The 55,131-nt window shown below is 41.7% G+C and carries 58 protein-coding genes, 2 tRNA genes and 1 pseudogene; 60 read left to right on the forward strand and 1 reads right to left on the reverse strand.

Features of this window, described 5'->3' with window-relative positions:
* Positions 1–171: 171 nt before the first annotated feature.
* The 13 genes from AMR95_RS09800 (at position 172) to rsmI (ending at position 9,311) form a co-directional block, all read left to right on the forward strand.
* On the forward strand, positions 172–363 hold the full coding sequence (locus AMR95_RS09800; protein ID WP_024425620.1) for a sigma factor G inhibitor Gin: 192 nt from the start codon (positions 172–174) through the stop codon (positions 361–363).
* Between the two features lie 128 nt (positions 364–491).
* Positions 492–1,106, forward strand: coding sequence for a 5-bromo-4-chloroindolyl phosphate hydrolysis family protein (locus AMR95_RS09805; RefSeq protein WP_039175866.1), 615 nt, complete (start codon positions 492–494; stop codon positions 1,104–1,106).
* Between the two features lie 18 nt (positions 1,107–1,124).
* On the forward strand, positions 1,125–2,189 hold the full coding sequence (locus AMR95_RS09810; RefSeq protein WP_058838213.1) for a toxic anion resistance protein: 1,065 nt from the start codon (positions 1,125–1,127) through the stop codon (positions 2,187–2,189).
* Positions 2,190–2,264: 75 nt separating this feature from the next.
* Positions 2,265–3,674, forward strand: coding sequence for an aminotransferase class I/II-fold pyridoxal phosphate-dependent enzyme (locus tag AMR95_RS09815; protein WP_058838214.1), 1,410 nt, complete (start codon positions 2,265–2,267; stop codon positions 3,672–3,674).
* Positions 3,671–4,309 carry a dTMP kinase gene (tmk, locus tag AMR95_RS09820; protein ID WP_058838215.1) on the forward strand — a complete coding sequence of 213 codons (639 nt, stop codon included), beginning with the start codon at positions 3,671–3,673 and terminating at the stop codon, positions 4,307–4,309. Before AMR95_RS09815 ends, tmk begins: the two co-directional genes overlap by 4 nt.
* Before the next feature lie 79 nt (positions 4,310–4,388).
* A complete protein-coding gene (locus AMR95_RS09825) occupies positions 4,389–4,718 on the forward strand; it encodes a cyclic-di-AMP receptor (RefSeq protein WP_024425625.1) in 330 nt (109 codons plus the stop codon).
* Positions 4,719–4,730: 12 nt separating this feature from the next.
* Entirely contained in the window at positions 4,731–5,171 is a 441-nt protein-coding gene (locus AMR95_RS09830) for a YaaR family protein (RefSeq protein ID WP_039175878.1), read from the forward strand.
* Positions 5,172–5,182: 11 nt separating this feature from the next.
* Positions 5,183–6,172 (forward strand): DNA polymerase III subunit delta', encoded by a 990-nt coding sequence (gene holB, locus AMR95_RS09835; RefSeq protein WP_039175879.1) that lies wholly within the window; start codon positions 5,183–5,185, stop codon positions 6,170–6,172.
* A gap of 2 nt (positions 6,173–6,174) precedes the next feature.
* Complete coding sequence (locus AMR95_RS09840; protein WP_024425628.1) at positions 6,175–7,002, forward strand: PSP1 domain-containing protein; 828 nt, start codon at positions 6,175–6,177, stop codon at positions 7,000–7,002.
* 14 nt (positions 7,003–7,016) lie between these two features.
* Positions 7,017–7,370, forward strand: coding sequence for a DNA replication initiation control protein YabA (gene yabA, locus AMR95_RS09845; RefSeq protein WP_039175883.1), 354 nt, complete (start codon positions 7,017–7,019; stop codon positions 7,368–7,370).
* Positions 7,371–7,425: 55 nt separating this feature from the next.
* Positions 7,426–8,169 (forward strand): tRNA1(Val) (adenine(37)-N6)-methyltransferase, encoded by a 744-nt coding sequence (locus AMR95_RS09850; protein ID WP_024427205.1) that lies wholly within the window; start codon positions 7,426–7,428, stop codon positions 8,167–8,169.
* Positions 8,156–8,455, forward strand: a complete 300-nt coding sequence (locus AMR95_RS09855) for a GIY-YIG nuclease family protein (RefSeq protein ID WP_039175889.1) — start codon at positions 8,156–8,158, stop codon at positions 8,453–8,455. The genes AMR95_RS09850 and AMR95_RS09855 overlap by 14 nt, the downstream gene beginning before the upstream one ends.
* Complete coding sequence (gene rsmI / locus AMR95_RS09860; RefSeq protein ID WP_058838216.1) at positions 8,430–9,311, forward strand: 16S rRNA (cytidine(1402)-2'-O)-methyltransferase; 882 nt, start codon at positions 8,430–8,432, stop codon at positions 9,309–9,311. The genes AMR95_RS09855 and rsmI overlap by 26 nt, the downstream gene beginning before the upstream one ends.
* Positions 9,312–9,356: 45 nt before the next feature.
* Here rsmI and AMR95_RS09865 read toward each other — a convergent pair whose 3' ends face one another.
* Complete coding sequence (locus AMR95_RS09865) at positions 9,357–9,647, reverse strand: AbrB/MazE/SpoVT family DNA-binding domain-containing protein (RefSeq protein ID WP_087975202.1); 291 nt, start codon at positions 9,645–9,647, stop codon at positions 9,357–9,359.
* Positions 9,648–10,167: 520 nt separating this feature from the next.
* On the opposite strand from AMR95_RS09865, the gene metG reads away from it, so the two are divergent.
* The 47 genes and pseudogenes from metG to lysS all read left to right on the forward strand — a co-directional run bounded on the left by metG (position 10,168) and on the right by lysS (position 54,892).
* On the forward strand, positions 10,168–12,168 hold the full coding sequence (metG, locus tag AMR95_RS09870; protein WP_058838217.1) for a methionine--tRNA ligase: 2,001 nt from the start codon (positions 10,168–10,170) through the stop codon (positions 12,166–12,168).
* Between the two features lie 81 nt (positions 12,169–12,249).
* On the forward strand, positions 12,250–13,017 hold the full coding sequence (locus AMR95_RS09875) for a TatD family hydrolase (RefSeq protein WP_058838218.1): 768 nt from the start codon (positions 12,250–12,252) through the stop codon (positions 13,015–13,017).
* A 244-nt stretch (positions 13,018–13,261) separates the two neighbouring features.
* The gene (locus AMR95_RS09880; RefSeq protein ID WP_058838219.1) at positions 13,262–14,464 is read left to right on the forward strand and encodes a G5 and 3D domain-containing protein; all 1,203 of its coding nucleotides are present in this window, start codon (positions 13,262–13,264) and stop codon (positions 14,462–14,464) included.
* A 161-nt stretch (positions 14,465–14,625) separates the two neighbouring features.
* Positions 14,626–15,186: a ribonuclease M5 gene (gene rnmV, locus AMR95_RS09885; protein WP_017359323.1), complete on the forward strand. Its 561-nt coding sequence runs from the start codon at positions 14,626–14,628 to the stop codon at positions 15,184–15,186.
* Complete coding sequence (gene rsmA, locus AMR95_RS09890) at positions 15,179–16,057, forward strand: 16S rRNA (adenine(1518)-N(6)/adenine(1519)-N(6))-dimethyltransferase RsmA (protein WP_039175905.1); 879 nt, start codon at positions 15,179–15,181, stop codon at positions 16,055–16,057. Before rnmV ends, rsmA begins: the two co-directional genes overlap by 8 nt.
* A 134-nt stretch (positions 16,058–16,191) precedes the next feature.
* Positions 16,192–17,076, forward strand: a complete 885-nt coding sequence (gene yabG / locus AMR95_RS09895; RefSeq protein WP_024427198.1) for a sporulation peptidase YabG — start codon at positions 16,192–16,194, stop codon at positions 17,074–17,076.
* A 213-nt stretch (positions 17,077–17,289) separates the two neighbouring features.
* Complete coding sequence (gene veg, locus AMR95_RS09900; RefSeq protein ID WP_024425637.1) at positions 17,290–17,547, forward strand: biofilm formation stimulator Veg; 258 nt, start codon at positions 17,290–17,292, stop codon at positions 17,545–17,547.
* Positions 17,548–17,710: 163 nt separating this feature from the next.
* Positions 17,711–17,896, forward strand: a complete 186-nt coding sequence (locus AMR95_RS09905) for a small, acid-soluble spore protein, alpha/beta type (RefSeq protein ID WP_012008653.1) — start codon at positions 17,711–17,713, stop codon at positions 17,894–17,896.
* A 146-nt stretch (positions 17,897–18,042) separates the two neighbouring features.
* Positions 18,043–18,912 carry a 4-(cytidine 5'-diphospho)-2-C-methyl-D-erythritol kinase gene (gene ispE, locus AMR95_RS09910; RefSeq protein WP_019743558.1) on the forward strand — a complete coding sequence of 290 codons (870 nt, stop codon included), beginning with the start codon at positions 18,043–18,045 and terminating at the stop codon, positions 18,910–18,912.
* Positions 18,913–18,967: 55 nt separating this feature from the next.
* A complete protein-coding gene (purR, locus tag AMR95_RS09915; protein WP_024425638.1) occupies positions 18,968–19,801 on the forward strand; it encodes a pur operon repressor in 834 nt (277 codons plus the stop codon).
* A gap of 38 nt (positions 19,802–19,839) precedes the next feature.
* The gene (ridA, locus tag AMR95_RS09920) at positions 19,840–20,217 is read left to right on the forward strand and encodes a 2-iminobutanoate/2-iminopropanoate deaminase (RefSeq protein WP_024425639.1); all 378 of its coding nucleotides are present in this window, start codon (positions 19,840–19,842) and stop codon (positions 20,215–20,217) included.
* Positions 20,218–20,441: 224 nt separating this feature from the next.
* On the forward strand, positions 20,442–20,738 hold the full coding sequence (gene spoVG, locus AMR95_RS09925; RefSeq protein WP_008357439.1) for a septation regulator SpoVG: 297 nt from the start codon (positions 20,442–20,444) through the stop codon (positions 20,736–20,738).
* 198 nt (positions 20,739–20,936) lie between these two features.
* Positions 20,937–22,307, forward strand: coding sequence for a bifunctional UDP-N-acetylglucosamine diphosphorylase/glucosamine-1-phosphate N-acetyltransferase GlmU (gene glmU / locus AMR95_RS09930; RefSeq protein ID WP_024425640.1), 1,371 nt, complete (start codon positions 20,937–20,939; stop codon positions 22,305–22,307).
* A 22-nt stretch (positions 22,308–22,329) separates the two neighbouring features.
* Complete coding sequence (locus AMR95_RS09935) at positions 22,330–23,283, forward strand: ribose-phosphate diphosphokinase (protein ID WP_024425641.1); 954 nt, start codon at positions 22,330–22,332, stop codon at positions 23,281–23,283.
* A 138-nt stretch (positions 23,284–23,421) separates the two neighbouring features.
* Complete coding sequence (locus tag AMR95_RS09940) at positions 23,422–24,048, forward strand: 50S ribosomal protein L25/general stress protein Ctc (RefSeq protein WP_039175914.1); 627 nt, start codon at positions 23,422–23,424, stop codon at positions 24,046–24,048.
* 139 nt (positions 24,049–24,187) lie between these two features.
* Entirely contained in the window at positions 24,188–24,754 is a 567-nt protein-coding gene (gene pth / locus AMR95_RS09945; RefSeq protein ID WP_058838220.1) for an aminoacyl-tRNA hydrolase, read from the forward strand.
* Positions 24,755–24,809: 55 nt separating this feature from the next.
* The gene (locus AMR95_RS09950; RefSeq protein WP_003217967.1) at positions 24,810–25,040 is read left to right on the forward strand and encodes an anti-sigma-F factor Fin family protein; all 231 of its coding nucleotides are present in this window, start codon (positions 24,810–24,812) and stop codon (positions 25,038–25,040) included.
* 68 nt (positions 25,041–25,108) lie between these two features.
* A complete protein-coding gene (mfd, locus tag AMR95_RS09955; protein ID WP_058838221.1) occupies positions 25,109–28,642 on the forward strand; it encodes a transcription-repair coupling factor in 3,534 nt (1,177 codons plus the stop codon).
* A gap of 139 nt (positions 28,643–28,781) precedes the next feature.
* Entirely contained in the window at positions 28,782–29,318 is a 537-nt protein-coding gene (spoVT, locus tag AMR95_RS09960) for a stage V sporulation protein T (RefSeq protein WP_003217990.1), read from the forward strand.
* Between the two features lie 190 nt (positions 29,319–29,508).
* On the forward strand, positions 29,509–31,113 hold the full coding sequence (locus AMR95_RS09965; RefSeq protein WP_058838222.1) for a putative polysaccharide biosynthesis protein: 1,605 nt from the start codon (positions 29,509–29,511) through the stop codon (positions 31,111–31,113).
* Positions 31,103–32,587, forward strand: coding sequence for a nucleoside triphosphate pyrophosphohydrolase (gene mazG, locus AMR95_RS09970; protein ID WP_058838223.1), 1,485 nt, complete (start codon positions 31,103–31,105; stop codon positions 32,585–32,587). The genes AMR95_RS09965 and mazG overlap by 11 nt, the downstream gene beginning before the upstream one ends.
* Complete coding sequence (locus AMR95_RS09975) at positions 32,584–32,844, forward strand: RNA-binding S4 domain-containing protein (RefSeq protein ID WP_008341839.1); 261 nt, start codon at positions 32,584–32,586, stop codon at positions 32,842–32,844. Before mazG ends, AMR95_RS09975 begins: the two co-directional genes overlap by 4 nt.
* A 73-nt stretch (positions 32,845–32,917) precedes the next feature.
* Positions 32,918–33,226, forward strand: a complete 309-nt coding sequence (gene yabP / locus AMR95_RS09980) for a sporulation protein YabP (RefSeq protein WP_024425646.1) — start codon at positions 32,918–32,920, stop codon at positions 33,224–33,226.
* The gene (gene yabQ, locus AMR95_RS09985) at positions 33,223–33,861 is read left to right on the forward strand and encodes a spore cortex biosynthesis protein YabQ (protein WP_058838224.1); all 639 of its coding nucleotides are present in this window, start codon (positions 33,223–33,225) and stop codon (positions 33,859–33,861) included. Before yabP ends, yabQ begins: the two co-directional genes overlap by 4 nt.
* A gap of 18 nt (positions 33,862–33,879) precedes the next feature.
* Positions 33,880–34,254, forward strand: coding sequence for an FtsB family cell division protein (locus AMR95_RS09990; protein WP_003217952.1), 375 nt, complete (start codon positions 33,880–33,882; stop codon positions 34,252–34,254).
* Between the two features lie 82 nt (positions 34,255–34,336).
* Positions 34,337–34,732, forward strand: a complete 396-nt coding sequence (locus AMR95_RS09995) for a S1 domain-containing RNA-binding protein (protein ID WP_008357409.1) — start codon at positions 34,337–34,339, stop codon at positions 34,730–34,732.
* Between the two features lie 175 nt (positions 34,733–34,907).
* Positions 34,908–34,981 (forward strand) — tRNA-Met (locus AMR95_RS10000).
* Between the two features lie 25 nt (positions 34,982–35,006).
* Positions 35,007–35,078: transfer RNA gene (locus tag AMR95_RS10005), tRNA-Glu, on the forward strand.
* A 203-nt stretch (positions 35,079–35,281) separates the two neighbouring features.
* On the forward strand, positions 35,282–37,765 hold the full coding sequence (spoIIE, locus tag AMR95_RS10010) for a stage II sporulation protein E (RefSeq protein ID WP_058838225.1): 2,484 nt from the start codon (positions 35,282–35,284) through the stop codon (positions 37,763–37,765).
* Between the two features lie 76 nt (positions 37,766–37,841).
* Positions 37,842–38,579 carry a vWA domain-containing protein gene (locus tag AMR95_RS10015; protein WP_058838226.1) on the forward strand — a complete coding sequence of 246 codons (738 nt, stop codon included), beginning with the start codon at positions 37,842–37,844 and terminating at the stop codon, positions 38,577–38,579.
* Positions 38,563–39,570, forward strand: a complete 1,008-nt coding sequence (locus AMR95_RS10020) for a protein kinase domain-containing protein (RefSeq protein WP_058838232.1) — start codon at positions 38,563–38,565, stop codon at positions 39,568–39,570. Before AMR95_RS10015 ends, AMR95_RS10020 begins: the two co-directional genes overlap by 17 nt.
* Positions 39,571–39,666: 96 nt before the next feature.
* Positions 39,667–41,089, forward strand: a pseudogene (gene tilS, locus AMR95_RS10025) (tRNA lysidine(34) synthetase TilS).
* Positions 41,086–41,625, forward strand: coding sequence for a hypoxanthine phosphoribosyltransferase (gene hpt / locus AMR95_RS10030; RefSeq protein ID WP_008357399.1), 540 nt, complete (start codon positions 41,086–41,088; stop codon positions 41,623–41,625). Before tilS ends, hpt begins: the two are co-directional and overlap by 4 nt.
* A 95-nt stretch (positions 41,626–41,720) precedes the next feature.
* A complete protein-coding gene (gene ftsH / locus AMR95_RS10035; RefSeq protein ID WP_034284252.1) occupies positions 41,721–43,622 on the forward strand; it encodes an ATP-dependent zinc metalloprotease FtsH in 1,902 nt (633 codons plus the stop codon).
* Between the two features lie 161 nt (positions 43,623–43,783).
* Positions 43,784–44,560, forward strand: a complete 777-nt coding sequence (locus AMR95_RS10040; RefSeq protein ID WP_039175940.1) for a type III pantothenate kinase — start codon at positions 43,784–43,786, stop codon at positions 44,558–44,560.
* A 14-nt stretch (positions 44,561–44,574) separates the two neighbouring features.
* Positions 44,575–45,450: an Hsp33 family molecular chaperone HslO gene (gene hslO, locus AMR95_RS10045; protein ID WP_058838228.1), complete on the forward strand. Its 876-nt coding sequence runs from the start codon at positions 44,575–44,577 to the stop codon at positions 45,448–45,450.
* A gap of 46 nt (positions 45,451–45,496) precedes the next feature.
* Positions 45,497–46,405, forward strand: coding sequence for a peptidyl-prolyl cis-trans isomerase (locus tag AMR95_RS10050; RefSeq protein WP_039175942.1), 909 nt, complete (start codon positions 45,497–45,499; stop codon positions 46,403–46,405).
* Positions 46,406–46,482: 77 nt separating this feature from the next.
* Positions 46,483–47,406: a cysteine synthase A gene (gene cysK, locus AMR95_RS10055; protein WP_024425655.1), complete on the forward strand. Its 924-nt coding sequence runs from the start codon at positions 46,483–46,485 to the stop codon at positions 47,404–47,406.
* A 124-nt stretch (positions 47,407–47,530) separates the two neighbouring features.
* Positions 47,531–48,949 (forward strand): anthranilate synthase component I family protein, encoded by a 1,419-nt coding sequence (locus tag AMR95_RS10060; RefSeq protein WP_047202026.1) that lies wholly within the window; start codon positions 47,531–47,533, stop codon positions 48,947–48,949.
* A 13-nt stretch (positions 48,950–48,962) separates the two neighbouring features.
* Complete coding sequence (pabA, locus tag AMR95_RS10065) at positions 48,963–49,556, forward strand: aminodeoxychorismate/anthranilate synthase component II (RefSeq protein WP_058838229.1); 594 nt, start codon at positions 48,963–48,965, stop codon at positions 49,554–49,556.
* Positions 49,553–50,401: an aminodeoxychorismate lyase gene (gene pabC / locus AMR95_RS10070; RefSeq protein ID WP_058838230.1), complete on the forward strand. Its 849-nt coding sequence runs from the start codon at positions 49,553–49,555 to the stop codon at positions 50,399–50,401. The genes pabA and pabC overlap by 4 nt, the downstream gene beginning before the upstream one ends.
* Before the next feature lie 9 nt (positions 50,402–50,410).
* Positions 50,411–51,268: a dihydropteroate synthase gene (folP, locus tag AMR95_RS10075; protein WP_058838231.1), complete on the forward strand. Its 858-nt coding sequence runs from the start codon at positions 50,411–50,413 to the stop codon at positions 51,266–51,268.
* A complete protein-coding gene (gene folB, locus AMR95_RS10080) occupies positions 51,261–51,623 on the forward strand; it encodes a dihydroneopterin aldolase (RefSeq protein WP_024425659.1) in 363 nt (120 codons plus the stop codon). The genes folP and folB overlap by 8 nt, the downstream gene beginning before the upstream one ends.
* Complete coding sequence (gene folK, locus AMR95_RS10085) at positions 51,620–52,123, forward strand: 2-amino-4-hydroxy-6-hydroxymethyldihydropteridine diphosphokinase (protein WP_039175953.1); 504 nt, start codon at positions 51,620–51,622, stop codon at positions 52,121–52,123. Before folB ends, folK begins: the two co-directional genes overlap by 4 nt.
* Positions 52,075–52,308: a helix-turn-helix domain-containing protein gene (locus tag AMR95_RS10090; protein WP_024425661.1), complete on the forward strand. Its 234-nt coding sequence runs from the start codon at positions 52,075–52,077 to the stop codon at positions 52,306–52,308. The genes folK and AMR95_RS10090 overlap by 49 nt, the downstream gene beginning before the upstream one ends.
* Positions 52,301–53,302: a tRNA dihydrouridine synthase DusB gene (gene dusB / locus AMR95_RS10095; protein WP_039175955.1), complete on the forward strand. Its 1,002-nt coding sequence runs from the start codon at positions 52,301–52,303 to the stop codon at positions 53,300–53,302. The genes AMR95_RS10090 and dusB overlap by 8 nt, the downstream gene beginning before the upstream one ends.
* Before the next feature lie 90 nt (positions 53,303–53,392).
* Positions 53,393–54,892: a lysine--tRNA ligase gene (gene lysS, locus AMR95_RS10100; protein WP_034284259.1), complete on the forward strand. Its 1,500-nt coding sequence runs from the start codon at positions 53,393–53,395 to the stop codon at positions 54,890–54,892.
* Positions 54,893–55,131 lie beyond the last annotated feature (239 nt).

Consider the following 55,131-nt stretch of genomic DNA (forward strand, 5'->3'; position numbering starts at 1 on the left):
TTCTATCAGGATCAGTTCCAGTCGGAACTGGTCTTTTTTGTTTTTTAAGAAAAGGAACAAACACTCGATCTGACATGGATACATATACTAAACTACCATCTAAAACATTCTTAATTTTGTATACAATTGAAAGCGCTAGGGCATACTGAAGCTATAAGTGGAGGTGTCACAATGAGCAAAAAAGAGCGAGAAGCGATTTGTTTGATTTGTGAAGAGAAAAAAACAAAGGGAATTTATTTATATCATCAGTTTTTGTGCCGAGAATGTGAGCGAAAGTTAATTTCTACATCGACCTCGGATCCCAGCTATGCCGATTATGTTAGAAAGCTTAAAAATCTTCATACGCCGCCTTTGTATTCATAGACCATTAGATGGTCTTTTTTTATGAGCCATGAAGGATTGGGCCTGTTTTTTGGAACTTAGTTTGGACATCATCCGTAATTAATAATAAGATAAACAGAGAGCCTGATTATTCATAGGAGTCGATGAACATGAAATCAATTTTTTATACATTTATATGGGCCATCCTCTCTACTTTTTTTTCGCTTGTGATTTTAACCGTCAGTATTGGGGTTTTCCATCATCATGTTGGATTATCGATACTGTATGCGATGATAGGGTGGGGCGTGATGTTTGCAGGGAGCAGGTGGGTTGCTTTCCAGTTGTTTTTAAAGAAACACGGACTGTCTCGTAGTGATTATGTATATATCAAACAGCATTTAAAAGAAGCAGGACAAAAGCTTGTACGTTTAAAGAAAGCTTTATTTGCTGTGAAAAACGTACAAACGATCAAACATAATTATGAAATTCTCAGACTTGCACGACGAATCTATACGATTACAAAAAAAGAGCCGAACCGGTTTTATGATGCACAGCGTTTTTATTTCGAAAGCTTGGATTCTGTTGTTGAACTAACTGAAAAATATGCACTATTGTATAATCAGCCTGATCGCAGTCATGAGCTGGAAATGACACTTAGCCAAACTCGAGTGACGCTGACAGAGCTGCAAAAGCAATTGACGAATGATTTGCAGCAAGTATTAGGAAGAGACATAGAAGCTCTTCATATTGAGCTTGAAGTGGCAGATAAAATGATAAAGAAATAATGAAAGGAGTCAAACGCAATGAAACCAGAAGATCACATCCGATCATCAACTGCTTCCACTACAGATCTTCAGTTTCGGGTGTTTGATACCTTATCTGATGAGGAGAAACAAGAAGCCGTACAGCGTGCCGAGCAGGTCCCTGACAATCTGCAAAAGCTGCTTTTCTATGGTACACGTGTTCAGGAACGATTATTGGAACAATCACAACAAATGATGAAATATGTTGAGAAAAAAGATATCGATCAAATAGGAGATGTGCTTGAGGCCTTTTTGCACCAGCTGCATATAGTAGAACCTGAGGATTTACTGCCAAAGAAGCAGGGCTTTTTTTTGAAGTTGTTTCAGCGGGAGAAGCGTTCTACTCAGGAAATCATATCGCGTTTTCAACATGCAAAATCACAGATCGAGAGATTATCAGCAAGACTTCGTTATGCAAAAGGCGGATTAATCTCGGATCATATGTTATTAGAGCGTTTATTTGAAGAAAATCAAACTTATTTCCAAGAGATGACGATGCAGGTTGCAGCAGTTGAAGCGAAAATGACAACTTTAGAAAAGCAGATCATATCAGAAACGCAGCATATTGGTAATCGGACTATAGAGGAGAAATTGATGAGTCAGGAATTCAATGCAGAAGAGTATATGGAGAGGTTGAAGGAACGGAAATATGATTTGCTGTTAAGCCGGCAAATTGCGTTGCAATGTAATGCCCAAATTCGAATGATCCAGCATACGAATCATACATTGGCCAATCACATTCAATCAACTGTTTCTGCATCCATTCCTCTATGGATCAACCAAATGTCGATTGCGTTAACGCATATTCAGCAGCGTGCCAATTCAGCTCTTCAGAATCGTATCCAAAAAACATACGAAAAGGTATCAAAGCAACAGGGAGAACTTCTTGAAGAAGCAGCTTTTGCACCTATAGATACGTTGAAAAAGGTTCAACGCCAATTAGCAGAAACCTTACAGGAAACGTTACAGGTGAAAGAGCATGGAAGCCAAGAGCGTGCTCAATTGAAAAACAGCATGTATGAGGCAGAACAGAAGCTGACAAATCACCAGCCAATAAAGGAATGAGAATCCATCTTTCGGTTCCCTTGTATGAACGTTATAATAGACATAAGATATCGAAAGTGAAAAGGATCGATTTGTTTGAAAACACCTTTATATACAGCATTAGTACAACATGCGGAAAAGAAACCTTATTCTTTCCACGTTCCAGGACATCACAATGGAGATGTCTTTTTTGATGAGGCACGGACTTATTATGACTCAATTCTTCAGCTGGATGTAACAGAGCTTGAAGGATTAGATGATCTTCATCATCCAACTGGTGTGATTCAAGAGGCTGAACATTTATTGGCAAAGCTATATGGATCAGATCAAAGCTTTTTCCTTGTGAATGGGACAACTGTCGGAAATTTAGCGATGGTGATGACAGCCTGTCGTGCGGGAGATGAGATTTTCGTCCAGCGAAATTGTCATAAGTCTGTTTACCATGCGATTGAGCTTGCAGGAGCAAGACCTATTATGGTAGAAGCTGAGATAGATCAACACCTGCATGTTCCAACACATGTGACGGATGAAACAGTCAAAAAAGCCATAGCCAAACATCCTAATTGCCGGGCGATCGTTTTGACTTATCCGAACTACTATGGTCATGCAGCTGATTTATCAAAACTGATTCACATGTGCCACGAAGCAGGCATGATCGTTTTGGTTGATGAGGCACATGGTGCACATTTTGTATTAGGCGGCGCTGTTCCTCCATCTGCTCTTTCCTATGGAGCTGACGTGGTGGTACAATCAGCACATAAAACCCTTCCAGCCATGACGATGGGTTCCTACCTTCATCTGCAGGGGGGACGAATGGATGCAAAACGTTTGAAAACATTCCTCACGATGCTTCAAAGCAGTTCTCCATCCTATCCAATTATGGCCTCATTAGATGTGGCAAGGGCCTATGTCGAGGAGATCAAGAAAAAAGGAATCCTGGATGGAATGATGAAAGGGCTGACAGAGCTGAAAAATGAGTTCAACCGTATACCTCAGCTTGAAGTAGTCGAGTCTGAATTGCTTTCTAACGATCCATTAAAATGTGTGATTCGATCAACAAAAGGGCTGACGGGTTATGAACTAAAACGAGTGCTTGAATCAGTGGAGGTTCACCCAGAACTTGCGGACGAACATCAGGTTTTACTTGTCTTTGGTTTAGGACAGAAGAAGGATATTCCTTTTAACCGAATAGAGCAGGCCCTTAATCAAAGCGATTCATTTCTCAAAGGAAAAGATCATATCCAAAGAGAGGCAATGGCTATTGAGAACAATGAGCATAGACAGGATATAGAAGCCGTCCCATTTGAACATGCAGCAGGTCGGATTAGTGCAGAATCGGTTATACCATATCCACCGGGTATTCCTTTGATCGTTAAGGGAGAACGTATTGAAATCGATCAAATCGCGGCTTTAAGCCGTTTGCTTGGACATCAGGTTCATGTTCAAGCGAGTCAGGTGATTCATCAGAGAAAATTATATGTTTATATAGAAGAGGAGACACTATGAGCGGTATGTTTATTACGTTTGAAGGGCCAGAGGGTGCCGGAAAAACGACAGTGATTCGAAAAGTGTATGAAGAAATGGAACGCCAAGGATATGAAGTGATGGCGACACGTGAGCCTGGCGGCATTGACATTGCAGAACAGATTCGTGAAGTCATTTTAAATGAAAAAAACACAAAAATGGACGCGAAAACAGAAGCTTTGCTATATGCAGCGGCGAGAAGGCAGCATTTGGCTGAGAAGGTAGAACCGGCATTACAGCGCGGGCAGACAGTTTTATGTGATCGTTTTGTTGATAGCTCCCTTGCTTATCAAGGCTATGCGAGAGGGCTTGGGATTGAAGCAGTAAAATCAATTAATGATTTTGCTATCAATGGCACGATGCCGCAAATGACCATTTATTTTTCTATTACACCTGAGGAAGGGCTAAAGCGAATTGATGCCAACCAGGGAAGAGAAAAGAATCGATTAGACATGGAGACGCTGAATTTCCACCAGCTGGTCAGAGAAGGCTATGAACTGCTTATTGCACAATCACCAGAACGATTCCGTGTAGTGGATGCATCTCAGCCGATGCAGGCTGTCTATGAAGAAGTCCTTCAATTGATTCAGGACACATTAAAGCAAAATCAAATATGACCTAATTCCCAATCGTTGTTATAATATAGAGGAAGACATCGGCATGTCATCTGTGCCTAAAATAAAGGAGGCCAATCAAATGAAATTAATTGTTGCCGTTGTACAGGACCAAGATAGCAGCAAGTTGTTGAAAATATTGACTGAACATCATTTCGGCGTGACAAAATTAGCTTCAACTGGTGGGTTTTTAAAGTCTGGGAATACGACTTTTATTATTGGTTGTGATGATGTCCGGGTGGATAAAGCATTACAGCTTATAAAAGAAAATTGCCGTAAACGTGATCAAATGATTGCGCCTGTATCCCCAATGGGTGGAAATGCAGATTCATACGTACCATACCCTGTTGAGGTTGAAGTTGGCGGAGCTACTGTATTTATTCTGCCAGTTGAACAATTTCATCAATTTTAAGGATGGGTTGCTGTGAAAATTAATCAAGATATGCGGCTGCGTCTAGAAAAGCGTGAACTTCAAGCATTGAAAGGAAACCAGACATCTGCTTCCTTTAAAGCTTCGATGGAGACGCAAAGCGGCAAACTGCGCTTAGAACAGCTGACGGTCATGCTCAGTGATATCGAAGTGTTCGGTAAAAAGCTAGCGAAGTCACGAAACCTAAAGGATTTGGCTAGGTTTAAAGGACTGGTGAAGCGCTTTGTGAAAGAGACAGTCGATAATGGATTAAATATAGAAACATCAAGGAGCTTTGACATTTATGGCAACACACGTACACTTGCTTTAGTCAAAGCCTTAGATGAGAAGCTGATTGAATTAACCGAGGAAATGATGGACCAAGAGAAACCATCTATTGATTTGCTTGAACGTATTGGAGAAATAAAAGGTTTATTGATTAACCTTTACACATAGAGAGTGATAACATGGCAATTAGCTGGGATGACATGAATGATTTGCAGCCGCGCGTCATGCGGCTGATTTTTAATAGTATTGAAAAAGACCGACTTGCGCATGCCTACTTATTTGAAGGGAAAAAAGGAACCGGTAAGCTGGATGCAGCGATGCTGATGGCTAAGAGCTTTTTTTGTTTGGAATCAGGAGTGAAACCATGTGAATCCTGTCAAAACTGCAAAAGGATTGCATCAGGAAACCATCCCGATTTACATCTTGTGCAGCCTGACGGACAATCAATTAAGAAGGCACAAGTGCAGGCACTGCAGGAGGAATTTACAAAAGCGGGTGTAGAATCTCACCGGAAAATGTATATTATTCTTCATGCGGACAAAATGACGGTCAATGCCGCGAACAGTTTATTGAAGTTCCTAGAGGAGCCCAATCGGGAAACGATGGCGGTTTTAATCACTGAGCAATCGCATAAAATGCTGGATACGATTATTTCAAGATGTCAGATGCTCAGCTTTCAGCCGCTGCAGCCACAATCCTTGGAGCAGCAGCTTTTACAAGAAGGCGTATCTCAGCATCTCGCAAGGCTTTTGTCGAATTTAACCAATAATTTAGCAGAAGCACTCGAATTAAGTCGAAATGATCAGTTTGCAGAGTCTAGAGCGAAAGTGATAAAATTGTATGAAGTCTTACACCAGCGAAAAGAACATGCATTTTTTTATATACAGGATCAATGGATGCCTTTTTTCAAAGAGAAAGACCTTCAAGAAACAGGTCTGGATATGCTTTTATTTATATATCGTGATGTATTGTCGATTCAAATAGGAAATGAAGATAAAGTCATTTATCAAGACTTATTCCAGACAATGAAGCAGCATGCGCTGCATTCCACACAGCAGATGGTGACCAGCCAGATCCTTGCTGTATTAGAAGCGAAAAAGAGACTTCAATCCAACGTGAATGCCCAAGGGCTGATGGAGCAATTGGTGTTGATGTTGCAGGAGGGATAAGCTTGTACAACGTAATTGGTGTTCGCTTTAAAAAAGCGGGCAAAATCTATTATTTCGATCCTAATGGATTTCATATAGAAAATGATAGTTGTGTCATTGTAGAAACAGTCAGAGGGGTTGAGTACGGACAAGTGGTCATCGCCAACAAAAAAGTAGATGAACACGATGTGGTTCTCCCTCTGCGTAAAGTCATTCGTGTAGCAGACGAACGAGACCGGCTCATCGTTGAGGAAAACAAAGAAGCAGCGATGACAGCCTTTGATACATGTCTTCAGAAGGTAAGTGAACATGGGCTGGAAATGAAACTGGTCGATGTTGAGTTTACATTTGACCGCAACAAGGTCATCTTCTACTTCACAGCAGATGGCAGAGTTGATTTCCGTGAGCTAGTGAAGGATCTTGCATCAATCTTCAAAACGAGAATTGAACTTCGCCAGATTGGTGTAAGAGACGAGGCAAAAATGCTTGGAGGCATTGGTCCTTGCGGGCGAATGCTCTGCTGTTCGACATTCTTAGGAGATTTTGAACCAGTGTCGATTAAGATGGCAAAGGATCAAAATCTATCGTTAAATCCTACAAAAATTTCAGGACTATGCGGCCGTTTGATGTGCTGCTTGAAATATGAGAATGATGAGTATGAAACAGCGAAGGAACAATTACCGGATATCGGCGAAACGATTCAGACGTCTAATGGCTCTGCAAAGGTAGTAGGGCTCAATATTTTAGAACGAATTTTGCAAGTTGAATTAACCGGGCAAGAAAAAGTGATAGAATATACATGGGAAGAATTATTACAAGAAGGCGTTGTATCTGCACAAACAACTGAGTAACGAGGTGTGCCACCTTGGATAAAAAGGAACTATTTGATACGGTAATTAATTTAGAAGAACAAATCGGTTCTCTTTATCGCCAGTTAGGTGATTTGAAAAATCATATCGGTGAAGTGATTGAAGAAAATCATCAGCTGCAGATGGAGAATCAGCACTTGCGTGAACGTCTGGATCAGTCCGATCGAGACAAATCGTCTGAGGCAGAGAATGATTCTGCCCAGAAGGCAAGTCATTCTGATATAGGAGAAGGTCATGATAACCTGGCCCGATTATATCAGGAGGGCTTCCATATTTGTAATGTACATTATGGGAGCATTCGTAAAGAGGGAGACTGTTTGTTCTGTCTGTCATTTTTAAATAAAAAATGAGAAAAGGCTTCCGCTGAATCGGAAGCCTTTTTCACAGGAAAAGAAAGGATACATCATGGTTTCGTTAAGAGAAGATGAACGTTTAGATTACCTGCTCGCCGAAGATATGAAGATTATTCAAAGTAAAACTGTGTTTGCCTTTTCATTGGACGCAGTGTTATTAGCTAAATTTGCTTATGTGCCAATCCAAAAAGGGGAAATCATTGACCTTTGTACCGGAAATGGCATTGTGCCATTGCTGCTTTCGACTCGATCTAAGGCCTCGATTACGGGTGTTGAAATTCAAGAACGGTTGTTTGATATGGCAAAAAGAAGTGTGGAGTATAATCAACTTGCGCACCAGATCGAATTGATTCATGGTGACTTGAATGATATGCCGGAACGCTACGGCAACCATAAAGTTGATGTGATTACATGTAACCCGCCATATTTTAAAACACCTTCTAAGGATGAAATCAATGAAAATGAATACTTGGCGATTGCCCGGCATGAAATTCATTGTACATTAGAAGATGTTATTCGTGTTTCTTCCACGCTGCTAAAGCAAGGGGGGAAACTGGCGATGGTTCATCGACCAGGACGGCTGCTTGAGATTGTGGAATTAATGAAGAAATACCGAATTGAGCCAAAACGTATTCAATTTGTTTATCCCAAACAAGGGAAAGAAGCCAATACCATCTTGGTAGAGGGCATAAAAGATGGAAAACCAGATCTGAAAATTCTCCCGCCTCTTTTTGTTTATGGAGAAGACCAGGAGTATACAGATGAAATCAGGACGATACTGTATGGAGAAGCATAATCATTACTTCTATGTATTAAAATGTGCAGATGGCAGCCTGTATGCGGGTTATACAAATGATTTACAAAAAAGATTGATGACCCACAATAGTGGAAAAGGAGCAAAGTATACAAGAGCGAGACGGCCGGTTGAGCTTTTTTATCATGAATGTTTTGCAACCAAAAGAGAAGCCATGCAGCAAGAATATCGTTTCAAAACGTGGACACGGAAAAAGAAAGACATGTATATAGAAGAAATGCGAATGGAAAAGGAGGCGGCACATGAAAAAGACACAGAAAAGCTTTGATGGTCAATCTGACATGGGCATTCTTTATCTCGTCCCAACCCCGATTGGAAATCTAGAAGATATGACGTTCCGAGCGATACAAACGTTAAAAGATGTAGACTATATTGCCGCAGAAGATACAAGGCAAACGAAAAAGCTTTGTCATGTATACGAAATTGATACACCCTTAACGAGTTATCATGAGCATAACAAAGACAGCAGCGGCCACAAGTTAATCGAATGGCTAAAAGAAGGGAAAAGTATCGCGCTCGTGAGTGATGCTGGTTTACCGACGATTTCAGATCCAGGGGCTGAAGTGGTACGAGATTTTACTAGCATCGGAGGCTATGTCATTCCGTTACCTGGCGCAAATGCTGCACTAACGGCACTCATTGCATCAGGAATCGCGCCTCAGCCATTTTTCTTTTATGGTTTTCTCGACCGTCAAAAAAAAGAAAAGAAAAAGCAGCTTGAAGCCTTGAAGAAACGCCAAGAAACGATCATTTTCTATGAAGCACCTCATCGGTTAAAAGAAACGCTGACTTTGATGAAGGAAGTGTGGGGAAATCGGAACATCGCCATTACGAGAGAACTAACGAAAAAATTCGAAGAGTTTATTCGTGGGGATTTAGAATCCGTGCTGACATGGGCAGCGGAGAATCAAATTCGGGGTGAGTTCTGTCTTGTAGTGCAAGGAAATGATCAAGCTGAAGAAGAGCTGAATGAAGAAGCGTGGTGGACGTCCTTATCTGAAAAAGAACATGTGATTCATTACATAGAGGAAGGATTAACGTCGAAGGAAGCCATTAAACGTACAGCTGTCGAACGTGGTGTGCCAAAGCGCACGATATACGATGCCTATCATATTGAACAATAAAGAAAGGTTCTTGCAAACGGTGCAAGAACCTTTTTTATATGAAACTTATTTTTGTGATTGAAGTTGGTTTTGGATTTCGTTAATGATTTGCTCTGCACCTTCACGGCTAAGAACTAATTTACCATTAGCAAGTTTAAGGTTATCGTCTGATACTTCACCTGTTACTTGGCAAGTCATGTTTGGTTTATATTTTTTTAGGATAATTTTTTCATCATCAACATAAATTTCCAAAGCGTCTTTTTCAGCGATTCCTAGCGTACGGCGAAGTTCGATTGGAATCACCACGCGTCCTAATTCGTCAACTTTACGTACAATACCTGTAGATTTCATCTTCATTCTCCTCCCAAAAAGTTCTTATTACTAAAATAATATTATCTTCGTCATTATTCGACAAATTCCTTACATTCCTAGCATAACAAGGTTTCCATAAATCGTCAATCATTTTGTTTACTATTGTTTGTAAAATATGACTCTTAAAGTCAAAAGACCTTGAAACTACTGCTGTATAAGGATTTTGTAGGCTTTTTCTATGAAAATATAAGAAATGACGAGATCAGATTAACAAGACTTTTGCCCTAATTTAGCCAATTGTAAATCTGGAAATAGATTTCATACGACAATATTCGACAAAATGTCGACGGGTTTGTCGTTTTTTTCGAAAAACTCATCTTTTTCGATCATTTCATCTCGTTCTATGTATATATGCTTGATCTTAAAGGCTAAGATGGTATCATAGAGAAAGCACAAGTGCAAAATTAAATGAATTGATCTGACACATTTTCATGTAATGATGATAACCGCTCTCGTCCATTGGGCGGGAGTTTTTGACATTTACACACACGCAGGAGGTTCCGACATGCCAGAAAAGAAAAAAACGTTTTATCTGACAACACCTATTTACTATCCGAGCGGAAAATTACATATTGGACATGCTTATACGACAGTAGCAGGAGATGCTATGGCTCGTTATAAACGTCTTCAAGGCTATGATGTGATGTATTTAACGGGTACAGATGAACACGGACAAAAAATTCAGCAAAAAGCTGAAGAACAAAATATCACACCAATCGAGTATTTAGATCCAGTCGTTGAAGACATTAAATCATTATGGAAGAAACTCGACATTTCGAATGACGACTTCATCCGTACAACAGAAAAAAGACATACGAAAATCATCGAGCAGGTATTCCAAAAACTTCTTGATCAAGGCGATATTTATTTAGATCAATATGAGGGCTGGTACAGTATTCCTGATGAGACATTCTATACGGAAACACAGCTTGTTGATGTTGAGCGTAATGAGAAAGGGGAAGTCATTGGCGGGAAAAGCCCTGACAGCGGACACCCTGTTGAATTAATTAAAGAGGAATCATATTTCTTCCGTATGAGTAAGTATGCGGATCGTTTGCTCGATTATTACGAAAAGAATCCATCGTTTATTCAGCCTGAATCAAGAAAGAATGAAATGATTAATAACTTCATTAAACCAGGTTTAGAGGATTTAGCCGTATCAAGAACAACGTTTGATTGGGGAATTAAAGTTCCTAACAATCCAAAACACGTCATTTATGTATGGATTGATGCGTTATTCAACTATTTAACTGCGATTGGCTATGGAACAGATCAAGATGAGAAATATAAAAAATATTGGCCTGCCAACGTACATCTCGTAGGAAAAGAAATTGTACGCTTCCATACGATTTATTGGCCGATTATGTTGATGGCATTAGATCTGCCTCTACCGAAGCAAATTTTCGCACACGGCTGGCTGCTCATGAAAGATGGCAAAATGTCTAAATCAAAAGGGAATGTGGTAGATCCGGTCACATTAATTGATCGCTATGGCCTCGATGCCCTCCGTTATTATCTGCTTCGCGAAGTACCATTTGGTGCGGATGGTGTGTTTACACCAGAAGGATTCGTGGAACGTGTAAACTATGACCTTGCCAATGATTTAGGTAACTTGCTTAATCGTACAGTTGCGATGGTCCAAAAATATTTTGACGGCACTTTAAGCAGCTATAAGGGCCCTGTTAATGAGTTTGATGAAGAGCTGAAAGCAGTCGCTGAGCAAACCGTCAAAGCCTATGAAGAGGCGATGGAAAACCTTGAATTCTCTGTGGCTCTTTCAAATGTTTGGACATTAATCAGCAGAACCAATAAATATATTGATCAAACAGCTCCATGGGTGCTGGCAAAGGATGAAACAAAACGAAAAGAATTGCATTCTGTTATGTATCATTTAGCAGAATCACTTCGAATCACAGCAGTCCTCTTAACGCCATTCCTAACGAAAACACCTGAGAAAATCTTCTTCCAGCTTGGAATTGAAGAAGAGAAGCTCAAAAGCTGGGATAGTATCCTATCATTTGGTGCAATTCAACATGCGACGGTACAAAAAGGCGAGCCTTTGTTCCCGCGTTTAGAGGTTGAAGAAGAAGTAGCCTACATTAAAGAAAAAATGCAGGGAAGTACACCTAAGGTAGAAGAAGAGAAAGTGGAAATCGAAGAAACGGAATTACCTGAGCTGGAAGCTGAAATTGCATTTGATGATTTCTCGAAAGTCGATCTTCGAGTCGCACAGGTTTTGGAAGCAGCCCCAGTGAAAAAAGCGGATCGTCTTTTAAAGCTTCAGCTTGATTTTGGATTTGAAAAAAGACAAATAGTCTCAGGGATTGCCAAACACTATCAACCAGAAGAATTAGTAGGGAAAAAGCTCGTTTGCGTAGCGAATCTTACACCAGTTAAACTCAGAGGGGAAATTTCCCAGGGAATGATTTTAACTGGGGAAACAGGCGGGAAATTGCAGGTTCTTGAAGTAGATCAATCTCTAGCAAATGGAACAAAAATTTTATAAATCAACAAAGGTGTTCCACGTGTAACATTTCGTCGAACACCTTTTGTTTTTTAGGAGAATTGTCGAAAGGAGCAATCAACAATGTTATTTGATACACATGCCCACTTGAATGCAGAACAATATAAGGAAGACTTAGAGCAGGTGATCGAAAGAGCGAAAAGCGAAAAAGTTGAGAAAATCGTGGTGGTGGGGTTTGACCGTCCGACAATTACGAGAGCGATGGAATTAATTGAAGAGTATGATTTCATATATGCAGCTATTGGCTGGCATCCAGTCGATGCTATTGATATGACAGATGAGGATTTGGCTTGGATTAAAGATTTATCTCAACACGAAAAAGTGGTTGCGATTGGAGAAATGGGTCTGGATTACTATTGGGACAAGTCACCAAAAGATGTACAAAAGGAAGTCTTTAGACGCCAAATTGCTCTTGCGAAGGAAGTGAATCTTCCAATCGTTATTCATAACCGTGACGCAACGGAAGATGTCGTGACGATTTTAAAGGAAGAGGGAGCAGCTGAGGTCGGAGGTATTATGCACTGCTTTACGGGCAGCTTAGAAACTGCAAAAGCGTGTATGGATATGAATTTTTACATCTCATTCGGTGGACCCGTGACATTTAAAAATGCCAAAAAGCCAAAGGAAGTTGTAAAAGAGATACCAAGTGACCGGCTTTTGATTGAAACAGACTGCCCATACTTAACGCCAGTGCCATTTAGGGGGAAACGTAACGAGCCAAGTTATGTCAAATATATCGCAGAACAGATTGCGGAGCTGAGAGAAATCAGCTTTGAAGAGCTTGCCGAATTGACAACAAAAAATGCAAAAAAAGTTTTCCGTATAAACTGACAGTATATGATGTCAATCCTTGTTTAAGCTTGTCCAATTGTGAAACATAACGAAAAAGTTCTACACGTTTGCGCCTCCTCATAGGATAAGTTGTCGATAAGTCTTTCTTCCCTTCTTTCCATAAATCTCCCATAATAGGTTTACAATCGAGCATTTTTGTACAGTGGGTGGAAGGGTTGACAGGTTTTGAGATACTCTATATAATCTCTCCGAGGAGAAGGAGGCGTTTTTCATCGTACAAAAAATGAAAAATCTGTTTTCTGTTAAGCTAGGAAAAGGCAAGGTTTTATTACTAGTTGTTTGCTTGCTTTTAGCTGGAACTGGAACGGCTTACGGTGCGCATGAGCTCACTAAGCAGTCTATTAACATTTCAATCAATGGTAAAGAGAAGACAATTCGTACACATGAAGAGACAGTAGCACAGCTGCTTTCAGACCTTGGCATAAGGACCAAGGCGGGGGATCATATCTCTCCAAGTCTAAATACAAAAATTCAAGATAACATGAACATTGTGTATGATGCGGCTATACCGGTTCATCTGACCCTAGATGGGAAAGAGAAAACGATATGGACAACAGATCAGACGGTTGGAGCATTATTGAAGAATGAGAAGATAGATATCGGGAAGCACGATCAAGTCACTCCAGGAAAGAATGACAAGTTAACAAAGGATATGAAGCTTGTGGTTCAGCAGGCCTTCCAGGTCAGCTTAAATGATGGAGGAAAAGATAAAAAAGTGTGGACCACTTCGACTACGGTCGCTGACTTTTTAAAGCAACAAGAGCTGAAGCTCAAGAAGCACGATAAGATCAAGCCTGCGTTACATAGTAACCTTTCTAAAAAGAGCGCAGATATAAAGATCACTCGGGTGGAAAAAGTCACCGATGTAGTGGAAGAGAAAATTGCTTTTGATACCAAACATAAAAAGGACCATTCTCTTGAAAAAGGGAAAGAGAAGGTACTTAAAAAAGGTGAAGAAGGTAAATTGAAGAAGCACTATGCCATTGTGAAAGAAAACGGCAAAGTGGTGTCTAAAGAATTGATTAAAGAAGTGACCGAAAAAGATAGTAAGGACCGTTTAGTGGCTATTGGTACACAAGTGACCAAAAAGGAGCCTACAGCGTCCCCTGTGGTTTCACGAAGCAATGAGTCTTCAGGAAAAGAATTTTATGTGGCGTCAACAGCCTATACAGCGAGCTGTGCTGGATGTACTGGCAGAACGTCTACAGGTTTTGATTTAAAAGCGAATCCGGGTGCAAAGGTCATAGCAGTTGATCCGAGTGTCATTCCGCTGGGCTCAAAAGTGTATGTGGAAGGCTATGGTTATGCCGTTGCATCAGACACTGGATCTGCTATAAAAGGGAATAAAATTGATGTGTTCGTCCCAAGTAAGTCGGCAGCTTATCAATGGGGAAATAAACGAGTGAAAATTAGAGTGCTCAAATAAACACATCAAATCATTTATATGAACAGAGGGCTTTGCGCACCCTCTGTTTTTTTGGTTATAATAGAAGCACTGTTTTCTAATTAATTAGACGCAAAAACAGCATGAAAGGTTTCGTTTTTTTAACCAAAAAATGTAGATTGTTTTTGCAAGCGGAGGAATACATGAAAATCAAAGAAATCATTGTGGTGGAGGGTCGTGATGACACTGCCAGAGTGAAGATGGCGGTTGATGCAGATACAATCGAAACAAACGGATCTGCCATTGGCGATACAGTCATACAACAAGTGCGTCTTGCTCAGGAGACGAGAGGGGTCATTATTTTAACAGATCCTGATTTTCCTGGTGAGAAGATCCGTAAAACCATCGCAGAGGCGGTTCCTGGCTGTAAGCACGCTTTTTTGCCAAAGCATCTTGCGAAGGCGAAGCGGGATAAAGGAATTGGTGTCGAGCATGCTTCCCTGGACAGTATTCGGGAATGTCTTGCCCATGTCCATGAAGAAATGGAAGAATCGGAAAGTGACATTACATTAGACGACTTATTTGACGCAGGCCTTATCGGAGGCGAAGCATCGAAACGCCGCCGCGAACGACTAGGAGTGCTTTTAAATATAGGATATACCAATGCGAAGCAGCTGCAAAAGCGCCTTCACATGTTCCAAATAACCAAACATGATTTTATTGCGGCCTTAAAGACCGTCATGCAGGAGGAAGCCGATGAATAAAGATATTGCGACACCCGTCAGAACGAAGGAAATACTGAAGAAGTACGGTTTCTCTTTTAAAAAGAGCTTAGGGCAGAACTTCTTAATTGATACAAATATTTTAGATCGCATTGTCGATCACGCAGAGGTTACAGATGAGACCGGCGTCATTGAAATTGGGCCTGGTATCGGCGCATTGACAGAGCAGCTCGCTAAACGTGCAAAGAAAGTCACCGCTTTTGAAATCGATCAGCGTTTATTGCCTATTTTAAACGATACGCTTTCTCCATATGATAATGTCACGATTATTCATCAAGATGTATTAAAGGCGGATGTGAGAAAGGTCATCGAAGAAAATTTTGCTGACTGTAAAGAAGTGATGGTCGTAGCCAACCTTCCGTATTACGTGACAACACCGATTATTATGAAATTGCTTGAAGAAAACCTTCCATTGAAAGGGATCGTGGTCATGCTGCAAAAAGAAGTAGCAGATCGTATGGCAGCTGTCCCTTCATCAAAGGAATACAATTCGTTGTCTATCGCAGTTCAATTTTATACGGAAGCAAAAACGGTGATGGTTGTGCCTAAAACGGTTTTTGTTCCACAGCCAAATGTTGATTCGGCTGTGATTAAGCTGACTGTTCGTGAAACGCCTGCTGTCTCAGTAGAAAATGATGCGTTTTTCTTTCAATTGATCCGAGCGAGCTTTGGCCAGCGCCGGAAAACATTGATGAATAATTTGATGAACAATTTTCCTGATGGAAAAAAACATAAAGCGATCATCGAGGAAGCTCTTCAAACAGCAGATATTGATGGAAAGCGCCGCGGAGAATCATTATCCATTGAGGAATTTGCCAGATTGTCGAATGTTTTACAAAAAGCCCTATCGTAAGGGCTTTTTTCTTTTGTTCTTCACCACTTCAACTGTTCAGGCATAGGCTAGAAAGAACAGCACATATGAAAGATGAATATGTTTAGGGCAAGACGATACCAACAGGATATGAGCCTGATTGTGGAGTGAAAAGCATGCAATTTCAAATAGGAGATATGGTGACGAGGGCATCCTATCAAATGGATATTATGTTTCGAATCATTCGAATTGATGAGACAGATCAGCACGAAGCCACTGCCATATTGCATGGGAATGAAGTGAGGCTGATTGCTGATGCTAAGATGTCGGATCTCGTCTTGATTCAAAAAGAGGAGCAGCTGACAAGGGAGAAGGACGACGAACGGAAGATTAATGAATCGCTCGACTTACTAAGACAGGATTATCAGCTGCTGCGTGAAAAACAAGAGTATTATACTTCTGGACAATATCAGCATCAGGAGCAGTATTTTCACATGCCTGGAAAGGTCCTTCATTTAGATGGAGATGCTTCATACTTAAAGAAATGCTTAGATGTATATGAACGAATTGGTGTGCCTGTATACGGAGTGCATTGTCATGAGAAGAAAATGCCAAGCGTGATCGACTCGTTACTTGATCAATATCGGCCTGATATTTTGGTCATTACAGGGCATGATGCGTATTCCAAGCAAAAAGGCGGCGTAAATGATATTGGTGCTTATCGCCATTCTCGTCATTTCGTTGAAACGGTTCAAAAAGCAAGAAAGAAAATTCCTCATTTAGATCAGCTTGTGATCTTTGCGGGCGCCTGTCAATCTCATTTCGAATCATTGATCCAAGCAGGTGCCAATTTTGCAAGCTCACCTTCACGTGTGAACATTCATGCGCTCGACCCCGTCTATATCGTTGCGAAGATCAGCTTCACTCCATTTGTAGATCGAATCAATGTGTGGGATGTGCTTCGTAATACATTAACAAGAGAAAAAGGTCTCGGAGGCATCGAGACGAAGGGTGTTTTAAGGGTAGGTATGCCATATAAAAAAGACCATGAATCGACATAACCCGACTGATTTCAGTCTGGTTTTTTTTATGTTCAAAAAGAAATTTCATATGGATACATAATTCACCGGAATTTGAGAAAAATAGGGAGGAGAAAAGGTAGAAGTTTGTCAAAATTATTTTGTTGACAATGGCTCGTGTTGGTTGATATAATTTAATTTTTATTTGACAAAAATGGGCCGTTGTTGTATAATTATCTCAGTGAGGTGGATGCAATGGCGAAGACTTTGTCCGACATCAAAAGATCGCTTGATGGTAACTTAGGTAAACGTTTGACGTTAAAGGCTAACGGAGGCCGCCGTAAAACAATTGAGCGTTCGGGCATTTTAGCTGAAACGTACCCTTCTGTATTTGTGATTCAATTAGATCAAGATGAGAATTCGTTTGAAAGAGTTTCTTACAGTTATGCAGATATACTGACTGAGACGGTCGAATTAACGTTCGATGATGCCGCTAGCTCAGTCGCCTATTAATGGGCAGTGAACTTTTTGTTTACTGCTTTTTGTTTTGCCTTTTTTTCTGAATGGGAGTCTGTCCATTTTTTGAAAGGGGTAAAAGAAAGGATTCGATACAAAATAAGAAAGCCACAAAAGCAGTGGCACTGATTCGAATTCTCGACTAAAGGGGCTGTTTCGTTTGGGTAGACGCCGAGGCATTATGTCAGATGAGTTCAAATACGAGCTGGCGAAGGATCTTGGATTTTATGATACCGTCAAAAATGGAGGCTGGGGAGAAATTCGTGCACGTGACGCAGGTAATATGGTTAAACGTGCCATCGAATTAGCTCAGCAGCACATGGCTCAGGATGAGAATCAACGATAGAAAAATGGTCAGGGATACCTCGGGTGTCTCTGGCTTTTTTTGTTGAAAAAGTCAGTGTGCTGGGCGTAAAAGCCAATATTCATCAGATCCATCAAATGTGATACAATATTGATACTTATGTTTAGATGGAGAAGTAGGTGAAATGTTTGCGTATTTTAGAAAAAGCACCGGCAAAAATTAATCTCTCACTTGATGTTCATGGAAAAAGACCGGATGGATATCACGAAGTGGAGATGGTTATGACAACAATAGACCTTGCAGATCGACTTGAGCTGACGGAGCTGGACAAAGATGAAATCCGTGTATCATCTCATAATCGATTTGTGCCAGATGATCAGCGTAACTTGGCTTATCAGGCGGCTAAATTACTCAAAACAAGGTTCGGTATTCAAAAAGGAGTATCGATTGTCATCACAAAAGCAATTCCTGTGGCAGCAGGTTTAGCTGGAGGCAGCAGTGATGCTGCAGCAGCGCTTCGCGGTTTAAACCGTTTGTGGAAGTTGAATCTCACGTTAGATGAACTAGCTGAGCTTGGAGCGGAGATCGGCTCAGATGTGTCTTTTTGTGTACACGGAGGCACAGCACTAGCGACAGGACGTGGAGAAAAACTGAAGCATATCGCGACACCGCCGCATTGCTGGGTGATTTTAGCGAAGCCGGTGATTGGGGTATCTACAGCTGAAGTTTATAGACAATATGACGCAAGCAAAGTAGAACACCCAAATGTACAGCGTATGATTGAAGCCATTGAAGCGAAAGATTATAAAGAGATGTGCGGCTCACTCGGTAACGTTCTGGAGTCTGTGACATTAAAGATGTATCCGGAAGTAGATATGATCAAAAGACAGATGAAGCGTTTCGGTGCTGATGCTGTATTAATGAGTGGAAGCGGCCCAACTGTATTTGGCCTGATTCAATATGAATCGAAGGTACAAAGAATATATAACGGACTGAGAGGATTTTGTGATCAAGTATACGCTGTCCGCATGATCGGCGAACAAAATGCCCTTGATTAAATCCGTATATTAAGTTATATTATTCATAAATTATTCGGGTTCTGGGGGTAAGTTCATGAAGTTTCGTCGAAGCGGCAGATTGGTGGACTTAACAAATTATTTGTTAGCCCACCCGCACGTACTAGTACCTTTAACTTTTTTTGCAGAACGTTATCAATCTGCAAAGTCCTCCATTAGTGAAGACTTAACGATTATCAAACAGACCTTCGAACAGCAGGGAATCGGCACATTGCTTACTGTACCTGGCGCTGCTGGCGGAGTGAAATATATTCCAAAAATTCACCTAAAAGAAGCAGATGACGTAGTAAACGATATCGGAGAGGCATTATCAACTCCTGAACGTGTACTTCCTGGCGGTTATTTATATTTAACCGATGTTTTAGGCAATCCATCGATTCTTGCGAAAATCGGTAAGCTGTTTGCGACCATCTTTGCGGACCGTGCGATTGATGTCGTCATGACCGTTGCGACAAAGGGTATTCCAATTGCCTATTCTGTTGCGGGTTATTTAAATGTGCCTGTTGTGATCGTTAGAAAAGATAATAAGGTAACCGAAGGATCAACTGTCAGTATTAATTATGCGTCAGGTTCTTCTAACCGAATTCAAACCATGTCCCTTGCAAAGCGCAGCTTAGATAAAGGCTCCAATGTGTTGATCATTGATGATTTTATGAAAGCGGGCGGAACCATTAACGGCATGATGAATTTGCTTGAGGAATTTAATGCAAATGTTGCAGGGATCGGTGTTCTTTTAGAAGATGAAGGCGTAGATGAACGTCTTGTCGATGAATATGTCTCGTTGTTAAAGCTTTCAACTATTGATATGAAACAAAAAATCATTGAGATCAATGAAGGCAATTTCCACGAGTTTTTTCATTCGAAAGCGTAAGCTTTGATCAAACATGTATTTGAATGGGAGAGATTGATATGACAAAAGTTGTTCAAACCAAACATGCACCAGCAGCCATTGGACCTTACTCTCAAGGAATTATTGTCAATAACATGTTTTACAGCTCAGGGCAGATTCCATTAACCCCAGCTGGAGATTTTGTTAATGGAGATATTAAAGAACAAACACATCAAGTATTCCGTAATCTTGAGGCTGTTCTTGAAGCAGCAGGTGCTTCTTTTGAAACAGTCGTGAAAGCTACTGTTTTCATCAAAGATATGGAACAATTCGCTGAAGTGAATGAAGTGTACGGTGAGTATTTCCATACACATAAGCCAGCTCGTTCATGCGTGGAAGTGGCAAGACTTCCAAAAGATGCGCTTGTAGAAATAGAAGTAGTTGCACTAGTAAAATAAACAGGCACTCTCGATGAAAGCCGTTTGGTTTCATCATATGCAGGGAAAGACATCATCATGATGTCTTTTTTCATGCTGAGGATGTAAGCGCCGTCACGAATATGACAAATAATGTATAAATATCCCGATATTTCAAAAAAAGTTTAAAAAAAGAGCAGGAGAATCACCACGATCGTTGAATACCTAAGTAATGCTTTTATATTGGGAAAAGGTGGTGAACTACTGTGGAAGTTACTGACGTAAGATTACGCCGCGTGAATACCGATGGTCGCATGAGGGCGATTGCATCCATCACGCTGGACCACGAATTTGTTGTTCATGATATTCGTGTGATTGATGGAAACAATGGGTTGTTTGTTGCAATGCCTAGCAAACGCACGCCTGATGGAGAGTTTCGCGATATTGCACATCCAATTAATTCAAGCACTCGGGGTAAAATCCAAGATGCTGTATTAAATGAATATCATCGCTTAGGCGAAGAGGAAGAAACAATTGAATATGAAGAAGCTGGAGCTTCTTAATCATACTTAAACCTAAAAAGACGGCTTTAAGAGAAAATGAATGTTTTCTTTTAAATGCTGTCTTTTTTGCGTTCTTTCTCTTGTTTCTTAAGTCTTTCATCTGTTAGAAAATTATTGTACTTCCTTTTGTATCCTTGAAATCAGTCTTTATTTAGGATATATTTTTCTATGGATAATAGGGATATTGGAGGCCAATCAATGGATAAGCGGTTCGCAGTGATTTTAGCAGCGGGAAAAGGAACGAGAATGAAGTCGAAGCTATATAAAGTACTTCATCCAGTTTGCGGAAAGCCAATGGTCGAGCATGTGGCAGATGAAGCGTTAAAGCTTTCTTTAGCCAAGCTAGTGACGATTGTCGGTCATGGAGCAGAGGACGTCAAAGAGCAGCTTGGAGACAGAAGTGAGTATGCACTTCAAGAAGAACAGCTGGGAACTGCCCATGCCGTTAAACAAGCAAAGTCGTTCCTCGCGCAGGAAAAGGGAACAACCATTGTCATTTGTGGTGATACGCCATTATTGACAGCGGAAACAATGGAAGCCATGTTAAGCGAGCATCAAAAACATCAAGCGAAAGTCACTATTTTAACAGCACATGCGGACGATCCGACAGGCTATGGCCGAATTATTCGTGACGAAACAGGTGCTGTCGTAAAAATTGTGGAGCATAAAGATGCGAACGATGCAGAGCGTCAAGTGAATGAAATTAATACAGGGACTTATTGCTTTTCAAATGAAGATCTCTTCCGTGTGATTGAGCAAGTGTCGAATGAAAATGCACAGGGTGAATACTACTTGCCAGACGTCATTGAAATTTTAAAAAATGAAGGGCAAACAGTTGCAGCTTATCAAACACCGCATTTTGAAGAAACACTTGGAGTTAATGACCGTATCGCTCTATCACAAGCAGAGCAATTCATGAAGCGACGTATTAATCATCAGCATATGAAGAATGGTGTGACCTTGATTGATCCTGAGAACACGTATATTTCGCCAGATGCTGTCATCGGTGAAGATACAGTTATTTATCCTGGGACGGTCATCAAAGGGAATGTGAAAATCGGTGCAGACGCCACTATCGGGCCAAACACTGAAATTGTTGACAGCATCATCGGAGATCGAACAGTCATTAAGCAATCTGTCGTCTGCGATAGTGAGGTTGGAGTTGATGTGACAATTGGACCGTTTGCTCATATTCGCCCGTTGTCGAAAATTGGCGATGAAGTGAAAATCGGGAATTTTGTCGAAATCAAGAAAACAGTTTTCGGAGACCGCAGCAAAGCATCTCATTTAAGCTACATTGGAGACGCAGAGGTCGGAACTGATGTAAATCTTGGCTGTGGTTCCATTACAGTCAACTATGATGGGAAAAACAAATTCTTAACGAAGATTGAAGACGGCGCCTTTATTGGTTGTAATTCAAATCTCGTTGCACCAGTCACTGTCGGAAAAGGGGCATATGTTGCAGCCGGTTCAACAGTTACAGAAGATGTACCGCAGGATGCATTGTCTATTGCTAGAGCAAGACAAGTCAATAAAGAAGATTATGTGAAAAATATTCATAAAAAATAATCCAAATACCCGGAGGTTTACCATGTCTAATCGTTATGCTGATGCGAATTTAAAGATTTTCTCTTTGAATTCAAACCCTGAACTTGCCAAAGAAATTGCCGATCGTATCGGAGTTGATGTAGGAAAGAGCTCTGTTAAACGCTTTAGTGACGGTGAAGTCCAAATCAATATTGAAGAAAGTATCCGCGGCTGTGATTGTTATGTCATTCAATCAACAAGTGCGCCAGTCAATGAGCATATTATGGAACTGCTCATTATGGTGGATGCGCTCAAACGCGCTTCTGCGAAAACTGTCAATATTGTGATCCCTTATTACGGATATGCACGTCAAGATCGTAAGGCAAAACCTCGTGAGCCGATCACTGCGAAGCTTTTTGCAAACTTGCTTGAAACAGCAGGTGCTACACGTGTTATTGCACTTGATCTTCATGCGCCGCAAATCCAAGGTTTCTTTGATATTCCAATCGATAACTTAATGGCTGTGCCAATCTTAACAAACTATTTCGAACAGAAGAACTTGAATGATATCGTTGTTGTGTCTCCTGACCACGGTGGTGTGACACGCGCGCGTAAAATGGCAGATCGTCTGAAAGCGCCAATCGCAATTATCGACAAACGCCGTCCGAAGCCAAACGTTGCTGAAGTCATGAACATTATTGGTAACATTGAAGGCAAAACGGCTATTCTGATCGATGACATCATTGATACAGCTGGTACTATTACACTTGCAGCAAATGCACTTGTTGAAAATGGAGCGGCTGAAGTCTATGCTTGCTGTACGCACCCAGTATTGTCTGGACCAGCAGTAGAACGCATCACAAACTCTAAAATTAAAGAATTAGTTGTGACAAACAGTATTCAATTAACTGATGACAAGAAAGTTGGAAAATTCATTCCGCTTTCAGTTGGGCCTTTGCTTGCAGAAGCCATCATCCGTGTACATGAAGAAGAATCTGTGAGCTACCTTTTCAGCTAATTTTATTATGGAAAAAGGCCCTAGGCATCAGCTTAGGGTCTTTTTGCTTTCATCAATCACAGGCAAACATGTTTAAAATGATTCGGTTATGGGTAATTATGAGAGTAGTGACAAAAAAGAAATAGGATGGTGCTGAATATGGCAACTTTAAAAGCAAATAAAAGAACTGATTTCAAACGTTCCACACTGCAAAAAATCCGTCATTCAGGACACGTTCCTGGTGTCATATACGGAAAAAATACAGACAGCCTGGCTGTTTCATTAGACAGCATCGATTTATTAAAAACCTTACGTGATGAAGGGAAGAATACAATCATTACCTTAGACGTGGGTGGTGAAACGAAATCTGTGATGGTGACAGAGTTACAAACAGACCCGCTGAAAAACGAACTTGTCCATGCTGATTTCCAAGTCGTTGACTTACAGCGTGAAATTGACGCGGATGTACCAGTGCAGCTGATTGGCGAGTCTAAAGGGGTAAAAGATGGCGGTGTGCTTCAGCAGCCACTATTTGAACTATCTGTTACAGCGAAACCAAAAGATATCCCGCAGAATATTGAAGCTGATATTACAAACTTAGAAGTCAATGATGTCTTAACAGTTGCTGATCTGCCTGTTCAGTCATCTTATCAAATCAATAACGACCCAGAAGAAGTCGTTGCATCCATTCTGCCGCCTCAGCAATCAGAGGTTCCTGAGCCAGATAGCGAAGAGGAGCCGCAAGAACCTGAGGCTATTAAAGAAAAGGATGACGATGGAGAATAACTGGTCATTTAGAGACGTAACCCTCCCGCGGTTGCGTCTTTTGTGCTAGAATGAAAAGAATTCATACGTTTTACATGAGGCAATCTGATTGGCTCATTTTTTAGGCGTGTGCTGTGTGACAAAGGAGGTTATTGGTTTCATGATTGCATTCGTTGGATTAGGTAATCCAGGAAAAGAATATGAAAAAACAAGACATAATGTCGGGTTTATGACAATAGATGAACTATCGAAAAAATGGGACATTCCTTTAAATCAATCAAAATTCCATGGACAATTTGGAACTGGGTTTGTTTCGGGGCATAAGGTTCTACTTGTAAAGCCGCTTACATATATGAACTTATCAGGAGAATGTGTGCGTCCGCTGATGGACTATTACGATATTCCCCTTGAACATTTGAAAGTGATCTATGATGATCTTGATTTGCCAACTGGCCGAATTCGCTTACGTACAAAAGGAAGTGCAGGCGGGCATAATGGAATCAAATCATTAATTCAGCATTTAGGTTCACCTGAATTTGACCGATTCCGTATCGGCATTGGACGTCCTCAAAACGGCATGAAGGTCGTTGACTACGTACTAGGACGTTTCTCAGAAGAGGAACAGCCTGACATCGCATCAGCCATTCAATCATCTGTCGAGGCCTGTGAAGCAGCTTTAAAAAAGCCATTTTTAGAAGTGATGAATGATTTTAACAAGAAGGTATAAGAATGATAAGCAAAGCACATACTGATCATAAAATCTCAGCATGGGAGGATCACGTATGGCTTTGCATTATTACTGCCGCCACTGTGGTGTTAAGGTTGGCAGTCTAGATGAATCCGCTGTCCAAAGTGAAGCACTTGGATTTCATCACTTAACAAATGAGGAAAGAAACGATATGATTTCTTATAGGGAAAATGGTGATTTACATGTACAAACCATTTGTGAGGATTGCCAAGAGGCGCTCGAAAGAAATCCTGATTACCATCAGTATCATACTTTTATTCAATAAAAAAGCTTTGGTGTAGATATTAGACCAAAGCGTTTTTCTGTTTTAAACAAACAGGGAGGAGGAGCCAAATGAAAAACATACAATCATTTATCAAACAAAGTGATGATTTTCAGTCCATTTTTAATGGACTAAAGGAAGGGTTAAAAGAACAGCTGCTTGCCGGACTATCAGGCTCCGTCAGATCTTTATTTACAGCCGCGATATCAGACGAACTGAAGCGGCCAATGTTTATTGTGACTCACAATTTATATCAGGCACAGAAGGTAACAGATGATCTAGCAAGTGTGATGCCGGATCGCTCGGTTCTTCTTTATCCTGTCAATGAACTTATCGCTTCAGAAATTGCAGTGGCAAGCCCTGAGCTGAGAGCACAGCGTTTAGATGTCCTGAACCGGCTTGCGAATGGAGAAAACCCAATTATCGTTACTCCCGCTGCTGCGGTGCGCAGGATGCTTCCGCCAGTTGAGCTCTGGAAGGAGAGTCAGATCCATTTAAAGATCGGTGAAGAAATTGATTTGGAGGCGTTTTCAAAACAGCTCGTACAAATTGGTTATGACCGGACGTCAATGGTTGCAGCGCCCGGAGATTTTAGTGTGCGCGGAGGAATCATCGACATCTATGCGTTAACGGAAGATCATCCAATCCGTATTGAACTGTTTGATACAGAAATAGACTCGATTCGAACGTTTCATTCAGATACACAGCGTTCATTAGAAACCCTTCAAGAAATCAAAATAGGTCCTGCAAAAGAGCTGATTGTGAGAGGTCCTGAACGAGTGAGAGCCATTGAACAGCTTGATCAAGGGCTGGCAAAGAGTTTAAAGAAATTCAACTCAGATCAGCAAAAAGAGCTGCTTCATCAAAATATTTCTGCTGACCGCGAGAAGCTGCTAGAAGGCATCGTGACACAGGAAATGACGAAGTACCTAGCCTATTTCTATGAAAAGCCTGCTAGTTTGCTAGATTACACATCGCAGGATACGATTATTATTTTAGATGAAATCAGCAGAATTCAGGAGATGGAAGAACAGCTTGAACAGGAAGAAGCCGATTGGACAATTAGTCTGCTTGAAGAAGGGAATATTCTTCATGATTTATCTCTTTCTTTCCCGTTCCAAGAACTGATCAATCAGCAATCAAGGTCCATTCTGTACTACTCCTTGTTCCTGAGACATGTCCAGCAGACAAATCCGCAAAATATCGTCAATGTATCTAGTAAGCAAATGCAGAATTTCCACGGGCAGATGAATGTGCTGGCAAGTGAAATTGAACGCTATAAAAAACAGCAGTACACAGTTGTCTTCTTAGGTGCGGATGAAGAGCGGACAGAAAAGCTATCGTCTGTTCTGCATGATTATGACATTGAAGCTGCTCTTGCTAAACCGGACGCTGAGCTTGTGAGCGGACAGGTGTATATTTTACAAGGTGAGCTGCAAACAGGCTTTGAACTGCCGTTATCAAAAATTGCTGTGATCACAGAAGGTGAACTCTTCAAGAAACGTGTGAAAAAGCAGGCACGTAAGCAAAAGCTGACCAATGCAGAGCGAATCAAGAGCTATTCAGAGCTTCAAGTCGGCGATTATGTGGTGCACATTAACCACGGGATCGGTAAATATTTAGGAATTGAAACGCTTGAAATCGGCGGCATTCATAAAGATTATTTAAATATTCATTATCAAGGAAGCGACAAGCTTTATGTACCGGTCGAACAAATTGATCAGGTCCAGAAATATGTAGGATCAGAAGGTAAAGAACCAAAGCTGTACAAACTTGGCGGCAGCGATTGGAAACGCGTGAAGAAAAAAGTTGAAACATCTGTACAGGACATCGCAGATGATCTGATTAAGCTGTACGCAGAACGCGAGGCTAGCAAAGGATATGCCTTCTCGCCTGACCATGAGATGCAGCGCCAGTTTGAATCTGCATTCCCTTACCAGGAAACAGATGATCAAATCCGTTCGATTCACGAAATTAAGCAGGATATGGAGCGGGAACGTCCTATGGACCGCTTGCTTTGTGGAGATGTGGGTTACGGAAAAACAGAGGTGGCTATTCGTGCGGCCTTCAAAGCGATTGCTGACGGGAAGCAGGTAGCCCTGCTAGTTCCGACAACTATCTTAGCGCAGCAGCATTTTGATACAATCATGGACCGATTCCAAGACTACCCTGTCAAAATCGCGCAGCTGAGCCGTTTCCGTACAAGAAAAGAAACAACTGAAACGTTAAAAGGGCTGAAAAACGGGACGATTGATATGGTTATCGGCACACACCGTCTTCTTTCAAAAGACATCGTCTACAAGGATTTAGGGCTGTTGATCATTGATGAGGAACAGCGTTTTGGTGTGACGCATAAAGAGAAAATTAAGCAGATGAAAGCCAATATCGATGTACTGACATTAACGGCTACGCCAATTCCGCGTACGCTTCATATGTCCATGCTTGGCGTGCGGGATTTATCTGTTATTGAAACACCGCCTGAAAACCGATTCCCTGTTCAAACCTATGTGGTTGAGTACAACGGCGCTTTAGTCAGAGAAGCAATTGAGCGAGAATTAGCACGCGGCGGTCAAGTGTACTTCCTTTACAACCGTGTTGAAGATATCGAACGAAAAGCAGACGAAATCTCCATGCTAGTCCCAGACGCAAAAGTTAGTTATGCGCACGGGAAAATGAGTGAGAACGAGCTGGAATCAGTGATGATCAATTTCCTTGAAGGTGAATCAGATGTATTGGTCAGTACCACCATCATTGAAACGGGAGTCGATATTCCAAATGTGAACACACTCATCGTCCACGATGCTGATAAAATGGGGCTTTCTCAGCTGTACCAGCTAAGAGGACGAGTCGGGCGTTCGAACCGTGTCGCTTATGCTTACTTCACGTATCGAAAAGATAAAGTTCTTTCTGAAGTTGCAGAGAAAAGACTTCAAGCCATTAAAGAATTCACAGAGCTTGGATCTGGGTTTAAAATTGCGATGCGTGATTTAACGATTCGAGGAGCAGGGAACTTACTTGGGGCTCAGCAGCATGGTTTCATTGATTCGGTTGGATTCGACCTCTATTCTCAAATGCTGAAAGAAGCCATTGAGGAAAGAAGAGGCGATACAACGGCTCAAGATAAATTCGAGCCAGAAATTGATCTGCAAATTGATGCGTACATCCCAGACACTTATATTTCGGATGGCAAGCAGAAGATTGAGATGTATAAACAGTTCAGAGCAATTGGATCGATTGAAGAGCGAAAAGAGCTTCAGGATGAAATGATCGACCGATTTGGTGAATATCCGCAAGAAGTGGCAGACTTGTTTACGATTGCGACAATGAAGGTGTACGCTGTCCAGGAACGTGTCGAGCTGATCAAGATGGAGAAAGGCATTGTCAGAATGACCCTTGATGAGCAAGCAAGCAGTGAAATCGACGGTCAAAAATTATTTGAGCTTGGCAGTAAATATGGACGTGAAATTGGGTTGGGAATGGAAGGCAGCAAGCTGATTATTTCTGTCCAAACGAAAGGCAAGAAAACGGAGGAATGGCTTGAGGTTGTTCTTAATATGCTTCGAGGCCTTCAAGATGTGAAAAAAGAAACCATTCCATCTTCATAAAATTTTGTTTGTCTCTCGTGTATATTACGTTTGATGTGACGGATACTAAACTCAGGGTCAAGTGGTGAATGTTGCATAAAGTGGACGCTTTTGTTCCATTCACCCAACACATCATCAAACGAAAGAGAGGCAGCAGTGAATGAAAGCAACTGGAATTGTACGCCGTATCGATGATCTAGGTAGAGTGGTTATTCCAAAGGAGATTCGCAGAACATTGCGCATCCGGGAAGGAGATCCGCTTGAGATTTTCGTCGACCGCGATGGAGAAGTGATTTTGAAGAAGTATTCGCCGATTAGTGAGCTAGGAGACTTTGCGAAGGAATATGCTGATGCATTATTCGACAGTTTGGGTCATTCCATCCTGATCTGTGATCGAGATACGTATATTGCTGTATCCGGCAGTTCGAAAAAAGAGTACTTAAACAAATCGATCAGTGATTTACTTGAACGAACAATGGATCAGCGTAATTCTGTGTTAGAAGAAAGCAAAAAAGAAATTCAACTTGTCGATGGTATTGATGATGACGTATCTGCTTATACCATTGCACCTATTGTTGCAAACGGAGATCCGATTGGCGCCGTCGTCTTATTTTCTAAAGAGCGTTCAATGGGAGAAGTGGAGCATAAAGCGGCAGAAACGGCAGCTGGCTTCTTAGCCCGTCAAATGGAACATTAGGTCTAATAACTCTATATCATTTTGATAAAACGAAAAAATGCCGATGAAATCATTTGATTTTGTCGGTTTTTTATATGGGATGAAACAAATTGGGACATGTGCCGTCTACTCCTTAGAAAGAAACGGCTTTTCATTCACGTATGATATAATGAGTTCGTTTAACTGTAGATCTATTTTAAAGGAGTCATCCATGAAAAATGCTGTGAATCAGCCGCATTGGCTTTTCCAGGGTGCGGTGATTTTGACCATCGCAGGCCTGTTATCAAAGGTACTAAGTGCCGTTTACCGTGTCCCGTTTCAAAACATCGTAGGGGACACAGGGTTTTATATTTATCAGCAGGTATATCCTTTCCTTGGTATTGCCATCATGCTTGGTACAACAGGTTTTCCTGTCATGGTGTCCAAGCTTCTGAGTGAGCATGGGGAAGAGAATCGACAGATCATTACAAGGGTATCCTTGGTATATATCACTTTACTAAGCTTGGTCTTATTTCTTTGTCTTTACATAGGAGCAGGCACAATGGCGAGCCTTATGGCAGATAGTCAATTAATTCTGCTCATCCAGATGAGTGCTTTTGTGTTTCTATTTCTGCCGCTCACTGTGATGTTGAGAGGAGTTTTTCAGAGTGACGGGCTGATGCTTCCAACGGCTGTTTCTCAGTTGATTGAGCAGCTCATCAGGGTAGGCGTCCTGCTTGTTTTATCCTTTTATTTCGTGAGACACGGCTATTCGCTTTATGAAACAGGGGCGGGCGCGGTGTTCTCTTCTATCGCAGGAAGTGCGGCGTCGCTCATTTTGCTTCTTTTCCTTTGGTTGACCTATCGAAAACAGTCTGCTGCAAGTATGTCAGGCAAACAGGCGACACTTCGAAAAAAAGATATTTTGAAGAGTTTGGTGCTGTATACATTGACGATTTGTGTCAGCGGTTTGCTTATTTTATGGATGCAAATGATTGATGCTTTTCATCTGTATGCGTTGCTGCGCAGTGAGGGTCTCAGTGAAGCGGCGGCAAAGGCGGCAAAAGGTGTGTATGACCGAGGTCAGCCGTTCTTGCAGCTAGGGACGGTGTTTGCCATCAGCATCGGAACCTCTCTTGTGCCATTTTTATCGGCAGCTATGAGAAATGGGGAGCATGAAACGATACGGCAAAAAGTGCGGTCATCGGTTAAGACCACGTCGGTATTAGGGATTGGGTCAGCTGTTGGGTTGATTTGTATTTTATCACCAGTAAATACAATGCTTTTTCGTAATGATTTAGGCACAGATGCCCTGCAAATATTCTGTATATCGATTGCGTTTACGTCGATTGCCATTACGCAGGCGGCTTTACTGCAAGGGCTCGGACATACTGTGTATCCCGCTGTTGTGGTGATCATCAGCGTGCTGGTGAAATGGATTCTAACGATTGCGCTTGTTCCGTTATTTGGCATCCACGGTGCCGCATGGTCAACTGTATGTGGTTTTCTCACAGCAGCCGTGCTCAATGCCGTTTATTTGAAGCATAAAGGATGGATTTCATTGAGAGAGCTATTCCCAGTGAAAATTCTTTTATCAGCCGCCTTCATGGCTGTGGTCTTAATGGGATATCAGGCTTTGTTTTCCTGGGTGATCCCTTTTGAAAAACGTCCGTTTTCCGTTTTAGAGAGCCTGACATCAGTTTTTATTGGTGGTTTCGCCTTTTTATATAGTATTCTTAAGCTAGAAGTATTCACGGAAGAGGAATGGAGACTCATTCCATTAGGAAAAAAGATTTTATATTTTAAACAGATGAGAGGGAATCAAAATGGCAGGTAAGATTACCGTCGTCGGTCTCGGGGCAGGCGACATGGATCAGCTGACGCTCGGTGTATATAAGCAGCTGAAGCAGGCGAAAGAAGTATATATGAGAACGCAGGACCATCCGCTTACCGCAGAGTTAATGCAGGAGGTCCCATCTCTCACCTTTTTTGATGAAATTTATGAAAAGCACGATCAATTTGATCAGGTGTATCAGGAAATTACCGAAATATTATTTGCAGAGGCAGCGGAAAAAGACATTGTGTACGCAGTACCTGGTCATCCATTTGTGGCAGAAAAGACCGTACAGCTGCTCGTCGCCGGGCAGAAAGAGCGCGGGATCGAGGTGTCTGTCGCTGGTGGACAAAGCTTTTTAGATGCGACATTCAACTCCTTGCAGATTGACCCCATCGAAGGATTACAATTCGTTGATGCAGGGGATATGAGAGCGGATGATCTGAAATTAACCCAGCACGTCCTGATTTGTCAGGTATATGATCAGATGACAGCATCGAATGTGAAGCTCACGCTGATGGAAAAGCTTCCTGACGATTATGAAGTTTATATTGTGACTGCAGCTGGAAGCAGTCAGGAACAGATTACTGCCGTTCCTTTATTTGAACTTGATCGAGATGTGTCGATAAATAACTTAACAAGTGTTTATGTTCCTCCAATTAAAGATGAACAGCTGCTTTATCAACAATTTGACACCTTCCGTGACGTCATACGTACATTAAGAGGTCCGGGCGGTTGTCCATGGGATCAAAAACAAACCAATGAATCACTCAAACCATATTTAATTGAAGAATGCTATGAGCTGCTTGAAGCGATAGATGAAGATGACCCAGATCATATGGTGGAAGAGCTCGGCGATGTGCTGCTGCAGGTGTTACTCCACGCTCAAATTGGCGAAGATGACGGTTATTTCTCAATCGATGACGTCATTCAGCATGTTACAGAAAAAATGATTCGGCGACACCCGCATGTGTTTGGTGACACAAATGTTTCTGAGGCAGCAGATGTGGTGGCCAACTGGGAAAAAATCAAGCAGCAGGAGAAGCCAGAGCGGACCGGTTCTATTTTGCAATCGATTCCGGCGACACTTCCAGCATTAACAAAGGCATATAAACTCCAAAAGAAAGCCGCCAAGGTAGGCTTTGATTGGACAGATGTTCAAGATATTTGGAACAAATACGAAGAAGAAAAGCAGGAATTTCTCGTTGAAGTGGCAGAGAAGACGGACGAAGGTGCAACGAAGCAGATGAAAGATGAATTTGGAGATCTTTTGTTTGTTCTCGTCAATATTGGACGGTTCTATCACCTAGAGCCTGAAACGGCGCTCGCTTCTGCCAACACAAAATTCATGCGGCGTTTTCAGCATATCGAACAAAAAGCAAAGGACATGGGACGTTCATTAGATGACTTAACGCTAGAGGAAATGGACGATCTCTGGAACGATGCGAAACGTATAGAAAGAGGTGAACATACATGAGACTAGATAAGTTTTTAAAAGTGTCCCGTTTAATTAAAAGAAGAACATTGGCAAAGGAAGTAGCTGATCAAGGCAGGATTTCTATTAACGGAACACAGGCGAAAGCAAGCTCTGACGTGAAAGAAGGAGATGAGCTGCAAATCCGCTTTGGTCAAAAGCTAGTGACTGTTCAAGTCAACGAGTTAAAGGACACGACGAAAAAAGAAGAAGCGGCTGGCATGTATACTGTGCTAAAAGAAGAAAAAACAGCAGAATAGGGCTTGTTCTAAATGACCCTCTTATCACATACAATGCAGTAACATGCAAGTATGAGATATGGGGGATGTAGAAATGAATCAATATTATAATCAACCTCAAGGCACGAAGCTGTCATCAGACGCGGAGCACAATGTCACAATGCGAAACAGAAAGCATTTAGATATCACGGGTGTCAAACAAGTGGAAAGCTTTGATAGTGAGGAATTTCTGCTAGAGACGGTCATGGGGATTCTCGCCATCCGCGGAGAAAATCTGCAAATGAAGAACCTAGACGTCGAAAAGGGCGTTGTGTCGATCAAAGGGCGTGTCTTTGATTTAATCTATGTTGATGAGCAGCACGGGGAGAAAGCTAAAGGATTTTTTAGCAAGCTGTTTAAATGACGCTGACAGTCCAGTTTTATACGATGCTTTCCATGGCGGCGATGGGCATCTGGCTGGGCGCATCGCTTGATACGTACAAGCTGTTTGTGAACCGGAAAAAAACAGCAAAATGGCTTTTGGCTATACACGATCTCCTTTTTTGGATGGTGCAGGGTCTCTTATTCTTTTACGTCCTGCTGCTGACAAATGAGGGAGAATTCAGGCTTTATATTTTCCTAGCCGTTGCTCTAGGTTTCTCGATGTATCAGGCATTGATGAAACATCTGTATCTCAAGATTCTCAAGTTTATCATGATGTGTGTATATCAGACCGTTCTCTTCCTGAAAAGGCTGGTCATGTCGATTGTCTTCCAGCCGATCCGCTGGATGATCACATTGGTCATAAGTGCTATTCTGTTCTTGCTCCACTCGCTCTTACGTCTAGTTCGTTTTACGTTTCGGCTCGTGTGGAAGGTGCTGTCGATTGTTTGTTATCCGCTCATCTGGTTACTCAATGTGACCATTATTCATCGGATTCCCGAAAAATGGCGAACATCAATGAGATTGTTTTTCTCAAAAGGAGCAGGAATTTTACAAGGGGCCAAGAAATTATCTGGTACCATCAAAACGAAATGGAAACAATTCTGGACAAAGTAAGAGAGGAGGCCTTCAACCTTGAACAAGAGAAAAAGAAATATCGCACAAATTCAAAATGATTATCAAAAACAAATGGAACAGCAAGCACAGCGCTTAAAACGCAAACGTCGCGGACTCCTTAGAAGGCTTACCGTGTTTGGTGTGATCGTGCTCATGTTTGCTGTCTTGGTGACAAGTGCCCTCTGGTCGCAATCGTCTTCACTAAAGGAAAAAGAAGAGAAGAAGGTTGCGCTCGAAAAAGAGTTGAAGCAATTACAAACAAAGCAGGAAGATATTTCTGATGAAATTAAGAAGCTGAAAAGCAAGGAATACGTACTCGAACTGGCACGACGGGACTATTATATGTCCAAAAAAGGCGAAAAAATCTTTGATGTGGGCAATAAGAGCGATTAGCCTTGTTGACACTTAAAATTCAGTTTATGTATAATTGAACAAATGAGATTTTTTTATAAGTCTAAGGAGGAGCACTTTTTTTATGTCGATTGAAGTTGGCAGCAAGTTACAAGGGAAAGTTACGGGCATTACAAATTTTGGAGCTTTTGTGGAGTTGCCAGGCGGTTCAACTGGTCTCGTTCATATCAGTGAGGTAGCCGATAACTATGTAAAAGATATTAATGAGCATTTAAAAGTCGGTGAACAAGTTGAAGTGAAAGTGATTAACGTTGAAAAAGACGGTAAAATCGGCTTGTCCATTAAAAAAGCAAAAGATCGTCCTCAACAACAATCAAGACCAAGCAGAAATGATTTCCGTCCTAAGGAATCGTTTGAACAAAAAATGAACAAATTCTTAAAAGATAGCGAAGATCGCTTAACATCTTTAAAACGTAACACGGAATCAAAACGTGGGGGGCGCGGAGCAAGAAGAGGTTAACTTGTTGCTGCTTTCTATATATTTTTACAACAAAGCATCTGCTGTTCAGCAGGTGCTTTTTTTATGATCCATCCGACATTTTTGAGATTTCGTCATTTAATTTATAACTTTCTATTGACGGACAAGCGAATCCTTTGTATTATAGTTCTTGTGCTTCTTAGCGCATTATCATTATGGCGGTGTAGCTCAGCTGGCTAGAGCGTACGGTTCATACCCGTGAGGTCGGGGGTTCGATCCCCTCCGCCGCTATCCTTTTAACTAGAACATAAAGCAAGGCCCGTTGGTCAAGCGGTTAAGACACCGCCCTTTCACGGCGGTAACACGGGTTCGAATCCCGTACGGGTCATCTTCGAAACAGCTTTCTATAGGAAAGCTGTTTTTTTGTGCTTTCGTAAAATTCTGATGAAAGACATCGACTTTCATGAAAGTATGCCTCTTTGACGAATAAAGCGTCGAACGTTTTATGGAAACGACAACTTCTTTTGACAAAATTTCTTTTTCACCTTCGCTATAATGACAAGCAACGAATATCAGGTGGGGGATGAGAAGATGGAAAAACTAGAAAGAAGAACTGATTTAACAGGAGCGGGGTTTGAAAGAATCAGTGCGGGGTTAAAAAAGATGAAAAACCTGTTTCTTCATCACACGCATTCTCTTTTTTTCTATAAAGGGTTTATTTATGTTGTTCTAGGCTTTTTATTAGGACGAGCCTTTATATTATCTGAAATTATGCCGTTTGCTCTGCCTTTCTTTGGTTCCATGCTGCTTATTAAAAGAGATAAGGCAATGCTTGCTTGTCTCGCTTTACTCGCTGGGGCGATGACGATATCACCTCAAAATGCATTGTTTGTGTTTGCATCGCTGCTTATGTTTCTCCTTATGTCAAAGGTGGTTTCTTTCATCATCAAAGACCCAGTGAAAACATTACCGGTTGTCATTGTTCTCTCAATGCTGATTACCCGAGGAGCGTTTGTTTACCTAGAGCAAGGTGCTGTGCAAAGCTATGATTACGTCATGGCGGGTGTCGAAGCAGGACTTGCCTTCATTTTGACACTGATTTTTCTTCAAAGCCTGCCGATTTTTACAGTCAGGAAAATTAAACACTCTTTAAAGGTCGAAGAAATTATTTGTTTTATGATTTTAATTGCCTCAGTTTTAACCGGACTTGCTGGGATCTCATTTCAAGGGATGCAGGCAGAGCATATTTTGTCACGTTATGTAGTGCTGACCTTTGCTTTTATTGGCGGAGCCAGTATTGGTTGTACGGTCGGTGTCGTGACAGGATTAATTCTCGGTCTCGCCAACATCGGAAACCTTTATCAGATGAGTCTTCTTGCCTTTTCAGGTTTATTAGGCGGATTGCTGAAAGAAGGGAAGAAAGCAGGGGCAGCCATCGGCTTAATTGTGGGTTCCTTACTCATTTCACTGTATGGGGAAGGGTCAGCAGGTCTCATGACCACACTGTATGAATCACTTATAGCGGTTGCGCTCTTTTTGCTCACGCCGCAATCAGTCACCTCCAAGGTAGCGAAATACATTCCTGGCACGGTAGAGCATGTACAAGAGCAGCAGCAATATGCTCGGAAAGTACGAGACGTGACAGCAAAAAAGGTAGACCAATTCTCTAATGTATTTCATGCGCTGTCTGAGAGTTTTGCGACATTTTACGAATCCATTCCTGAAGAGAAGAAGCAGGAAGAGGATGTAGATCTTTTTTTAAGTACGATCACAGAACGATCCTGTCAAACGTGCTATAAGAAAAATAAATGCTGGGTGCAGAACTTTGATACAACCTATGAACTAATGAAACAAGTTATGCATGAATCTGATGAAAAAACGTATGAGCATAACCGAAAATTGAAAAAGAAATTTAGTCAGCACTGCTCAAAATCAAAACATGTCGAGGAATTGATTGAAGAGGAGATCGCTTACTATAAAGCCAACCAGACACTGAAGAAAAAAGTCCAAGACAGCAGACGTCTTGTGGCTGAACAGCTGATGGGGGTCTCGCAAGTGATGGAGGATTTTTCCCGGGAAATAAAACGAGAAAGAGAACAGCATTTTATTCAAGAAGAGCAGATGATAGAAGCGCTTCAGCACTTTGGTATTGAAATTCAGCAAGTAGAAATCTATAGCTTGGAACAGGGAAATGTCGATATTGAAATGAGAATCCCATATTGCCAAGGGCATGGGGAATGTGAAAAAATCATTGCTCCAATGCTTTCAGATATTTTAGAAGAACAGATTTTAGTCAAAGCAGAGCAGTGTGCAGAGCATCCAACAGGCTATTGTCATGTTGTGTTTGGCTCTGCCAAATCATATCGAGTGGCTACAGGCGTGGCACATGCAGCAAAAGGCGGAGGACTGGTATCTGGAGACAGCTACAGCATGATGGAGCTTGGTGCAGGCAAGTATGCCGCAGCTATTAGTGATGGAATGGGCAACGGAGCACGTGCTCATTTTGAAAGCAATGAGACGATTAAGCTGTTAGAAAAAATATTGGCGTCAGGTATCAATGAAAAAGTAGCGATTAAAACCATTAATAGTATTTTATCTTTACGAACGACGGACGAGATCTATTCAACATTGGATTTATCGATTATTGATTTACAGGATGCAAGCTGTAAGTTCCTCAAGATTGGTTCAACACCCAGCTTTATTAAACGAGGTGATCAGGTGATGAAGGTACAAGCAAGCAACTTGCCGATTGGTATTATTGATGAATTCGAAGTCGAGGTTGTGAGCGAACAGATGAAAGCAGGAGATCTCTTGATTATGATGAGTGACGGCATTTTTGAAGGGCCAAAGCATATTGAAAATCATGATCTGTGGGTGAAACGGAAAATGAAAAGCTTTAAAACAGAAGATCCACAAGAAATTGCTGATTTATTAATGGAAGAGGTCATTCGAACAAGAGCAGGCCAAATTGACGACGATATGACGGTTGTTGTCATTAGGCTCGACCACAACACACCAAAATGGGCTTCCATTCCGACAGGTACATTCTATCTTGAGAAACAAGAGATTTCTTAAAATATCGTATAATATGAATTTCTTCTGGCGATGATGGGGATATAAGCATTCAGTTACAATCCCAGGAGGAATGAAGATGCGAAAAGGTCACGTCAACCAAATCTTATTGATTACAGATGGCTGCTCAAATCACGGGGAAGATCCGCTTGCGATTGCCTCATTGGCAAAGGAACAAGGGATTACAGTCAATGTCATTGGCATTATGGAAGAAAACAGACACGATCATGAAGCGATGAAAGAAGTAGAGGGGATTGCTCTCGCAGGCGGAGGCATCTATCAAGTTGTCTACGTCCAGCAATTATCTCAAACAGTACAAATGGTCACGAAAAAAGCGATGACACAAACCTTACAAGGTGTTGTGAATAAAGAATTGCAGCAAATACTCGGCAAAGACACTGAAATTGAAGAGCTTCCACCAGATAAGCGCGGGGAAGTAATGGAGGTTGTTGATGAGTTAGGAGAGACGGTTCACCTTCAAGTACTCGTGCTTGTTGATACAAGTGCAAGTATGAAACCGAAGCTGCCGACTGTCAAAGAAGCACTTATCGACCTTTCCATCAGTTTAAATTCAAGAATTGGAGAAAATCAGTTTGGGATGTGTGTATTTCCCGGGAAAAACTCAGATGCTGAAATTGTGTTGAATTGGACGCCTCGATTCGATTCATTATCATCTATTTTCCCAAAACTGACCACTGGAGGAATCACCCCAACGGGACCAGCACTTCGGGAAGCACTTCAGCATTTCAAGTCAGTTCGCTCACGTAAAGGGCTGCTTGAAGCAAAGGAAGAGCATGATGATGAATTCGGTTTCTAACATCCCGTTAGGCACGGTGATTCAAGGGAAATGGCACCACCATCATTACCGTATTGTAAAAGAGCTTGGAAAAGGGGCGAACGGTGTTGTCTATCTGGCCGAATCGCCACATGGGCAAGCGGCCCTTAAAGTGAGTGATGACAGTATGCTCATTGCATCTGAAGTCAATGTATTAAAATCCTTTTCAAAGGCTCCTGTGAAAACCATGGGGCCTTCTTTTTATGATATGGATGATGCGATTTATCCCGGTATGCCTCAAAAACGCTCCTTTTACGTGATGGAATATGTCAGAGGCCCATTACTGCTTGAATTTGTGAAACAAAAGGGTGATGAATGGATCGTTGTTTTGATGATTCAGCTTTTATCTAGCCTGGCTCATTTACATCAGGAAGGATGGATTTTTGGTGACTTAAAGCCTGATAATCTCATTGTTTCTGGTCCCCCTGCCACGATCCGGTGCATTGATGTGGGAGGAACGACAAAAGCGGGCAGGGCAATTAAGGAGTATACCGAGTTTTTTGATCGAGGCTATTGGGGATTTGGTTCACGAAAAGCTGAACCAACTTATGATTTATTTGCCCTAGCCATGGTGATGGTTAACTGTGCGTATAAGAAAGAATTCAAAAAAGGGGCAGAACCAGAAAAGCAGCTTTATCGAGCCATTGAAGGACATCCTTTATTAAAGCGATATGAAAGGGTGTTAAAGGCTGCTTTACAAGGTAAATATCAATCAGCAGCAAACATGAAAAGTGCGATGCTGAAAGAAGGACAGCTGATTGAATCAAGAAAATCACGCCAAAAGAAGCAACAGCAAAAAAACGCGCCAAAACCCGCTGTTAATCAAAATCAACAAGTGGCTTCACGATCGCGGGCTGCAGCAGCAAAAAGAACGTCAGTACGTAAAAAATCAGGCGGACTTTTTGAAACCATTCTTATCGTGTGCAGTGTACTCGCCCTTTACTGTGCATATGTGGTTTTGTTCCTGTTGTAGAGCTGTAAAAAAGCAGGCTTCTTCTTTGCTTGGAGCTACTGAAAGTGATAGGATATGTATATCTTTAAATTACCTGCTCTTTGTGAGGAGGAAGTTGTGAATAGAATTGAATCTTTTTTGAAAAAACATGATGTTTACCTTGAAAATACGACAGTCATTGTCGGGGTTTCCGGCGGACCGGATTCCATGCTCTTACTGCATGAACTTAACAAGCGTCGCAAAGGTTCCTATCAGCTGATTGCAGCCCATGTAGATCACATGTTCAGAGGAGAAGAGTCCTTTGCTGATTTGGCATTTGTTGAGGCTTACTGTAAGGAGCACGAAATCCCTTTTGAATCGTCCCGCATACAGGTCACCCAATATGCAAAAGAAAACCGCTTAAACAAACAGGCAGCTGCAAGGGAGTGCAGATATGCTTTCTTTCGTCAATTGATGGAGCAATACAAGGCTCAATTTATAGCGCTTGCACATCATGGAGACGACCAAGTAGAAACAATGTTGATGAGACTTGCGAGAGGAACTGTTGGTATAGGACTCGCGGGTATCCAAGCAAAACGTCCTTTTCAAAATGGATGGCTGATTCGTCCGCTCATTGGATACTCTAAGGACGACGTGCTAAAAGCTTGTGAAAAAGAACATGTTCCCTATGTCATTGATCAAAGCAATCATACAGATGACTACTTGAGAAACCGGGTAAGAAGACACATTCTTCCCGTGTTAAAAGAAGAAGCACCTCATGTACATGAAAGCTTTCAGTTTGTAAGTGACATGCTGACTGAGGATGAGCAATACTTGCAGGCTTTAACAAAGGTACAAATGAACCAAGTGATAACGAGTCAATCGCCTAAGCAAATTGAGATCAAAATGAAGCCTTTGCTTGACCTGCCTTTGCCTTTACAAAGAAGAGGCATTCAACTAATATTAAACTATCTTTATGAAAACACTCAATCAGCGTTTTCAAACCAGCATATTCTAGGGACTTTAGACTGGTTATCTCATACTGATCAACCGTCTGGATCATTAGATTTGCCAAAAGGTTTACAAGCTGTCAAGTCTTATGATCACTGTATGTTTACCTTTGAACGATCGCATGTAGTAGACCAGTCTTATGCTCTTCACTTAAAGGTTGAGCTTGGAGAAGAGCTTTTTCTCCCAAATGGACAGTCTATCGTCGTATCAAATCATGTTCCGAAGGATGCACGGAACGGAAACCATTTTTTCTTGCTTCAAAAAGATCATGTTCGTCTCCCTTTGATCATTCGCTCACGAAAAAATGGTGATCGAATCAAACTTAAAGGGATGAATGGATCAAAAAAGGTGAAGGATATATTTATTGATAAAAAAGTGCCTCTTGCAGAAAGAGACAGCTGGCCGATCGTCACTGACTCGGATCATCAAATCATCTGGATCCCAGGTCTGAAAAAATCTGTTTTTGAAGAAATTGATATGACAAACAGCGATCTCATTGTATTACAATATAGACAGCACGAAAATTTGTAGGGGGCAAGCAAAAGCATGAAACAAGATATTGAAAAGATTTTGATCTCAGAAGAAGAGATCCAGCAAAAAGTGAAGGAACTGGGTGCAACATTAACCAGTGATTATGATGGTAAATTTCCCCTGGCTATTGGTGTTTTGAAAGGGGCTCTTCCATTCATGGCAGACCTAATCAAACACATTGATACATATTTAGAACTTGATTTTATGGATGTATCTAGCTACGGAAAGTCTACCGTATCTTCTGGAGAAGTAAAGATCATTAAGGATCTAGATACTTCTGTTGAAGGAAGAGATATTTTGATTATGGAAGATATCATCGACAGTGGGTTAACTTTGAGCTATCTGGTAGAGCTTTTCCGATACCGTAAAGCAAATTCCATTAAAATTGTGACATTGCTTGATAAACCAAGCGGCCGCAAAGCAGACATCAAAGCAGATTATGTTGGATTTGAAGTACCAGATGCATTTGTTGTCGGCTATGGATTGGATTTCGCTGAACGTTACCGAAACCTCCCGTATATTGGAGTGTTAAAACCATCTGTTTACGAAGGCTGATCAGCATACGTATACATGAGGTTATTGGTTGTGTTGGAATGATTTTCTATGATACTATTGAACATAGTTGTGCTTACTGTGGGAGGAGGTAAGGAATGAATCGGGTTTTTCGTAATACGATTTTTTATATACTTATTTTATTACTTGTGATAGGGGTCGTTAGTTGGTTAGGATCCCCAAATCAAAAGCCTGAGAACATGTCTTACAGCAAATTTTCGCAAAATTTAAGTGCGGGAAAAGTGGAGAGTATCTCCATTCAGCCTGTAAGAGGGGTTTATGAAATTCGTGGTCAATTAGATGGCGCGAAGAAAGATCAATACTTCATTACCCATGTTCCAGATGGTCAAGGTGTTGACCAAATTTACAGTGCACTGAAGAATACAGATGTAAAAGTAGAACCAGCACCTGAAACGAATGGATGGCTGCAAGTTCTGACAACCATCATTCCGTTTATCATCATCTTTATCCTGTTCTTCTTCTTATTGAACCAAGCTCAGGGCGGCGGAAGCCGAGTCATGAACTTTGGTAAGAGTAAGGCGAAGCTTTACACAGAAGAGAAGAAACGTGTGAAATTTAAAGATGTTGCTGGTGCAGATGAAGAAAAGCAAGAGCTTGTAGAAGTGGTGGAATTCCTGAAGGATCCACGTAAATTTGCGGAGCTTGGCGCAAGAATCCCTAAAGGGGTTTTACTAGTAGGACCTCCAGGTACAGGTAAAACATTGCTTGCGAGAGCATCTGCAGGAGAAGCTGGCGTTCCTTTCTTCAGCATCAGTGGTTCTGACTTCGTCGAGATGTTCGTCGGTGTCGGTGCATCACGTGTACGTGATTTATTCGAAAATGCGAAAAAGAATGCACCTTGCTTAATCTTTATTGATGAGATTGATGCAGTGGGTCGTCAGCGTGGAGCCGGTCTTGGCGGTGGTCATGACGAGCGTGAACAAACGCTTAACCAGCTTCTTGTCGAAATGGATGGTTTTAGTGCCAACGAAGGTATTATTATCATTGCTGCGACGAACCGTGCAGATATTCTAGACCCTGCATTGCTGCGTCCGGGACGCTTTGACCGTCAAATTACGGTTGACCGCCCAGATGTTATTGGCCGTGAAGAAGTACTGAAAGTTCATGCGAAAAACAAACCGCTTGACGAGTCAGTCAACTTAAAAGCCATTGCAAGCAGAACACCAGGGTTCTCTGGGGCAGATCTTGAGAACTTACTAAACGAAGCAGCACTTGTTGCTGCCCGTCAAAACAAAAAGAAAATCGATATGCGTGATATCGACGAAGCGACTGACCGTGTCATCGCTGGGCCGGCGAAGAAAAGCCGCGTCATTTCGAAGAAAGAACGTAATATCGTGGCTTACCATGAAGCAGGTCATACCGTCATTGGTCTTATCTTAGACGAAGCGGACATGGTGCATAAAGTAACGATCGTTCCTCGTGGTCAGGCAGGCGGATATGCGGTCATGCTTCCAAGAGAAGACCGTTATTTCCAAACGAAGCCAGAGCTTCTTGATAAGATTGTCGGCTTGCTCGGCGGTCGTGTTGCAGAGGAAATTACGTTTGGTGAAGTAAGTACAGGCGCTCACAACGACTTCCAGCGTGCAACAGGCATTGCAAGAAGAATGGTCACAGAGTTCGGTATGTCTGATAAACTTGGTCCGCTTCAATTCGGTCAATCACAAGGAGGTCAAGTATTCCTTGGCCGTGATTTCAACAATGAGCCGAATTATAGTGAAGCGATCGCTTACGAAATTGACCAAGAAGTTCAGCGCTTCATTAAGGAGAGCTACGAACGTGCGAAACAAATTCTCACTGAGAATAAAGATAAGTTAGAAATCATCGCACAAGCCCTTCTAGAAGTTGAAACATTAGATGCTGAACAAATTAAATCTCTTTACGAAACTGGAAAGCTTCCAGAGCGTGTATACGCAGATGACGAAGAGAAAAACGATGATGTGAAAGTAAACATCAAGAAAAAAGAAGATGAGGAGATCTAGTCTCCTTCTGTGAAAGCTGCCGGGATCACCGGCAGCTTTTTTATTTCGATTCATGAATGGATCGGTTTCGAATTGTTTACAAATGGAACTCAATTCGTGTATGGTATGATAGAAAGTCGAAAAATGCTCTTTTTGAGAAACTATTCAAAGTGGTGATGAAGTTGTTACTCGTGATAGATGTAGGAAACACAAATACCGTTTTAGGTGTTTATCATAATGGCGATCTAAACTACCATTGGCGAATTGAAACAAGCCGTCATAAAACAGAAGACGAATTTGGTATGTCCATTAGGGCTTTATTCGATTATGTGGGGCTGATGTTTGATCAAATAGAAGGGATTATCATCTCGTCTGTGGTCCCGCCAATGATGTTTGCTCTTGAAAGAATGTGCGAAAAGTATTTTCACCTAACACCCCAAATTGTAGGGCCTGGAATGAAGACTGGATTAAACATTATGTGTGACAATCCAAAGGAAGTCGGGGCAGATCGAATTGTCAATGCAGTAGCAGCAATTCACCTATATGGGGCGCCTCTTATTGTGGTAGACTTTGGAACAGCAACAACCTACTGTTATATCAATGAACAAAAACAATACATGGGTGGAGCGATTGCACCTGGTATTACCATCTCAACTGAGGCTTTATATACAAGAGCGGCGAAGCTGCCGAGAATTGAAATTGTCCGTCCTGATCACATTGTTGGAAAAAACACCATCAGTGCGATGCAATCCGGCATCCTTTATGGATATGTTGGTCAAGTCGAGGGAATAGTGAAACGGATGAAGCAGCAAGCCAAACAAACACCGAAAGTCATTGCAACAGGCGGTTTGTCTACATTGATTGGAAATGAATCAGACTGCATTGATATTGTCGATCCGTTCCTCACATTAAAAGGACTGCAGCTCATTTATGAACGTAATCGTGTCGGTGTATTATAGGAGGTTTAAATCAAATGGATTACTTAGTTAAAGCATTAGCATATGACGGAAAAGTCCGCGCATATGCTGCAAACACAACAGATACAATCAACGAAGCACAAAGAAGACATCATACGTGGCCGACTGCATCAGCTGCCATCGGCAGAACGATGACAGCAACCGTCATGATGGGTGCTATGCTGAAAGGTGAGAATAAGCTAACTGTCAAAATAGAAGGCGGTGGACCAATCGGCGCCATTATTGCTGATGGAAATGCAAAAGGTCAGGTGCGAGGATATGTCTCAAACCCACAAGTTCACTTTGATTTAAATGAACATGGCAAGCTGGATGTTAGACGTGCAGTCGGAACATCTGGAACCTTAAGTGTTGTCAAAGATATCGGGCTGAAGGACCACTTTACAGGACAAACGGAAATTGTTTCAGGTGAAATTGGAGATGACTTCACATATTATCTTGTTTCTTCTGAGCAAGTGCCTTCCTCTGTAGGCGTAGGCGTCCTTGTCAATCCAGATAATTCGATCCTCGCAGCAGGCGGTTTCATCATTCAATTGCTGCCTGGTACAGAAGATGCTGTTATTGAAAGACTAGAACAGCGCCTGTCAACCATTGAACCAATCTCTAAACTCATTGAAAAAGGGATGACACCAGAAGAAATATTAGAAGAAGTACTCGGTGAAAAGCCTCAAATTTTAGAAACTGTACCTGTCGAATTTTCTTGTAACTGCTCAAAAGAACGGTTTGCAAATGGCATTATCAGCCTAGGGAAAGCCGAAATTGATGATATGATTGAACAAGACGGACAAGCAGAAGCTCAATGCCATTTTTGTAACGAAACGTATGTATTTACAAAAGAAGAGCTAGAAGAGCTACGTGAAGAATTAACCCGCTAAGCTCTAAGCAGCGGGTTTTCTTTTTAGAATGGAAAGGAGACGAAAGATGAGATTAAAAGCAAGAGTGGTATGGACATTTATCCTCGTGTTGCTCATGATTAATGCCGTTGTCATTGCATATGTATTAACAAAGTCACAAATGTCACAGGCTTCTTCTAACGGGAAGAGCGGTGAAGAAATTGCATCGATTGGAAAAGAGAAGGTAACGCGTCAAGAATGGTTAAAGAAGATGGAAGACCGCTACGGAAAGGCAACACTTGAACAAATGATCAATCTGAAGGTGGTCAATCAGCTTGCCAAGCAAAACAAGCTGGACGTGTCTTCGAAAGAGATCAATCGTGAATTGCTTATGCTCAAAGCAGTATCTAATAATTTCTACGAAGATGGACATACAAGTGAGAAGGAATGGAAAGAACAGATTCGTTATCAAATTTTATTAGAGCAGCTTTTAACAAGAGATGCCGTCGTTTCTGAAAAAGAAGCGAAATCGTTTTATGAAAAAAACAAGGACTTGTATCAATATGATGATTCATACCGCATTCGCCATATTGTCGTGAAGACAAAGGACGAGGCTGAAAATGTATTGAAAGATTTAAAAGGTGGATCCAGCTTTGAAGCCGTAGCAGCTGAACGTTCAATCGACCGTTACACCTCACCATACGGCGGAGATCTTGGATTTGTGACAGAAGAGCAGGAAAGCATCCCAGCCCTATACATACAAGAAGCTCAAAAGCTTCAGCCAGATGAATGGACGAAAGAGCCAATTCAGACCAAAAACGGGTATGCCATTATTCAGTTAAAAGAAAAATTAAATGGCCGCTCTTTCTCCTATGACGAAGTCAAAGATCAGATTAAAAGGCAGATCGCGATGGAAGATCTAGGTGAAAAGGCGAATGTCAAAACCCTGTGGAAGGAAGCAAAAGTCACATGGTTTTACGATGGCGAGCAGGACTAAAAGCATTGACAAAATTTTTTGAAATTGATAATTTAATATTAATACAATAAAATTACTCGGAGATAGAGGTGTTAGTGATGGCTCGTATTGCAAATTCAGTTTTTGAACTAATAGGAAATACACCAGTCGTTAAATTAAACCGTTTAGTAGATGAAGACAGTGCGGATGTCTACTTGAAACTTGAATATATGAACCCAGGCAGCAGTGTCAAAGATCGTATTGCTTTAGCGATGATCGAAGATGCTGAAGCGAAAGGTACACTAAAAGCCGGCGATACCCTTATTGAACCAACAAGTGGAAACACAGGAATCGGCCTTGCGATGGTAGCGGCTGCTAAAGGAATCAACGCGATTTTGGTTATGCCAGACACAATGAGTCAGGAGCGCCGCAACCTTTTACGCGCTTATGGTGCGGAGCTTGTCTTAACACCAGGTGCAGAAGGAATGAAAGGTGCCATCAAAAAAGCAGAAGAATTGGCAGAAGAGCATGGTTACTTCATGCCTCAGCAATTTAGCAACGAAGCCAATGCGGAGATTCACCGTCGTACAACTGGGAAAGAAATTCTTGAACAGTTTGACGGCGAGCTTGATGCATTTATTGCAGGTGTCGGTACGGGCGGTACGATCACAGGTGCTGGTGAAGTCCTAAAAGAAGCCATCCCATCCATCCAACTTTATGCAGTAGAGCCGACAGATTCCCCTGTATTGTCAGGCGGAAAGCCGGGTCCGCATAAAATTCAAGGAATTGGAGCAGGTTTTGTTCCTTCAATCCTGAACACAGAAATATATGACGGCATCATCCAAGTGAAAAACGAAGATGCATTTGAGCTTGCAAGAAAAGCAGCGAAAGAAGAAGGAATCCTTGGCGGTATTTCTTCCGGAGCAGCTATTTACGCAGCACTTCAAACAGCGAAGAAGCTTGGTAAAGGGAAAAAGGTTCTCGCAATCATCCCAAGTAACGGTGAGCGTTACCTCAGTACACCTCTTTATCAATTCGATTAAACCAATCACCCCAGCATTTGCTGGGGTTTTTTCATGAATTCTGAAGATGGAAAGCAAATACTATTTTCTAAATAAATTGGATTGCATTACAATAAGATTAATGAAAATAAAAAAGGATGATAACATGACACAACGCAGGCCGATGGGCATCAAAATTCCTTTTACGAAAGATGCATTCTTGAAAAGATACGAACAATTAACTGCTCGTGAAACACATCATGTGCTTCTAGAAAGTGCACGCGGCGGTTCATATAGCATTGCTGGTATTCACCCGATCGCTAAAGCGAAGGGGAAAGATGGGATGACGACCATCCATTATCAAGATGAGGTATTGTTCAAAGAAGGTGATCCATTCAGAGCGTTTACGGATTGGTTTCAATCCCTTCAAACCGAAACAAACGACGAATACCCCGACTTCCAAGGCGGAGCGATTGGGTTTTTAAGCTACGATTATGCTAGATACATCGAGCATTTTAAGATGCTGGCAATTGATGATCTTAAAACACCAGACCTTTATTTCCTCGTGTTTAACGATGTTGCAGTTTTTGATCATGAAGAGAACGCACTGTGGCTGATTACTCACACAGAGGAAGCAGAACCAATGAGTGAAGCGAATCAAAGGCTGGAAGAATGGGAGCGAAAGTGGACAAGCTCTTTTGAAGAATCAGCACAATCACCTGTCAATGAATCTTCTACAGAATTTGTACCAGCAGCACCTTTTACTGAAGAAACCTTTGGAGAAGCAGTAGAGAAAATTAAGCAATATATCGCAAACGGTGACGTGTTCCAAGTGAACTTATCTATCAGACAAGATGAACAGCTTCACACTCATCCGTATGATTTATACAAAACGTTACGTCAAGTGAATCCATCTCCTTATATGTCTTACCTGCATACGCCTGACTTCCAGATTGTTTGTGGTTCTCCAGAGCTGCTTATTAAGAAAAAAGGAACTCAGCTAGAAACAAGACCAATTGCCGGAACAAGATCACGAGGCAAAGACGACGCTGAGGATCAAGCGCTGGCAAAAGAACTGATTGAAAATGAAAAAGAACGCGCAGAGCATGTGATGCTCGTTGACCTTGAGCGGAATGACCTTGGACGAGTATCTACTTATGGATCCGTAAAAGTGAACGAATTTATGGCGATTGAGAAATATTCACACGTGATGCATATTGTATCCAATGTACAAGGAGAGCTGCGTGATGAATGTGACGCGGTAGATGTCATGAGAGCTGTATTCCCAGGTGGAACGATTACAGGTGCTCCAAAAGTGAGAACAATGGAAATCATAGAAGAACTTGAGCCAACAAGACGTGGGCTTTATACTGGATCTATAGGCTGGTTTGGATTCAATCAAGATATGCACTTTAATATCGTTATTCGGACTGCGTATTGTACAGAAGGAAAAGCCTTTATGCAGTCAGGTGCGGGGATCGTCATAGATTCTGTCCCAAAACACGAATACAAAGAATCCATTAAAAAAGCCTATGCAGTGAAAAAAGCAATACAGTTGAGCAAAGAAGAGACTATTTTGAGTTAGAGGTGAGCAGAGTATGATTTTAATGATTGATAATTATGATTCATTTACGTACAACCTGGTCCAGTATTTAGGGGAGCTTGGAGAAGAATTGATCGTGAAACGGAATGATCAAGTGACCATTCAGGAAATTGAAGAGCTCAAGCCGGATTTTCTCATGATTTCTCCAGGGCCATGCAGTCCTGATGAAGCGGGAATTAGTATGGAGGCGATCAAGCACTTTGCAGGAAGTATTCCGATCTTCGGTGTGTGTTTAGGCCACCAATCCATCGCACAAGTCTTTGGCGGGGATGTTGTTCGAGCAGAGCGCTTAATGCACGGTAAAACGTCAGAGATTAAACATGACGGAAAAGGTGTCTTCACAGGACTTCAAAATCCGCTCGTTGCAACGAGATATCATTCATTAATTGTCAAAAACGAGACGCTGCCAGAGTGCTTTGACGCAACAGCCAGCACAAAGGAAGGCGAGCTCATGGCGATTCGCCATAAAGAATTGCCGATTGAAAGTGTGCAATTCCATCCTGAATCAATTATGACGTCCTTCGGAAAAGAAATGCTGAAAAATTTCATTGAAACCTATTGTAAAAAGGGGCATGAAGTAAACGCATGATCATTTATCTGAACGGTCAGTATATAGAGGAGAAAGACGCGACTCTTTCTCCTTTTGATCATGGTTTTCTATATGGCATCGGTGTATTCGAAACATTTACCAGCCTGGCAGGACAAGTCTTCCTGTTGGATTGGCATCTTGAAAGGCTCAATCAATCATTACGTGACCTTTGCATCGAATCCACAATAGAGAAACCATTTGTACTCGACATCATTCATACCTTACTGAATAAAAACCAAATAGCTGGCGGCCATGCGAGAATTCGCTTGAATGTTTCTGCGGGCAGAGGAAACGGATTTTCTGCAGATCCTTATGAAGAGCCTGTCGTTTTTGTCATGATCTCTCCTTTCCGTCCAGAATCTATTTTGGATGAGAAAAAGGGAGTCATTCTTCAAACGAGAAGAAATACACCGGAAGGGCCAAGGCGCCTCAAGTCTCATCATTATATGAACAACCTGCTTGCTAAAAGAGAAGTGGGAAATGACCCGTCGTTAGAAGGCATCTTTTTAACAAAAGAAGATGATGTGGCAGAAGGCATTACCTCGAATATATTTTGGCGAAAAGATGATGTGATCTATACACCGTCACTTGATACAGGCATTTTAAATGGGGTCACTCGTCGATACTGTATGGAAACGCTCCGCGCTATGGGGGCTTCGCTAAAGGAAGGGCGATACCCAGTCTCACATTTGCTCTCAGCTGATGAGGCATGGATGACCAATTCTGTTCAGGGAGTTGTACCGTTCAGAGGAATAGGAGAAATCCACTTTCCCAAAAACAGCCGGACAATTTCAACAAGGTTAAGAATGCAATACACTAAAGAACGTCAAGACCATAAAGAGTAGGTGGACACAATGACACAACAATTGATAAAACAGCCTAAAATCATACAGGCCAAGCACCATACCCTTAGTTATGAAGAAAAGACATTAGTCATGGGCATTTTAAATGTCACACCTGACTCTTTTTCAGATGGAGGAAAGTTTAATCAAGTAGATAAAGCGCTGGCTCATGCAGCGCAGCTGATAGAAGACGGGGCACATATTATTGATATTGGCGGAGAATCGACTCGCCCGGGAGCGGCACTTGTCTCGGAAGAAGAGGAGCTTTCAAGGGTCATTCCGGTCATTGAGAAGATCACAAAAGAATTAGATGTACCTATCTCTATTGATACGTATAAAGCCCGTGTTGCAGATGAAGCGGTGAAAGCTGGAGCCTCCATTATTAATGATGTATGGGGAGCAAAGGCAGATCCCCAAATGGCACATGTGGCAGCGAAGCACAATGTTCCAATCATTTTAATGCACAATCGGCCAGAACGAAACTACACACATCTGATTTCAGATATGATCGCCGATTTGAAAGAAAGTGTCCAAATTGCCCAGCAAGCGGGTGTCAGCGATGACATGATCATATTAGATCCTGGTGTAGGATTTGCGAAAAATAAAGAGGACAACCTGAAGGTCATGAATGAACTTGAACATTTTTGTCACCTTGGGTATCCACTGCTGCTGGCTACATCTCGAAAACGATTCATTGGTGCTGTCTTAGACCTGCCGCCTGAAGAACGTACTGAAGGAACAGGTGCGACGGTCTGTCTTGGGATTCAAAAGGGCAGTGCGATGGTCCGTGTACATGATGTAAAAGAAATTGCAAGAATGGCAAAAATGATGGATGCCATGCTGAATAAGGGAGGCGCTTATCATCGATAAAGTATATGTAAACGGAATGGAATTTTACGGGTACCACGGCGTATTTGCAGAAGAAAACAAACTAGGGCAGCGATTCCGCGTGGACTTAACAGCTTCACTTGATTTAAGTAAAGCCGGACAAACTGATGACCTCAATGAGACGATCAACTATGCAGAGCTCTACCAAATCTGCAAAAGCATCGTAGAAGGTGAGCCGGTCAATCTCGTTGAAACACTGACAGAAAGAATTGCAAACCAAGTGTTAAAGGACTTTCCGACAGTTCAGGAATGTACAGTGAAGGTGATCAAGCCAGATCCGCCAATTCCAGGTCACTATCAGTCCGTTGCAATTGAAATGACGAGATCACGCACATGAATAACACGGCATACATCGCATTAGGCTCAAACATAGGTAAAAAAGAAACCTATTTAAAAGAAGCCGTTAAAAAACTGCATGAACATCCAGAGGTACAAGTGGAATTAATCTCATCAATATATGAAACAACACCTGTAGGCTATGAAAACCAAGATGACTTTTTAAATATGGCCGTGAAAATTACCACTTCACTTCGTCCAGAGGAACTACTGTCTCTTACTCAGACAATCGAGCAAGAGTTAGGCAGAACAAGAGAAGTGAGGTGGGGGCCGCGAACGGCTGACCTTGACATTTTACTTTATAATCGTGAAAATATTGAAACAGAACAACTTGTAGTGCCGCATCCTAGAATGTACGAACGTTTATTCGTTCTTGTTCCGATGAGTGAGATTTGCCCAGAAATCGGCGAAGTACAAATAAATGCCGTAACAGACCAAGAAGGTGTAAGCATATGGAAAAAGACATGTGGGGTAGAAGAATTCGTGCATACCGAAAGCTAAAAGGGTATACTCAGGAAGGGTTCGCGAAAAGACTGGGCATCTCTGTCTCTGTCTTAGGAGAAATTGAGCGAGGCAATCGATTACCAACAAACCAATTGGTTGGTCAAATAGCAGATGCTTTAAATATAACGGTGGAAGAACTTTCGCCAATTCTTGAAGAAGAAAGGAGGGGGAAAAATGTTTAAAATCGGAGATATCGAGATTAAAAACAAAGTAGTGCTCGCGCCGATGGCTGGTGTGTGCAACTCTGCCTTCAGACTGACGGTGAAAGAGTTTGGAGCGGGCTTAGTCTGCGCTGAAATGGTCAGTGACAAAGCGATCCTGATCAACAATGCAAGAACAATGGGTATGCTATACATTGATGAACGGGAAAAGCCTTTGAGCCTTCAGATATTTGGAGGGGAAAAAGACACACTCGTCGAAGCGGCAAAGTTTGTAGACAAGAATACCACAGCGGATATTATTGATATCAACATGGGCTGTCCTGTGCCGAAGATTACGAAATGTGATGCAGGAGCGAAATGGCTGCTTGATCCAAACAAAATTTATGAAATGGTCTCTGCTGTTGTAGATGCTGTAGACAAACCTGTTACAGTGAAAATGAGAATGGGCTGGGACGAAGACCATATCTTTGCTATTGATAATGCCCGTGCTGTTGAACGAGCAGGTGGACAAGCGGTTGCGCTTCACGGACGGACACGCGTGCAAATGTACGAAGGAACAGCGAATTGGGATATCATGAAAGAGGTTAAACAATCTGTATCCATTCCTGTCATCGGCAATGGCGATGTCAAAACCCCTCAAGATGCAAAACGTATGCTTGATGAAACGGGTGTGGACGCTGTCATGATTGGAAGAGCCGCACTAGGAAACCCGTGGATGATCTATCGAACGGTTCATTATTTAGAAACGGGTGAACTGAAAGAAGAGCCAAACGTGCGTGAGAAAATGTCAGTGTGCAAACTTCACTTAGACAGACTCATTGACCTGAAAGGCGAGCATGTGGCTGTCAGAGAAATGAGAAAGCATGCAGCGTGGTACTTAAAAGGTGTGCGAGGCAATGCGGACGTGAGAAATCAAATCAATCAAAGTGAAACGAGAGCGGAGCTTGTACAAGTTCTTGATGACTTTACGATCGAAGCCGAGGCAAAAGAGCTTCAAAGTATAAAAGTAGGATAAGACTATCTTTCTTTTTGTAGCTCACTGCTAGTGCATGTACTGGCAGTTTTTCTGCTTTTCTCTGCAAAATACATTATTGGAGTGATATAAATGAGTAATGAAGGGCTTAATAACGAAGAATTAAATGACCAATTCCAGGTCAGACGTGACAAAATGAATAAAATGAGAGAAGAGGGTATCGATCCATTCGGTGAACGATATGACCGTTCTCATCAATCTGCGCAAATTATCGCTGAATATGACGAGTTTTCTAAAGAAGACTTAGAAGGAAAAGCGGCTCAAGTAACAATCGCTGGACGTATGATGACAAAGCGCGGAAAAGGAAAAGCTGGCTTTGCACATATTCAAGACCTAGAAGGACAAATTCAAATCTATGTTCGTAAAGATAGTGTAGGGGAAGAAGCTTACGAATTATTCAAAAGCTCAGACCTAGGCGATATCATCGGTGTAACAGGGACTGTTTTTAAAACAAACGTAGGAGAACTTTCTATTAAAGCGACCAGCTTTGAGGTTCTTACGAAAGCACTTCGCCCGCTTCCTGATAAGTATCATGGATTAAAAGATGTTGAACAACGCTATCGTCAGCGCTACCTTGACCTCATTGTAAATCCAGAAAGTAAGCAGACGTTCATCATGCGAAGCAAAATCATTCAATCCATGAGAAGATACTTAGATTCTAAAGGATACTTAGAAGTTGAAACACCAACAATGCACAGCATCCCTGGTGGTGCATCAGCGCGTCCTTTCATTACTCATCACAATGCACTTGATATGCCGCTTTATATGCGTATTGCGATCGAGCTGCACTTAAAACGCCTAATTGTCGGTGGTCTAGAGAAAGTATACGAGATTGGTCGCGTATTCCGTAATGAAGGTGTATCAACTCGTCACAACCCAGAATTCACTATGATCGAGCTGTATGAAGCATACGCAGACTACAAAGACATCATGAATCTGACTGAAAACCTGATTGCTCATATTGCCCAAGAGGTGTTAGGAACAACAACCATTCAATATGGAGAAGATGAAATTGATCTCAAACCTGAATGGAAGAGACTTCATATGGTTGAAGCGGTCAAAGAAGCAACAGGTGTAGACTTCTGGCAGGAGATGTCTGTAGAAGAAGCAAAACAGCATGCTGCTGATCATGGTGTTGAAATCACGAAAAATATGACAGTAGGTCATATTATCAATGAGTTCTTCGAGCAAAAAGTAGAAGAAACATTGGTTCAGCCTACATTCATTTACGGACATCCAGTGGAGATTTCTCCGTTAGCTAAGAAAAATCCTGAAGACCCTCGCTTTACTGATCGCTTTGAGCTGTTTATCGTACGCCGCGAGCATGCAAATGCATTCACAGAGCTAAACGATCCAATCGATCAAAGAGAACGCTTTGAAGCTCAATTAAAAGAACGTGAAGAAGGAAACGACGAAGCGCATCTAATGGATGACGATTTTGTTGAAGCATTAGAATACGGTATGCCTCCAACAGGTGGTCTAGGAATCGGAATCGACCGATTAATCATGCTTTTAACAAATTCTCCATCAATCAGAGATGTACTGCTTTTCCCACAAATGAGAAACCGCTAATACATCAACCAAAGCGCCATTTTATCTATGGCGCTTTTTATTTTTCATAAAATGAAACTTTTTTTAAAAAAACTATTGCAAGGAAAGAATCCAGATGGTATATTATTATTCGTTGCCGCAAAACAGCAACGAGGTTAAAAAAAGAAATTGAAAAAAGTTCTTGACTTTAACTGATGCAAAATGGTAAGATATTAAAGTCGCTTACGAGCGATAACGAAAATGATCTTTGAAAACTAAAC

The organism is Bacillus sp. G1(2015b) (assembly GCF_001482475.1).
Lineage (GTDB): Bacteria > Bacillota > Bacilli > Bacillales > Bacillaceae > Bacillus > Bacillus safensis.

What these genes read in the sequence shown, in the direction of transcription:
- AMR95_RS09800 (WP_024425620.1), top strand. Translation starts at nt 172, where the DNA reads ATGAGCAAAAAAGAGCGAGAAGCGATTTGTTTGATTTGTGAAGAGAAA.
- AMR95_RS09805 (WP_039175866.1), top strand. Translation starts at nt 492, where the DNA reads ATGAAATCAATTTTTTATACATTTATATGGGCCATCCTCTCTACTTTT.
- AMR95_RS09810 (WP_058838213.1), top strand. Translation starts at nt 1,125, where the DNA reads ATGAAACCAGAAGATCACATCCGATCATCAACTGCTTCCACTACAGAT.
- tmk (WP_058838215.1), top strand. Translation starts at nt 3,671, where the DNA reads ATGAGCGGTATGTTTATTACGTTTGAAGGGCCAGAGGGTGCCGGAAAA.
- AMR95_RS09825 (WP_024425625.1), top strand. Translation starts at nt 4,389, where the DNA reads ATGAAATTAATTGTTGCCGTTGTACAGGACCAAGATAGCAGCAAGTTG.
- holB (WP_039175879.1), top strand. Translation starts at nt 5,183, where the DNA reads ATGGCAATTAGCTGGGATGACATGAATGATTTGCAGCCGCGCGTCATG.
- AMR95_RS09850 (WP_024427205.1), top strand. Translation starts at nt 7,426, where the DNA reads ATGGTTTCGTTAAGAGAAGATGAACGTTTAGATTACCTGCTCGCCGAA.
- AMR95_RS09855 (WP_039175889.1), top strand. Translation starts at nt 8,156, where the DNA reads ATGGAGAAGCATAATCATTACTTCTATGTATTAAAATGTGCAGATGGC.
- rsmI (WP_058838216.1), top strand. Translation starts at nt 8,430, where the DNA reads ATGAAAAAGACACAGAAAAGCTTTGATGGTCAATCTGACATGGGCATT.
- AMR95_RS09865 (WP_087975202.1), bottom strand. Translation starts at nt 9,647, where the DNA reads ATGAAGATGAAATCTACAGGTATTGTACGTAAAGTTGACGAATTAGGA.
- metG (WP_058838217.1), top strand. Translation starts at nt 10,168, where the DNA reads ATGCCAGAAAAGAAAAAAACGTTTTATCTGACAACACCTATTTACTAT.
- AMR95_RS09875 (WP_058838218.1), top strand. Translation starts at nt 12,250, where the DNA reads ATGTTATTTGATACACATGCCCACTTGAATGCAGAACAATATAAGGAA.
- AMR95_RS09880 (WP_058838219.1), top strand. Translation starts at nt 13,262, where the DNA reads ATGAAAAATCTGTTTTCTGTTAAGCTAGGAAAAGGCAAGGTTTTATTA.
- rnmV (WP_017359323.1), top strand. Translation starts at nt 14,626, where the DNA reads ATGAAAATCAAAGAAATCATTGTGGTGGAGGGTCGTGATGACACTGCC.
- rsmA (WP_039175905.1), top strand. Translation starts at nt 15,179, where the DNA reads ATGAATAAAGATATTGCGACACCCGTCAGAACGAAGGAAATACTGAAG.
- yabG (WP_024427198.1), top strand. Translation starts at nt 16,192, where the DNA reads ATGCAATTTCAAATAGGAGATATGGTGACGAGGGCATCCTATCAAATG.
- veg (WP_024425637.1), top strand. Translation starts at nt 17,290, where the DNA reads ATGGCGAAGACTTTGTCCGACATCAAAAGATCGCTTGATGGTAACTTA.
- purR (WP_024425638.1), top strand. Translation starts at nt 18,968, where the DNA reads ATGAAGTTTCGTCGAAGCGGCAGATTGGTGGACTTAACAAATTATTTG.
- ridA (WP_024425639.1), top strand. Translation starts at nt 19,840, where the DNA reads ATGACAAAAGTTGTTCAAACCAAACATGCACCAGCAGCCATTGGACCT.
- glmU (WP_024425640.1), top strand. Translation starts at nt 20,937, where the DNA reads ATGGATAAGCGGTTCGCAGTGATTTTAGCAGCGGGAAAAGGAACGAGA.
- AMR95_RS09935 (WP_024425641.1), top strand. Translation starts at nt 22,330, where the DNA reads ATGTCTAATCGTTATGCTGATGCGAATTTAAAGATTTTCTCTTTGAAT.
- AMR95_RS09940 (WP_039175914.1), top strand. Translation starts at nt 23,422, where the DNA reads ATGGCAACTTTAAAAGCAAATAAAAGAACTGATTTCAAACGTTCCACA.
- pth (WP_058838220.1), top strand. Translation starts at nt 24,188, where the DNA reads ATGATTGCATTCGTTGGATTAGGTAATCCAGGAAAAGAATATGAAAAA.
- AMR95_RS09950 (WP_003217967.1), top strand. Translation starts at nt 24,810, where the DNA reads ATGGCTTTGCATTATTACTGCCGCCACTGTGGTGTTAAGGTTGGCAGT.
- mfd (WP_058838221.1), top strand. Translation starts at nt 25,109, where the DNA reads ATGAAAAACATACAATCATTTATCAAACAAAGTGATGATTTTCAGTCC.
- spoVT (WP_003217990.1), top strand. Translation starts at nt 28,782, where the DNA reads ATGAAAGCAACTGGAATTGTACGCCGTATCGATGATCTAGGTAGAGTG.
- AMR95_RS09965 (WP_058838222.1), top strand. Translation starts at nt 29,509, where the DNA reads ATGAAAAATGCTGTGAATCAGCCGCATTGGCTTTTCCAGGGTGCGGTG.
- mazG (WP_058838223.1), top strand. Translation starts at nt 31,103, where the DNA reads ATGGCAGGTAAGATTACCGTCGTCGGTCTCGGGGCAGGCGACATGGAT.
- AMR95_RS09975 (WP_008341839.1), top strand. Translation starts at nt 32,584, where the DNA reads ATGAGACTAGATAAGTTTTTAAAAGTGTCCCGTTTAATTAAAAGAAGA.
- yabP (WP_024425646.1), top strand. Translation starts at nt 32,918, where the DNA reads ATGAATCAATATTATAATCAACCTCAAGGCACGAAGCTGTCATCAGAC.
- yabQ (WP_058838224.1), top strand. Translation starts at nt 33,223, where the DNA reads ATGACGCTGACAGTCCAGTTTTATACGATGCTTTCCATGGCGGCGATG.
- AMR95_RS09995 (WP_008357409.1), top strand. Translation starts at nt 34,337, where the DNA reads ATGTCGATTGAAGTTGGCAGCAAGTTACAAGGGAAAGTTACGGGCATT.
- spoIIE (WP_058838225.1), top strand. Translation starts at nt 35,282, where the DNA reads ATGGAAAAACTAGAAAGAAGAACTGATTTAACAGGAGCGGGGTTTGAA.
- AMR95_RS10015 (WP_058838226.1), top strand. Translation starts at nt 37,842, where the DNA reads ATGCGAAAAGGTCACGTCAACCAAATCTTATTGATTACAGATGGCTGC.
- AMR95_RS10020 (WP_058838232.1), top strand. Translation starts at nt 38,563, where the DNA reads ATGAATTCGGTTTCTAACATCCCGTTAGGCACGGTGATTCAAGGGAAA.
- hpt (WP_008357399.1), top strand. Translation starts at nt 41,086, where the DNA reads ATGAAACAAGATATTGAAAAGATTTTGATCTCAGAAGAAGAGATCCAG.
- ftsH (WP_034284252.1), top strand. Translation starts at nt 41,721, where the DNA reads ATGAATCGGGTTTTTCGTAATACGATTTTTTATATACTTATTTTATTA.
- hslO (WP_058838228.1), top strand. Translation starts at nt 44,575, where the DNA reads ATGGATTACTTAGTTAAAGCATTAGCATATGACGGAAAAGTCCGCGCA.
- AMR95_RS10050 (WP_039175942.1), top strand. Translation starts at nt 45,497, where the DNA reads ATGAGATTAAAAGCAAGAGTGGTATGGACATTTATCCTCGTGTTGCTC.
- cysK (WP_024425655.1), top strand. Translation starts at nt 46,483, where the DNA reads ATGGCTCGTATTGCAAATTCAGTTTTTGAACTAATAGGAAATACACCA.
- AMR95_RS10060 (WP_047202026.1), top strand. Translation starts at nt 47,531, where the DNA reads ATGACACAACGCAGGCCGATGGGCATCAAAATTCCTTTTACGAAAGAT.
- pabA (WP_058838229.1), top strand. Translation starts at nt 48,963, where the DNA reads ATGATTTTAATGATTGATAATTATGATTCATTTACGTACAACCTGGTC.
- pabC (WP_058838230.1), top strand. Translation starts at nt 49,553, where the DNA reads ATGATCATTTATCTGAACGGTCAGTATATAGAGGAGAAAGACGCGACT.
- folP (WP_058838231.1), top strand. Translation starts at nt 50,411, where the DNA reads ATGACACAACAATTGATAAAACAGCCTAAAATCATACAGGCCAAGCAC.
- folK (WP_039175953.1), top strand. Translation starts at nt 51,620, where the DNA reads ATGAATAACACGGCATACATCGCATTAGGCTCAAACATAGGTAAAAAA.
- AMR95_RS10090 (WP_024425661.1), top strand. Translation starts at nt 52,075, where the DNA reads ATGGAAAAAGACATGTGGGGTAGAAGAATTCGTGCATACCGAAAGCTA.
- dusB (WP_039175955.1), top strand. Translation starts at nt 52,301, where the DNA reads ATGTTTAAAATCGGAGATATCGAGATTAAAAACAAAGTAGTGCTCGCG.
- lysS (WP_034284259.1), top strand. Translation starts at nt 53,393, where the DNA reads ATGAGTAATGAAGGGCTTAATAACGAAGAATTAAATGACCAATTCCAG.